The organism is Virgibacillus sp. (assembly GCF_013393565.1).
Taxonomy (GTDB): domain Bacteria; phylum Bacillota; class Bacilli; order Bacillales; family Amphibacillaceae; genus Virgibacillus; species Virgibacillus dokdonensis.
In genome coordinates this window covers 1-57,671 of the sequence record NZ_JABXHF010000007.1, presented here as the reverse complement: position 1 = coordinate 57,671, position 57,671 = coordinate 1, and the positions used below count along the sequence as shown (strand labels likewise).

Here is a 57,671-nt window from a genome sequence, read left to right as displayed (position 1 = left end):
ACGAAGCGACGAAGCATGTTCAAACCTATATTCAACCTGGGGATAAAATCACCGTCAAAGTCGGAGAACAACCGACAGATGATTACGGTCGTCTCCTTGCAGAGGTCATTACTGCTGATGGGGAAAATGTAAATTTGGAAATGGTTCGTGATGGCTATGCTGTCTCTTACTTTATTGCACCAATTGATGAAAAAGCATATCCAAAATATCAACAAGCGGTGAAAGAAGCAAAAGATCAAAGATTAGGTATTTGGGATGAAACGAATCCATTATTGGAATTACCGTTTGCTTTCCGCGCAAATGATGATCAAAAAGGCTTTTTACGTTATGTCGGTAATTCAGCTACAAAAGAATATGTAGAGCCAAATGATTGGGCAGACGTGCCGGTAGAAAAGCGCGTATTTTTCTCAAGTGCAGAAGAAGCAGAATCCTATGGGTATCAATCTGTTACAGGAAATCCATCCGAAGATAATCTGCTTGTACAATTTTTAAGCATGAATGATTTACATGGGAAAATTGATCAGCAATACAATTTAGATCCTGATGGGGACGGTGTTTTTGATACGTATGGGCGCATGGATTTTGTGGCATCAGCTTTAAAGGAAAGAGAGCAGGATAATCCGAATACGTTCATGGTACATGCTGGTGACATGATTGGTGGAAGTTCACCTGTTTCAGGACTACTACAAGATGAGCCAACGGTGGAAATTTTAGAAGAAATTGGCTTTGATGTCGGTACAGTTGGAAATCATGAGTTTGACGAAGGTACGAAAGAATTTATGCGCATGGTAAATGGTGGAGAACACCCAGAAGGGAAAGGTACAGAAGGCTATGATGGAATGAATTTCCCGCAGCTTTGTGCAAATTGTGTGGATAAGGAGAGTGGCGAGACGATTTTACCACCATTTCATATGGAAGAAGTGGATGGTGAAAAAATCGGTTTTATCGGTGTGAACACACAAGCATCAGCTAGTATGGTCATGCCTGATGGAATTGCTGATATCCAATTTACGGATGAAGTGGCGGCTGTCAATGAAGCAGTAGCTGCATTACAGCAGCAAGGTGTCGAAGCAATTGCCGTATTAGCACATATTCCAGCTGATCAAGCAGGCGATGGGGCAACTGGAGAAGCTGCTGATCTAGCGAGAGAAATAAATGATGCCGTGGATATTATCTTTGCTGCGCATAATCACCAAGTCGTAGATGGTGTCGTGGATAATAAGCTTATTGTTCAAGCTTCCGAATATGGAAAAGCTTTTGCTGATGTAGATGTGGAAATTGATCGCACGACTGGTGATATTGTGAAAAAAGATGCGGAAGTTGTATTTGTAAAGCAAAGCGATTACGAAGCGGATCCGAATGTCAGTAAAATTTTAACAAAATATGAAAATCAAATTGCGCCGATGATGAATGAAGTGATTGGCTATAATGCAACAGATTTAACGGGTGATTACAGTAATGATGGTGATCACGGGTTGGGGAATCTGCTCGCAGATGGAATGAAGTCGGTTATGAATAGTGATTTTGCAATGATGAATGGTGGCGGCATTCGCGACGATTTATTAGCTGGAAAAGTAACGTGGGGAGACTTGTACAATATTCAGCCATTCGGTAATACACTAATGAAATTTGAAATTAAAGGAAAAGACTTAGTGCCAATTATTAATGCGCAACTGTCGAAAGAATACGGACCGGATTATAGCATTAGCGGTTTTCATTATACGTGGGACCCCGAGGCAAGCAAAGTAGTAAATGTTACGTATCCAGATGGAACGCCAATTGAGGAAGACAAAACGTTTACTTTAACGGTGAATAATTTTATGGGAACTTCAAAAGGGTCGAAATATCGTCCGATTAGTGACCTTGGTAAAAACCCTGTCATGGGTCCGACTGATCTTGATGCAACAGTTGAATTTGTTAAAAGTTTAAACTCCACAGAGGATGACCCGTTTTTATATGCAGCGGAAGGAAGAATTTCCGTTGCAAAAGATGAAGAAGAACCGACAAAAAATCCAGGAACAGACAATGGCGATAACGGTGGTGGAACAAATGTTGATGTTGGAAATGACGGTAACAACGCCAATAAGCAAGAGAAGCATGATGGTGAGAAGACGCTAGGGAAAGATAACCATGATGATAATGGAGATAATGACGGCAACAGCTCGATGAGTGACAACGGTAATGGCACGTTGACAGGAGGTACGAAACATACTGCATTAGGAACAGCAGGAAGTCAACATGATCATGGAAGTAAGTTGCCAAACACAGCAACCAACCTTTATAATCTGTTATTCATCGGACTAGCACTTTTGGGTGGCGGTGTAGCGTTGTATCTAAGAAAACGATATATAGCAAACAAAGCAAGTTGACTGTTTTGGAGAAAGGGTTAGAGATGTAAATAGATGAAATTTATGAAGAGTGGTTCCAATCATTGTTATCTTTGAAGATTGGAACCATTTTTATCACAGAAGTAAGAAACTATCATGGGAGCGCCTAGAGTGACGATTGATCAAATAAAACAATGTTTGTTGTTTTATTTTAAAGGGATGGTATGAGTTTCTAACCAATGAACGATGTCTTCAAATTTAAATTTTCCTTCTGCTACAAGCACAGTGAAAACCTCATTCTCATTTGTATCTGAAATAATTTTTTTATGATTCTTTTTCAAAAACACATCTAACGAAGCAAATGCTGTACGCTTATTTCCGTTAAAAAATGTATGATTACGCGCTAATGATTCAAAAAATGCCGCAGCTTTTTCAAATAAAGTTGGATAGGCATCTTCTTTAAATAAGGTTTGCTGTGGGCGATATACTGCCGATTCTAAATATCCTTGCTCTTTAATTCCTGCTTGTTCCCCATCTCCGTACTTTCTCATGATAAGGAAGTGTATGATTGTAACTTCTTTTACGGTTAAATAATTTATACTCATAGGAACTATTTTAGCCTCTTAAACAATTCATCATGTTCTTCCATAGTTTCTTGTATCATACGAAGGAATTCTGGTTCTAATTGATCTTCTAACTTCTCTTTTCGTTTAATCACAAGAGCGTTTTCTTTCACTTCAAATTCTAGTTCATCACCACGACGAATATTTAACGCATCAACCATTGATTTTGGAATTCCAACTCCTAAACTATTTCCCAACTTGCTCACTTTCCGAGTTTCTTTTTCCATTGTAACCACACTCATTTCCATATTCTTTTTTTCAGTATATGCCGAAATAAGTCCTTATATACATACGTTATTACTATTATAACATACTTACATTATACCGTGATTTTCTTCCTATTACAATAAAAATGAGAAATAGAAGAAACTAAAATGGTACCTGTAGTAAAGAAGTATGGATTGGACCACTCTATGTCACGAAGAGGTAACTGTTTGGACAACGATCCTCAAGAATCATTTTTTGGTCACCTAAAGGATGAAGTAGATTTTATGAAGTAGAATATGAATCATCCAAAACATGAAGGAATTAAAATGGAAAATCAATCATTACATGACTTACTATAACAAATACCATTATTAGCGGAACCTAAAAAAGATGACTCCTATTTAATATAGGAATCACCTTTTATCTGCATAAGCCTCTTTTATAAGGGAGGGTAGATTTGTTATTAGAAAAGTCTACGCTTATCCCCTTTCCAACATACGGTCAAGTGCTAAACGAGCTTGGCAAGCTGTCTGTTTATCGACTGTAATTTGATTGACAGGCTTTCCTTTCTTTATACTTTCTAAAGACCAAAGGAGGTGTGGTAAATCAATTCGATTCATAGTCAAGCATGGACACATATACGGATTTAGTGAAATGATATGTTTATCTGGATGGTTGTGAATGATTCGTTGGACAAGATTCATCTCTGTTCCAATTGCCCAGGCAGATCCTGCTTTTGCCTGTTTAATCGTTTCAATAATATATTTCGTGCTACCATTATAATTGGCGGCATCAACCACTTCCTTTTTGCATTCGGGGTGAACGATGATATGCATGCCGGGATGCTCTTTTCTTATATATTCTACATTGGTTAAGGTGAAATTTTCGTGTACAGAGCAATGTCCCTTCCATAAAATTACTTTAACATCTTTTACATTGCCAGAAAAAAGAAGTTCCTCTTGGATTGGATCCCAAACTGCCATTTCTGTTTCAGCAATCCCGAGATCAGAAGCCGTATTTCTACCTAAATGTTGGTCAGGCAAAAATAAAATCCGTTCTTTTTTCGTAAATGCCCAGTTCACCATTTGATGGGCATTGGAAGATGTAACCGTAGCTCCTCCATGTTGACCGACAAATGCTTTAATTGCTGCTGTTGAATTGACATAGGTTAACGGGAGGATGGATTCGCCAAATTGTTGCATTAGTTTCTCCCAAGCACGTTCCGTTTGGTAAATATCAGCCATATCTGCTAAAGAACAGCCTGCTCTTCTATCTGGTAAAAGCACGATCTGCCCATCAGTGGTTAACATATCAGCCGTTTCTGCCATAAAGTGCACCCCACAAAATACAATATAAGAGGCAGAATTATTTTGTGCCGCGACTTGGGCAAGTTGAAGGGAATCTCCAACAGCATCGGCGAATTGGATAACCTCGTCTTTTTGATAATGATGACCCGGGATGAATAAGGCTTCTCCTAAATCATTCTTTATTTGCTTCACCCGTTCCTCCATTTCTTGTTGTGATACATGCAAATATTCTTCTGGAATAGAGTTGGTCGATGAAATCATTTCTTGAAGTAGATCCATGTATAAAAAACCCCTTTCTTTTACACGATATAAAATGTATACATTTTTGGTTTATAGTATAAGTAAAATGACAGCGTTTTTTCTCCATAAAGACTTGGTGTTAAGCTAAGTTCTTCTAACGAGTTCTTTGTCAGTTAGTATTAGCAACTAATCTATGATTTTTTTCTTCTTACCTCGTACTACACCTGTATAGGGAGGGAACATCCATGTCATGCGTTAACGATATACAGACGCACTAATATCCAGTGAAGGTGCTGAATGGGTTAAGCTACCTAATGAAATATAATTTACACCGCTATTCGCGTATGTAGGTAATTGGTCAAACGAAATCCCACCAGATGCCTCTGTAATGATTGTTTTTGGAACATGGTGTATCCAACGTTTAATAGTTTCTGGAGAGCAATTATCAAACATAATGATATCCACTTTATTAGAGATGGCCTCTAGCAATTGATCCTTTGTTTCAATTTCAACTTCAATTTTGACGGTGTGACCGAGCTTGGACTTTATTTGTTGTACGGCATTGGTTATAGAGCCCGAAAAGGCAATATGATTATCTTTAATCATCACGGCGTCATATAAACCGTACCGATGATTATATCCACCACCAGAGCGCACCGCTTGTTTTTCTAACATACGTAATCCAGGTGTGGTTTTTCTTGTATCGCAAATTTTCACATCTGTGTTTTTGACCATTCTTACTGCTTTGTATGTGCGTGTAGCAATACCGCTCATTCGCTGAATGAGGTTCAGTATAACCCTTTCTGCTTGTAATAGATGGATAATGGGTCCTGTTACAGTTGCGATCACATCAACAGCTGCTAGTTGGTCACCGTTATTTTTTTTGCGATTTATTTGCATAAGCGGATGCACCATTGGAAAGCCGACTTCGATTATTTCTGCCCCACAAAAAATGCCTTCTTCTTTAGCAAGCAATGTAAGTGTCCCCTGCGTATGATAATCGAACAAATGTTGACTTGTTATATCACCATGTCCAATATCTTCTAAAAAAAATGGCTTAAGTATGGTTTTTAATTGCATAAGGGATATCATAAGTGACCTCCATTCTGTCATTACTTTGGTAATGAATGATTCGTTTTTGTAGCCAATGTTCGTTATCTTTATTCGGGAAATCAGCGCGAATATGACAGCCTCTTGTTTCTGTCCGAAGTAATGCAGCCTCTGTGATAAGACGTGCGACAATCCACATAAGATAATTTTGAATGGTGGAAAGACTACATTGTTCTATCTGTCTAAAAGGGTCATTGGGATGCTTATTTAGCCAGCTTAATTGTTTGGATAAACAATCATGATCACGAATAATTCCAACAGCTTGCATCATGGATTGTTGAATTTGTTTTTTGGAAAAAGGAATGCCAGTTAGTTGAGCTCGATGTTGTTTCTTTGGTATAAAATCCATCGTCTGCGAACTGTCCAACTGTTGTATATAGGATGCAAGGCGCTTTCCGTAAACAAGTCCTTCTAATAAAGAATTGCTAGCAAGCCGATTGGCACCATGGACGCCACTAGCAGCTACTTCCCCAATGGCGTACAAACCTTTTACGGAGGTAGCTCCCCATGCGTTAATCAGGACACCTCCAATCATAAAATGTGCGCCTGGGGCAACAGGAATCTTACCTGTTTTCATAGATATTCCGTGCTGTTGCAACATCTTTGTTATGGCAGGGAATTTTGCAGGGAAATCTCTTACTTGTCGAATATCTAGATATATTTTTCTGCCCCTATTTACTTGTTGAAATAATTGATGGGCAACAATATGCCTTGGTGCTAAATCTCTTTGCGGATGAACCTCTTTCATAATTTTCTCGCCTAAATCATTGATTAATCTAGCACCTGCGCCACGAACAGCTTCAGAAATAAGTCCAACACTTTTCCCATTTATATAGAGCAGTGTTGGGTGAAATTGAAAAAATTCCATATCACTAATTTTTGCCCCTGCTCGGTAAGCAAGCGCTATTCCATCGCCTGTAACAGAGGAAGCATTAGATGTATTTGTATACAGTTCACCAGCACCGCCTGTTGCTAACACGACATGGTTAGCCATATACATATGAGAGACTTCATTTTTGTCTTTTGTTGTAACGCCAATACATCGACCTGATTTATTTTGTAATAGATCGATGACCATCTCGTTTTCTATCCAGTGAACACGTGTAGAGGAACGCAATGAGTCAAGCAAAAAATGGATGACATATTTACCCGTTTGGTCCCCGCCACAATGAGCAATTCTAGCTTTACTATGGGCACCTTCTAAGCCTAAAGAAATTTTTCCATTTGCATGTGTATCAAATGGGACAAGTTTAACCCAGTCATGCATGAATTGCTTGCCCTCTGTAACTAGATCATAAATCGCTGTGGCATTCCCATGCTGATCACCGGCAATGATCGTGTCTTGATAATGGTCGTAGGCGTCATCGTCTGTGGAAATAGCAGCAGCAATACCTCCTTGTGCACGATAGGAATTACTATTTGTTATAGCTTTCTTTGTGATTATTGTCACATTTAATTGCTCTTGAAGTTGGTTGGCAAGTTGTAATGCTGCAATCCCGCTACCAATAATAATGATGTCTGTCTTTTTCACTGTAAATTCACCTTTTTACATGTGTCTTGACACATATCATTACATATTATTAAACTAAATACAAGTGTTTTTTATTAGATACTGTTCTGGCTTCCATAGATCGATAGGTTGTTTTCTAAGAAGGGAGATAGAAGGAGCTCTTTTCTCTAAAAAAAATAAATTTCAGAAAGAAAGAGGGGAGATAAACATGCTATACTTTGATTACGCTGCAACAACGCCCATGGATGAGGAAGCGTTAGCTATTTATCAGCAGGTAGCTGCAAACTTTTGGGGAAACACAAGTAGCATACACCATATTGGGGGAGAAGCAAAAGAAATACTAGAAAACAGCCGGGAAAAGTTAGCGAGGTTATTACATGTTCCGGCAAGAGGACTTTATTTTACATCAGGTGGTACAGAATCCAATCAGTTAGCAATTGTGTCCCTTGCCTTAAGTCAGTCGAACAAAGGAAAGCACATTATCACATCGCAAGCAGAACATGCTTCTGTTTTTTCAGCATTAGCTTATTTGGAAAATAAGGGATTTGAAATAACGAAGATTCCGTATACAAAAGGAGGACAAGTAGATGTACATCAACTAGAAAAAGCAATTCGTTCGGATACAATAATGGTAACCATTAGTTATGTCAATGCAGAGATTGGCGCTATTCAACCACTTCAAAAAATTCAACAGCTACTACCTCCGAATATCATTTTTCATACCGATGCTGTCCAAGCCTTTGGTAAAGTTGATTTTTCCAAGCTGCATCAGGTTGTTGACAGTTTTTCCATCTCTTCGCATAAATTGTATGGTCCAAAAGGTGTGGGGGCAGTTTACATACAACCGAGGTTGGCTATTAAAGGGATTTTTCCTTTACAAACCCATGAGCATGGTGTTCGTGGTGGAACCGTCAACACCCCAGGTATTGCAGCTTTTGTTGCTGCAGCAGTAAAGTATACGAGAGCAGAAGTAGATCATGCAGATGCTTTACGTCGACTGTTTTTAATAAAGTTAAAGCGTGAGTTGAAGGATTGCTATCAAGTGATTGAATCGTCTGTATCGCAACTTCCTCATATTGTTGGTTTGGCAATTCATCATTATGAAGGACAATTCATTATGTTACAATGTAATCGCAAAGGTGTTTGTATATCAACTGGCTCCGCATGTGGTCAAGCGTTATCGACAGCTGGAAAAACAATGCTAGCAATGGGATACACACAGGAAAGGCAGAAGGAATTTATCCGTATTTCTTTTGGGAAAGATACGAAAGAAAAAGACGTTATGCAATTGGTAAAAATATTAAAGGAAATTGTAACTAGAAATAAAGGAGTAGGTGAAGGAGTTTGCAAAAACAGAAAAAAGTACTTGGTGAAGAACGCAGGCAGTTCATTTTAAGCGTATTAAAGGATGCGAGCAAACCGATTACTGGTAGTGAATTAGCTAAAAGAACAAATGTCAGCCGGCAAATTATTGTTAACGATGTGACTTTGTTAAAAGCGAGAAGCGAACCAATTATTGCAACAAGTCAAGGGTATATGTATTTACAAGCGTCAGCTACTGAGAGTGTAGAAAAGACCATCGCTTGCCAGCATACGCCTGATGAGGCAGAGGCAGAATTAAATATTATTGTTGACCATGGTGTGACAGTAAAGGATGTAACGATTGAACATCTCGTATATGGCGATCTAGCAGCTTCGATTATGGTATCCAATCGCAAGGATGTAGAGCAATTTATTAAAAAAATTACTTCTACTGGTGCAGCTTATCTGTCTGAGCTTACAGAAGGGGTACATTTGCATACATTAGTTGCTGCTAAAGAAGAACAAATTAACGAAGCAGAAATAGCTTTAAAACAAGCAGGATTCTTGTTGGATCATTGCGATATAAGAGGGTGATTACGGGCATCTAAAGAGTAAATAAACCTTTCGTGCTGTGCAAAAAGATAGAAGAAGTTCAAGGGATGGAGGACGTGGACGGTTTTAGTTAAACATTTTGCTACTTCATATAGGTGTCCTTGAAACGCTCTCTCATGTAGGAAAAGGAGAGATCCTTTTCCATCATACCAAAGCATAAAGCTTCTGGGTTTATCTATACGTAAAACGGAGGGTTTTGTCATAGTTACTTGGTAATAAGCCAAGCTTTCTAATGTAGAATAGGTGGAAGGTTTTCTGAATTATTTGTGTTTTTCATGCTAACATGGAGTTCATTCAGATCGTTAACAGCTGCATAAAAGACATCATTTACATCAAAAATATTTTTTCTTTCCAATTCTTGATAAAGCCAAGTTGTATTTAAATTTCTCGAAGAAAGAACGTGTTTGTAAATTGTTCCATCAATAACAACTGGTACATCAATTCCCTTAGCGGAACTTCTTTGTTGCGTTAGAATATGTTCGACACGTGCAGCTTCCTTTTCAGGATATAATTTAATAGATAAATAACCATTTGCTTCAACGATAGCTATTTCAACATCCTTTACATTAAAAATTTGTTGTGCTCGTAACATTTGTAAAATAGTATCAATGGGATACTGTATTTTTTTCATTTCTTTCACTAAAAATTGTCCTTGATAAATGACCATTGTAGGTTCAAATGTTAACAAGCGGCCTATTTTACGATTGTTGATTTTCCACGTTGCCACTATTTTTTGAAGTACAGCAATTGCTACAATTGCAATAGCTGTATAAATATGATTTATCTCTGGGTCTGCAATATCAGCACCAACTACAGAACCCAAAGTTAAAATAACTAAGAAATCAAACACCGGCAATTCTCCTATGGAGCGTTTTCCCATAAAAAGTGTTGCAAATAGTGCTAGTGGCAAAATGGTCGCAACTCGCCCTAAAATCTTTAATAGTTCTAATGCATATTCCATTATCTCACCTCATTTAGAACACTTTACCCTTTAATATGACACGAAAATGTATAATTATTTACATGCCAACTAAAATAATATTATTTTCATGAAACGGATTAAAATTGGAAGATGTTGGGGGTGGACTTTTTGTCAAAAGGGCTTATTCACCATATAGAGTTATATGTCTCTAATTTAAAAACATCCACTAAGTTTTGGGGGTGGTATCTGGAGGAATTAGGATACCGTTCTTTTCAAAAGTGGGAAAGTGGACAAAGCTGGAAAAAAGGTGATACATACATCGTTTTTGTACAAGCAGAAGAACGATGTCTGGATGTGACTTATCATAGATGTCGAGTTGGTTTAAATCATCTTGCATTTTATGCTGATTCACGTCAACACGTAGATGATATGACGGAGAAATTAAAAAATAAAGGAATTGCTATACTGTATAAAAAGCAGCATCCATTTGCTGGTGGAGATGACCACTATGCTGTATACTTTGAGGACCCAGATCGAATAAAAGTGGAGCTAGTAGCCCCTGAATAGTTCCATGAAATTTGGCAAATTTTGTTCGAAGGGAAATTGGATTATGAATAGGGCGTTATTTCTTATATTAGAGGAGTTGCAGATTGGGAAGGTGCTCATTTAGCAGTGCATTAAATCAACGAGAGGACTGGAACGTTCATACTATATCGTTAGAGGCTACTGTAAATTCAATAGGAGCTATATGTGGTGCAGTTGATTTTTGGGAGAAAAATGGGTTTTAAACAATTATAACCATACTGGTAATTCAGTTTACATATGGAATGATTATGAAAATTATCATCCTGAGGGCAGTTTTCTAGAGCAACAAGCAATAAAAGATAAAAATTTGGTCGCAAATAAAACGGTTCTATGGAGTTTACCAATTTAGTTTTAGAATTGATTCATTTTGATACGCCAGAGAATAGGAAGAAAATGGTGTATATGAATAGGCATGGCTTTTATAAATATAGTAAAAATTATAGAAACCCATACTTGGGGTAATTTTTGTAATAAGTGAGGGGGCAAAAGTCAGAAGAAATAAGGGATGTAACAAATAGATTAGAAAGAGCTGGACTATACTATCACATTCTTCATATTATGGCAAAAGGGATGCAGTAAGTAATATTACTGCGCCCCTTTTTATTAATGGAGTCAAGGGGGATCGAACCCCTGACCTCTACGCTGCCAGCGTAGCGCTCTCCCAGCTGAGCTATGACCCCCAGTATAGACACAAGTCTTATTATAAATAATTGCGTATATTATTTCAAGTGTATAAATCAAGATATACTGACAAAATATTTATAAATGACGAATTGGTGAACGATATGTATACAGAAAAGTGATATCTAAGCAAATGGAGGAGCTTTCTTGAAACTCTCTGAATAATTGTCAAAACAAAGATAGACAAGCTTTTTACAAATGAAGATATGAAACAACTTCACTTTAAATATCATAATTTTTCGCCATTTGACGTTTAAAAATGTGAGGAGTACCATAAAAACATCTTGAAGAAAAATTATCAGTCTATTCTGAAGGAGTTTGAATCATGTCAGCACATAGTAAAGAAGAAATTGTAAATAGTGTCCCCCAGACGGGGTTTTTTGGTCATCCAAAAGGTTTGTTTACACTTTTCTTCACCGAATTTTGGGAACGTTTTTCCTATTATGGAATGCGCGCGCTGTTACTTTATTACATGTATACCGAGATTGCAAGTGGTGGATTAGGTATCGCTGATGATACTGCTAAATCCATTATGGCAATTTACGGATCACTTGTGTATATGTCAGGAATTATCGGAGGATGGATTGCTGATAGGCTACTAGGAACACAGCAAACGGTGTTTTATGGTGGCGTATTAATTATGGTTGGTCACATTGTATTAGCGTTACCTGCTGGGGTAACAGGATTATTTTTATCTATGTTTTTAATTATTATGGGTACAGGCTTGTTGAAGCCGAACGTCTCTAGTGTAGTTGGTGATCTTTACCGCTTATCGGATGTAAGACGCGACTCAGCATTTAGTATTTTTTATATGGGTATAAATATGGGGGCGTTAATTGCACCTTTAATTGTTGGTACATTAGGCCAAGAATACAATTTTCATTTAGGCTTCGGTGTAGCAGCAATAGGTATGTTATTAGGTCTCATTGTTTTTGTAATTACAAAAAAGAAATACCTCGGTTTAGCTGGAACGTATGTACCTAATCCACTCGCTAAAGATGAAAAGAAAAAAGTGTTTGGACAAATGACTATTGGAATTATATTTATTATTATATTAGGTTTTGTTACTATATCGACAGGCATATTAACAATTAACCGATTTACTTACCTTGTAAGCATACTCGGAATTCTTATTCCTACCATATACTTTATTGTCATGTATCGTAGCCCTAAAACAAATGAAGATGAAAAATCACGTCTGCTTGCTTATATTCCATTATTCATTGCCGCGATCATGTTTTGGGCAATACAGGAGCAAGGATCTATCATTCTAGCAGAATATGCAGACAAACGGACACAATTGGAATTTCTAGGTATAGAGCTACACTCATCGTGGTTTCAATCGTTAAACCCATTATTTATTGTTGTTTTGGCGCCAGTATTTGCGGGATTATGGATTAAGATGGGCGAACGACAGCCATCCACTTCTAAAAAGTTTTCTCTCGGTCTGTTTTTTGCTGGGCTATCTTTCTTAGTCATGATTATTCCAGCAGCTATTAATGGAACGGAAACGTTAGTGAATCCCATCTGGCTAGTGCTTAGCTTTTTACTCGTTGTTATTGGTGAACTATGTTTATCGCCTGTCGGTTTATCGGCAACTACCAAGCTTGCACCAGTTGCATTTTCAGCCCAAACAATGAGTTTGTGGTTTTTATCAAACGCTTCTGCTCAAGCAATTAATGCGCAAATTGTGAAACTTTATCAGCCAGCTACAGAAATTATTTATTTTGGTGTTATTGGCGGGGCTGCAATTTTGTTAGGAGTAATTTTACTTTTAATGTCACCAAAAATTCAACAGTTTATGAGAGGGATTCGTTAAGATTTACACCTGTCTCATGAAGATATTTTATCTATAATGAGACAGGTGACATTTATTCTGCACAGATCAACCCAATTTGGAGTGCGCGAGTCCGATATGATACGACTGGTTTACAATTATGCAGTACCTCCTGCATTTTGTCTTTGACCTAATTCTTGATCCATAAGTAATAATGCTGATGGATTATTGTTTGCCAATTTCAATCGTTCTACAATCGTTAATGCTTGCGCTTCTTCATCAATTTGTTCCCTTAAAAACTCTAGAACGATAACAGTTGTTTGTGGATCCACTTGTGTTATATAATCATAAGCCTGTCGATAAGCGTTTGTTACATATTGCTCATGTTCAAGAACGCTTTCAAAAGTTTCAAGTGGCGTTCCGAAATCACTTGGTTGTTGAGGAACATCACTTAGCTTAACAATGCCGTCTTTTCCAGTTAAATAATCAATTAAAGTTAGCATATGTGTTCTCTCTTCTTCCGATTGCAACCGTAACCACCTTGCCATACCAGTGTAATTTTTACGATCTAAATAGGCTGACATAGCTAAATACAAAGTTGTTGATATATGCTCAATCTGAATGAGTTGATTCAATAGTTGCTGAACTTCTTCTTTTACCATATTATATCCCTCCATATTTACATATCTATAATAGGTTATGCCCCAATGAAAATGATGTTCTAAAATATCGTGTGAGATTTCTCTTTAAAACAAAAAAACATCTCCTTCATCATAATGGAAATGTGTTAAAGGTAGATGAAATGTTATATCAATCTTTCGACATTGTAAGATAATTTTGCCTGTTTTTATGGTAATATAAATTTATCAAATCAATCGATGAGGTGAAATGACAATGAAATCCGAACATATCTTATCTTCACTTTGTTATTTTAGCGTATTTTTTGCTCCGTTTATTTTTCCCATTGTTGTTTATTTCTTATCAGATAATGGTATTAAAAACCATGCTAAAAGTGCTTTGTTTATACATTTAATTCCTGCGATAACGGTTATTGGAGCATTCATTGCTCTTTTGATAAGTAACTTAAATGAAAATGTGACAACCTTAGCGATAGCGACAGTAGTGGTTATAAATGCATATTATTTTATTCTCAATTTAGTTAAAGGGGTTAAAGTTTTGCAAGGAAGTTCTACAGTTTAGACAAAGAAGAATGGCTTGGTGTTTCACTGGAAAATAGTGGGAGTGATGTAAAGATACTTTACATCATTCCTTTTTCATATTTTGCAATATAAGAAACATATAAATCAACGCTTTGTTTTTTGGATTTTTTTTATGGTATGATAGCTTTAGTTTGAAAAAGAGCGAAGTACTTATATTGTCATCTCAGGAGTGTTAGAAGTGGTTAAAACAATAGAAAATTCCTCCTAAAATTGTAAATTACACTATTTAGGAGGAAAAATAATGAATGAACAATTGAATCATAATCAAAGCGCGCAAAAACACGGAAAAAATGTTTTGTTAATCCTGACTTTAGCATTCTCTGTGTTATTATCTGGAGTTACTGTCGATATGGTTACGCCTGTATTAGGTTTGATTGGCAATGACTTAGGGGCATCTGAAGCTCAAACGAGTTGGATAGTTGGTGGTGTTGCACTTGTTTTGGCAATAGCCATTCCTTTTTATGGACGTATTGCCGATTTTGTAGAGGCAAGAAAGTTGTTTACTATTGGTGTTTTAATTTTAACATTAGGTAATCTTATTGCTGCTCTTGCGACGGAGCTAAACATGTTAGTAATTGGAAGAATGATTCAAGGTGCTGGAATGGCTTCTGTGTCCGTTGTTTCTATTATCGTTATTTCTAGAGTGTACCCACCAGGTCAACGTGGTATCGTTTTAGGAATTGTTGCTGGCAGCATTGGCATCGGAACTGCCGGTGGCCCGATTTTTGGAGGACTCGTCGGACAATGGCTAGGTTGGAAAGCTTTATTTTGGATAACATTTACTTTAGGGATACTTATTGCAATAAGTGCACAAATTTCCATGCAAAAAATCTATCCTTTAGAGAGTGAAAAAAACAAAACATTTGATGTCATAGGTGGTATTTCTCTAGGTCTAATGATAGGTTTCTTTTTGCTAGGGATTACTTTATCTGAAAATCAAGGTTTAGTTTCCTATTTAACGATGATATGTTTAGGTGTATCGTTCGTTGCTCTAGTTATTTTAATCATACGAATAAGGACTTCTAGTAATCCATTTATTCCACCGATCTTGTTAAAAAATCGTGCGTACGTTCGTTCTGTGCTCATTATTTTTTTATCAATGTTTGCTTATTTTCCTATTCTTGTATTTATTCCCCTGTTAGCTGTGGAAGTAAATGGATTTTCACCCGGTGAGGCTGGAATGCTCCTGTTACCAGGAGGAGCAGCTGTTGCCATTTTATCACCAATTGTAGGAAGATTATCTGACTGTATAAAACATGAATTTCTCTTAATAGCTGGTCTGCTATGTATGGGTGGCTCTACGTTCTTTCTCTCCACTTTTTCAGGAGGGTCTCCTATCACGTTATCGATGGGCGTGCTAGGAAGTGGGATTGCTTATGCGCTTATAAATTCTCCTGCGAATAACTTTGCCGTATCTACATTGAACAAGGAACAGGTAGGAGTAGGAATGGGGTTATTCCAAGGCGCTTTATTCTTAGGTACAGGTGTAGGTTCAGCGTTGATGGGTACTTTCTTAGCCTTACGTCGTAAAGGGGAGAATGCCATTAATCCTATTTATGAATCACATGTGCCTCATTATTCTGATGTTTTTTTTGCACTAACTGTTATTACAATGATTGCGCTTGTTAGTACGTTTCGTATATCGAAGAAAATAGGATAAATGTAGGGCTTGTAGGAAAGACGATAGCGATTAGATATATAAGCAATTTGGTAAAGGTTAATTTTTTTAGTAGACAAAGCTTTATAGAGATGGGAAGAATCTAATTTCATTGGCCACAGTGATTTGCACTGTGGCCTTCTTAGGTATGAGTAGAAATGAACAGTCCACTGGAAAATAGTAAATATGGCTAGCAAATTGTCTGTAAAGAAGTATAAAATGTAATAAACGGAAAGGGATTAAAAATGATAATAAATCGGAACTTTAAACTGTCTATTATTAAAAACACGTTTCTAAGACATCTATCTTTTCCATTCTTTACATTCATGAAATAATTACGATATATTATTGTTAATGAAAATTGTAGAAACGTATAAGGAGTGAAGTTTTTGAAGAAGCAGCATGAAAAAATCGCCAATCGAGAAGCATGGATAGGCGTAGGTTTGGTTATTTTTAATTTTACATGGTGGTTCGCTTTCGCTTATGGCTTGGGTAAGAAAGAACCTGATCAATATACATATATTCTTGGCTTCCCTGCATGGTTCTTCTATAGCTGTATCCTTGGATTTATTGTTATGGCGGTGCTTGTAACAGTCATTGTAAAGAAATATTTCGTAGCCATTCCATTTGATGAGGAGATGGAAGAAGAATGAATTGGGAATCACTCATACCGCTAATTGCAATACTTATTATTATTTTTGGAGCAGGAATATGGGCAGGCGGCTACTTAAAGTCATCTACTAATTTTGCACAGGATTACTTTTTAGGTGGCAGAAGTCTCGGGGGATTCGTGCTCGCTATGACAATGACCGCAACGTATGGGAGTGCAAGCAGTTTTATTGGTGGACCTGGAACAGCTTATAATGAAGGGCTTGGTTGGGTGTTACTCGCCATGTCGCAAGTAGCAACTGGTTACTTTGTTTTAATGATTTTGGGAAAGAAATTTGCTGTTGTTACTAGAAAGTATAAAGCTTTAACGATGGTGGATTTCTTAAAGGCACGCTATCAATCTAAGTGGGTCGTTATTTTCTCGGCACTTAGTATTATTATTTTCTTATTTTCAGCTATGGCTGCGCAATGGATTGGCGGTGCAAGATTAATTGAATCGCTTATTGGAATTGACTATATGAGTGCATTATTCATTTTTGCTGTAGCTGTATTAATTTATGTTACGGTTGGCGGATTTCGAGCTGTAGCATTAACAGATGCGATCCAAGGAAGTATCATGTTTGGTGGTACACTTATTTTGCTCATTGCAGTTATTATCGCAGGTGGTGGAGTCCCAGCACTTATTGCTGATTTAACTGCTGAAAACCCGAATCTAATTACTCCTTATGGTTCCGAAGGGCAATTAACACCTACTTATGTATCCTCATTTTGGATTCTAGTTGGTGTAGGTGTGGTTGCTTTACCACAAATTGCTGTACGAGCTATGTCTTACAAAAACGCTCGATCGATGCATCGTGCAATTATTATTGGTACCGTTGTAGTAGGGTTTATTATGCTTAATATGCATTTAATCGGTGTTTTTGCTAGGCCTATCTTACCAGGCATTGAAGTTGGTGATAAGGTGATGCCATTAATTGCTTTAGAAGTGATGCCAAATTGGTTGGCAGGAATTGTACTTGCTGCCCCTATGGCAGCGATTATGTCAACGGTAGATTCGTTATTACTTCTAGTAAGCTCAACGATCGTGAAGGATGTGTACTTAAACTATGTGAAGCCAGATGCCTCTCAACAGACGATTAAACGTTTAAGCATAGGGATTACGGCTTTACTTGGTGTAATTATCTTCTTGATGGCTTTAAACCCGCCTGACCTAATTATTTGGTTAAATCTATTTGCTTTTGGTGGCTTGGAGGCAGCATTTATTTGGCCGATTGTGCTTGGATTGTATTGGCAAAAAGGCAATAAATATGGCGCGCTTGCATCCATGGTTACTGGCGTAGGATTGTATATCATCTCTGATCTATTCTTTCCACAGCCGTTCGGTCTCCATTCGGTTGTTATGCCAGTCGTCGTTTCTTTCTTTGTTTATGTCGTGGTTAGCTTACTTACGCAAAAGCAAACAGCGAGGATGCGTGTGTTATAATTGCTAGTTAGATTCGCGTGTTAATCCCTTGCAAGTGGCTATCAAGAATTAGCCCCCTTATTTTATGGTTTATAGTATAAGAAAAACAAAGGCTTCGCCACAAACTTGAAGACAAGTCAAGTTTTTCAAATAGATAAGGGGGCTTCTATGTTTAAATCTTCATTTTTTCTTTAAACTGAAAGAATGCATCCAATGCACTTGCATTGTGCAAAGACCCTTTGTTAACAATTTGTTCCATCGGTTTTCCTTGTAAAATCTTCTTTACGGGAATCTCTAGTTTTTTACCGTTTAACGTTCTTGGTAAATCTGGTACTTCATATATAGCAGTAGGAACGTGGCGTGGAGAGCAATGGGCGCGAATATGTTGGTTGATTTTCCGTTTTAGGTCATCTGTTAATGGATATCCATCTTTCATAACGACGAATAAAGGAACAAATGAATCACTGTCTGGACTAGGAATATCTACAATTAAACTATCCTCAATGTCTGGAATGCGATCAACTGCTCGATATATTTCACTCGTTCCAATACGCACGCCACCGCGATTAATAGTTGCATCTGATCTTCCATAGATGACGCACGTGTCTCGTTCCGTTATTTTTAAATAATCGCCATGTCGCCATATACCTGAGAACATGTCAAAATAGCTTTCTCTTAAACGTTCCCCATCTGGATCATTCCAAAAATAGATTGGCATGGAAGGAAAAGGTTCTGTTAAGACAAGTTCACCAACTTCCTCAATAAGAGGCACACCATTATCATCAAAAGCTTCAATTTTAGCTCCTAAGCCACGGCACTGCAATTCGCCAGCATAGACTGGTAAAGTAGGCACGCCGAGAATAAACGCCGTACATACATCCGTACCACCGCTGGCAGAAGCAATCCACAAATCTTTTTTTACATTTTCATAACACCATAGAAAACCTTCAGGTGGAAGTGGAGATCCGGTGGAGCTGATGTTCTTTAAATGGCTCAAGTCATATTGTTGATACGGTTTTATAGCGTCCTTCATGCAAGCTGTAATATAACTTGCACTTGTTCCAAACACTGTCATTTTCGTTTCTTCCGCTAATTTCCATAATCTTTCTTTCGAGGGGTAAGCAGGATTTCCGTCATATAAAATAATCGTACTTCCTGTCAGTAGTCCGCCTACTAGAAAGTTCCACATCATCCAACCCGTTGTGGTAAACCAAAAAAAGCGGTCACTTTCTCCAAGGTCAGCATGAAATGTCAATGCTTTAAAATGTTCTAATAAAATACCGCCTTGGCTGTGAACGATAGGCTTTGGTTTTCCAGTCGTTCCAGAAGAAAAGAGTACCCATAAAGGATCATTGAACGCAACATGTGTATATTCAATATCACCTTTGACTGCCTGATTGATTGCTTTTTCCCAATGCACAACATGTTGTAATGAGGAAAAGGTAGCCTGATCATCTAAATAGGAAATAGCAATCGTCGCTTTTAAGGTTGGCAGACTGGATTGAATTTCTGCTGCTACTTCTGTTCTGTCAAATGTTTTCCCGCCATATTGGTAACCGTCCACCGTTAAAAATAACGTCGGTTCAATTTGTTGAAAACGATCAATAACACTTTGCGTGCCGAAATCTGGAGAAGCACTAGACCATACTGCTCCGAGACTGGCAGTAGCTAGAAAGGCAACGACAGCTTCGTAAATATTTGGTATATAAGCAACGATGCGATCTCCTTTTTGAATGCCCAATCGTTTAAATGTTTGTTGTATTGCTATTGTATCTTGATACAGTTTGTGCCAAGAGACTTCAGACACTTTTCTACGTTCAGAGGTATGGATGATGGCTGGTTGATCCGAATGTCCTCTATTTCGAAAAATATGCTCTGTATAGTTCACAGTCGCTTCAGGAAACCATTTTGCTCCTGGCATATGATGTGAAGACAACACAGTTTGATAGTCTTTTTTTGCTTGCAAATCAAAATACTCCCAAATACTTTCCCAAAATACCTTTATTTCTTTTACAGACCAATTCCATAAACTGTGATAATCCTGAAAATACAAATTTTTATGTTCATGTAGCCATTGCATATAGCTGTTTATTTTTGCGGCTGCTTTTCTCTCTGAACTTGGTTCCCATAGTAATTCCCCTTCTTTTACTTCCTTCATCATGCCCCTCCTTGTTCCCCTTTTTGAAGTGCTGTAACGCTTCCTTTTCCCAAATTCTGAGGATAAAGCGGAAGCAACAGCCTTCTACGTTCAATTCGTTTCATTAACAAAACAAGAGATATTAGATTGTCTCTTTCTCGATGTGAAATTGATTTTATCAGATGATTCTTTCTTTCATTATATGGAAACGGTTTCTTTGTGTAAAGTGTAGATGAATAGGAAAAATACTCCTGTATACCGTATTTGGTTCACAGGAGTATGCATAGATCATCTAATTAAAAACAATGTACATGTATTCCAAATAGTGCGTGTTGTAAAGCTCCCACTACAAGCTTAGAAAGGTGTGCTGGATAAATCTTGTCTAAAAGAACGAAGGCTGTTTATTGGTTTTTGCCTGCTAAAACATCAACAAATTTCTTCATATAAGCTGGTAAGTCTGGTGGCCTACGACTTGAAATGAGGTGGCCGTCAACAACGACAGGCTCATCTATCCAAGTAGCCCCTGCATTCATCATATCATCTTTAATGCCAGGAGTGCTGGTTACTTTTTTATTGGTTAAGATGTTCGCTGAAATCAATACCCATCCAGCATGGCAGATTTGTCCGATTGGCTTTTGTTTTTCATTCATTGCTTGTACCATTTGAATTACCTCTGAATAGCGTCGCAATTTATCTGGTGCCCAACCTCCAGGGACTAAAATAGCATCATAGTCGTTAACGCAGACGTCAGAGAATGCGAAATCGGAAGTAGCTGGTACACCATATTTCCCATGGTATACTTTTTCAGCTTCCTTACCTACTAAATGAACGGTAGCTCCCTCTTCTTGTAAACGCAGGACTGGATACCAAAGTTCCAAGTCTTCAAAGTCATGATCTACAAGTGCAATGACTTGTTTGTTTTTTAATCGCATTGTATCCCTCCAAGTATCCGTATACAACTATTGTAGCAAACGAACCCTTTTACAAGAAAGCTGGAGCTATTAAAGAGAGAATTTGGGCAACCATCATGAGTAAGTATATTGGATAAATCACTGACTACGATGAAAATAAACTGTTACCTTGCATAAAATCTTTTTAAAAACGACAGCGTTCTCTCACCATAAAAACTTTGACGACAAGCCTTCGTTTTCTAAAGACAGTTTTTTATTCCAGACATAAGATGCACCATTTCGAGAGTTTGGATGTCAACTTGTTAAAAGTCTTTCGGACATAGAAAATAAATGAAGCTTCACTTCATTGCCTTATTTAATTGCAAGACGTTTCTTTTTTGTATCCAGATGCCAATAATCCAAATGATAGTGTATATAATAGTGAAGATTACAATAGCGAATAGTAATGATTTGATGGACATATGTAGCCAATCTGCCCAAATGGCTATGGGAAAAAAGAATAAATTTGACAACAGGTAGTGAATGCTTGTTTGCTTTAATGGACTCCAATGCTCTCGTTCAAATAGAAGTGATGCTAATGCAAAGTAAGACGCTATGAATAGCGTAGATAGCGCACTTTTCCAAAAATACATGATTGATATTTCGATGTCTTGAAAGGTAATAACGGTAAGCACGATAAACGTGATTAATCCAGCAATAGCGACGCCAACTGTTAAACGTTTTATGGCTTCAATCCACATTTTTTCTCCACCCATCATTAGTTTTCTTTTAATTGCTTTCACATATTTATGGTTCACGTATTCTTTATTACCTGATTGAAAATAAACACATAGATTGCCATTAAAATGTAGTTCAAAATACGCTATTCGAAGTACGTTTCCAATAACAGACTTTGAAAAGCGCATGAAATGTGCATGTTTTAAAGTTTTTTCAGCTTCTTATAATTTCATCCTTATTTCAAAACGTTTATCTCCGACAGCAGCAAAAATTTTTCTCTTGTCAGCATAAATATAATCAATTTTCTGTGGGTGTAACAAAATTGTTTGTTCATTATCTACCGCAAATAATCGTGATGGGGCAACATCTTTGTCTTGTAAATAATCCACAATTTCTTTTAGCTCGTTAGACCATTCTTTTGCTTGGATCGTAATGCATGTGTCCTTATGTGTGACATCAATATCAATAATTATCCTCACATTAGTAGCCTCCTTACGTTAATAAAAACATGCTTTATTGCCAAAACTTTATGGTGGAAAACGCTTTCGTTGTTCGTATTCGATATTGTTTACATTTATAGTACAAAAAAAGCTTAAAAAAGTAATGGCAGATTGGATAAAATTGCATGAATGATGTTTGAAATTGTATAATTTATGATTAAAACAATTTTTTAAAGAATGGGTGTTAGACGTTTCAATGAGTACTCTTCGTATGAAAAATTTGTTTAATTATTGCAAAATCGGGTATATATAAAGCTAGTAAAAGCTAAAGGTCCGTAAATCAGGGAAGAGGTGAATGGATGAAGAATGTCACAAGTGTATTTTGGTATTCTTTAGTTATATGTATTGCGGTTGTTATTTGGGGTTCGGTATCACCTGTAGGTTTGGAAGATTTCACAGCTTATGTAACGGCAGCAGTGTCCAATTATTTTGGCTGGTATTATTTGCTAGCTGTTATGGTTATATTAGCATTTAGTATATATCTTATTTTTTCAAGATATGGAAATATTAAGCTCGGTAAAGATAAAGATGATCCGGAATTCAGTTTACCATCTTGGTTTGCGATGTTATTTAGTGCAGGGATGGGAATAGGACTCGTGTTTTGGACAACAGCAGAACCAATTTCTCATGCGTTTAAAAGTACGCCTGGACCGACACCTGGTTCAGACGAAGCTATTCGGGAAAGTTTAAAGTATACATTTTTTCATTGGGGAATCCATGCGTGGGCAGTATATGGTATTGTTGCACTCGTGTTGGCTTATTTTAAGTTTCATCGAGATCAACCTGGACTGATTAGTGTGACGTTAATGCCAATATTTGGGGAGAAAAGCATGCGTGGCATGTTTGGTAAAGTTATTGATGTGCTTTCAGTTTTTGCGACAGTCATCGGTGTTGCCGCAACACTTGGATTTGGTTCAGCGCAAATAAACGGAGGGTTAGCGTTTTTATTTAATACTCCTGCAACGTTTTGGATGCAACTACTCATTTTAGGTACGGCAACGGTGTTATTTATTGCTTCTTCCTGGTCGGGAATTGGAAGAGGAATTAAATATTTGAGCAATGCCAATATGGGGTTAGCTGTTGTGTTATTACTCCTGTTGTTTTTTGCAGGACCGACTTTAGATATTTTGAACATGTTTACACATACATTAGGAAGCTACGTATCGGATTTTTTTGATATGAGTTTACGATTAGCTCCTCAAGATGAAAACAAACGAACTTGGATTAATAATTGGACGATTTTTTACTGGGCTTGGTGGATTTCATGGGCTCCGTTTGTCGGTATTTTCATTGCACGTATTTCTAAAGGGAGAACAGTAAAGGAGTTCATGATTGGTGTACTCGCCGTACCATCCATTATTTGTTTTATCTTTTTCTCTGTTTTTGGTGTTTCCGCATTGAATTTGGAACAGAAGGGCATGGCAAAGATTTCTGAGTTTTCGCTTGAAACGTCCACCTTTGGCGTTTTAGAGCAATATCCACTAGGGTTTGTTATGTCAATGATTACGCTCCTCGTTGTGGCTATTTTTTTTATTACTTCTGCCGATTCCGCTACCTTTGTGTTAGGGATGCTAAGCACAAATGGAACGCTAAATCCCCGTAATTCTGTAAAGATTATGTGGGGTGTCATGCAATCAGCTTTGGCTGCCATTATTGTTTATTTTGGCGGCACGCAAGGGTTGCAAAACATGCTTATTATTGCTGCCTTGCCTTTTTCGATCGTGATACTATTAATGGCTGCTTCGTTTTATAAGACAGCTCGAGCAGAGCATCGACAGAAAAAAGGAAAATAATTGTAAGTTTTATCATAAATTTTTCCTGAGAGTGAAAGTGAAATTAAACTGGAGTGTCCTTTAAAACGGATACGTCTTTAATTAGTCAAATACGGGCTAGAAAAGGCTTGACGCTAAAGATCATTTTTAATGATTTTGCATCATGAAATAAGGTAGCTTGTAGAAAAGAAATAAAATAATTTCTACAACCTACCTTATATTAGTAAGTTAATTTGTTAATCAAACCAGCTTCTTATTTTAGTGAAAAAGGAGCCATCTTCTTCTTTTTTTTCCTCTTCATCATTCGTTTGCTCTGTTTCTTCTTGAATAAATATTTCTTCTTTATCAATGGCATAGTCATAAGTTAAAACTGCCCCAATATTTGTATCTTCAGCTTCCTCATTGGTAATTGTAGAGTGGGGGATGCCGTATTTATCTGCAATTTTTTTTTCCTCTGTTAAAAAGCGATAGGAAACATGACCGTTAATAATTAATTTTGCTTCTGGATTTTCTTTCATTGCTTTTTCGAGTTGTTCTAATCCTTTATTGGACATTACCTGTCCCTTGGTAAGGGCGAGCACAATTCGTTCACGTAATGTGCCTAAAAATTGCTTTCGTTCGTGATCTTTGGGCAGTCTCGTTCCATACATTCCTTCTGTGAGATAATCTTCGACATTTTTCTTGCTCATGATTTATATTCCTCACTTCTTTTATGATAATTCTATTGTACAAAGGGTTAGGTGGATAAGCAAAGAAAGTGGGTACAAAGTATGAATAGGAAGAATAATATCTTGTTTGTGTATGCCTGTTTCCCTTCGATGAATAAATTTGGATAGGTAACGAGCTTTAAGCGTTAATAGTTATTTTTTTACGCTATAGAAAAGCATGAATTTTTTGTTTATCGTATAAGAAAAAAGACGGCTTCCTCAAGGAGACTGGGGAATTAGGAAAGTTTTCAAAACAAGGGCATTTGTTGAAGATATGTATATGGGTGCCGGTTCCTTCTCTTTTTTAGAAAGAGAAGGATGATGGCGCCCCATATTAAACATAACCACAACAATCCTTTTGTGAGGAGCATTCCTTACAGTAAATTGATGTGCTGTGGAATTATTTTCGCTTTGCTCGTTTATCCGCTTGACGGGCACGCTCTTGTGCTTCTAGGTCATTGTGATCTGCGTTTTCTTCTGCAAACTCGACATCCATTCCGTCTGTCATTTGAGTTTTCGGCGTCTGTGCCATAAAGCTGTTTTTAGGTTTTTTTCACTATAGGAAAGTATAAAAGTTTTAAGGGTTATAGTATAAGAAAAACTATGCCATTCGCCATAAGACTTGACGACAAGCCAAGTTTTTCTAATGCTCATCGCGTCCCATTTTCTCACCTCTATAATATATTCGTTAGCGTACTTTGTAGTACTAGTACTATGCGTTATCATTCCCAAAAACGGGTACAAATATTTATAGCAAGTCATATTATTTTATATAGAAACTATTTTAACTGGATAAAAGAACGTCCAATTTAGAGGAACAGAAAATGTGAGATCACTTTGTACATGTGTGTAGCTACAGTTACTAAAGTTGGCAATACCCATGCAACGTTTGTTGGAGAGAGGAATTACCGATTTAAAGGACGCAAAACCAGTAAGAATTATAAAAAGGGATGGTGATAATCGAATAATAATTATTTTACACTATAGGAAAGCATAAATTTAAAAGGTTTATAGTATAAGAAAAAAAACTACGCCTTTTGCCATAAGCAAAGTTTTTCTAAGAAGCTGCACCTTTCCACAGCCTCTTTTTGCCTAATATAGACGTGGGAGGGTTTTTAAGGAAAAAGAAAGTATGAAATGAAAGTTATCTTTATGCGTTTCTATCATGTATACGACTTCAAGAATCTAGCTGTACATTGTATAATATAATTTCAGATACTATGTTGAAGTAAAGGAGTAAACGATATGGCACAACAGAGACAGGAAGAAGAAAACATTGAGGTGTGGGAAGACCTCGTACATATTAAAGATCTCGTTATAGCGATTATTATATCTACGATTACAACACTCGGTGCTTATATAATAGCACCAAATGATCCACCAAAACCTCTTATATTTGGCTTAGTTGGTGCTGTTGTAGGATTCATTATTAGCAGTTTGCTCATTAAACCGAAACGAAATTTCCGTTATATGGATGAGGAGGAGGAATAGACAATGGATGCTGTATTAATTATTCAATTGATAGCTGCTTCTGTGGCAGGATCTATTTTGTATACCATTATTGGAATAGCACCTGGAACGGATGAAACCGCTGTCTTGGCGCCGGTTACATTAGTACTAGTGCTATCAGGTTTTGAACCCATTGTTATTCTAGCCTTTTTTATATCCGCAATTGTTGCTAAAAAATTAACCGATTCTATCCCAGTTGCCATTGCCGGAATTCCTGGTGGGGTAATGTCGGCACCAATGGTTGAGCATGCGATGGTATTAAAAAAACATGGCATGCCTGAGCTGAGCATTCGAAAAATGGCATCGGGTTCCGTTATTGGTACTGTGATTGCTGTACCTATGAGTTTATTAATGGCGAATTTAATCGCTCCCTTATCCGATGAAATCACGCAATACGCGAGCCAAATTTTTCTTGGCGGTGCCATCTTTTTAGCACTTATGACGAAAAATCGTTGGATTGCACTACTTTCCATTGTACCGTTTGCTGTTTTGATCCAAGGCTTACGTATGTTTTATTGGGAAACAGGCATCGTTCCTGAAGATCAAACTGTATTTACATCCTTCTTTTTAGGAATAACCATAGGCCCGGTCATTTTAAAATTAGCAGAGTTACTTAATGGAAGGATCAGAAGGAAGCTTCCACGCTATGGCAAAAAAGATATTGCAATGCGACGAACGGAAAAAGTAAAAGGATTCCCAAATCCGTTTAAAATCCTTACCAGAAGGGAGATTGGTACAACTTCGATCTCATCTATCTTAGGAGTGCTCACCTTTTTTATGAGTCCTGTTGGCATGACAATTTTCCTTGGCGAAACGTTAACCAGTCGAATAAAAGATCCAGTAAAAAAGGCGGCTCGAGCTATATCCAGTATGGATGGACTGACAAACGCAGCTTATTTATCTGGGACGCTTATCCCGTTAATTGCTATAGGTTTACCTTTGTCTCCTACAGCAATTGGTCCGGGTGGTCCTTTGTTTAATGCGCCACCAGTATTTACAGAAGAAAATAATCTGCACCATATGTTGTCTATGTCTGATTTTATTGTTGCTACATTAATTGGGTCCATTGTCGCTATTAGTATCACGTTTTATATTACGATTAAATATGCACAGCAAATTTGTGCCTTCGTATTCCGGTTTATTCCGCATGAAGCCATGTTAGGTGTATTCTTTGGTCTTGTCATTATGCTTGCCTATATGGATGCGGGAATTGTAAATATAGCTGGCGTTATTGTTGTGGCACTTGTTGCTGGATTTTTGCACCGTAAAGGAGTAAATTATGGGGTGCAATTTATGACGTTGTATGCAGCACCTTGGCTCGTGTCATTGTTTTTGTAATGAAGTAGTAAAACGATCTTGGTTAATAAAGTAATTACGGAAAAAGCAATTGGACTATCAAATCACAAGGAATTTGTAAATGAAAGGGACGCTGTTGGAATTTCTAAACAAATGAAATTCAATAATAGAGCGGGATCTATCTTAGGTGGTGGAGGTGATTTCTAATTGTTATCTTTAATGTGATAAATAATGCTTCGTTTATAAGGGGAAAGGGAGGGGTTTGTTGCAGAAAATATGGTGTGTTATCGTCGTCGTTTTTTTTGGGTTGCTGTTAACAGCGTGTGAGTCCGCAGATAAAGCAGATAGGGAAAAAGAAGCGAAAGCGGATGTTGCTGGATATTATGAAGGCGCAATTGAAATTCCAGATCAGCCCTTAGGCATCGAAGTGACCTTGCAAAAGCAAGCTAGTGAGTTATCTGGGGCGATGAGCATTCCCGTTCAAGGGTTGCTTGATTATCCTTTGACAACGGTTAAACAGGATGGGGAGAAAGCGATTACTTTTACAACAAAAGTACAAAATCAGTACATTTCGTTTGAAGGGGAAATGGAATCCAATCAAATTACGGGGACATTTAAACAAAATGGCCAAGCTTTTCCCTTTCAATTAGCGAAAGCGAAACAAACCGCAGAAAAAGACAAAGAATTTTTACAAGTAGAAACAGCTGTTGGAACATTGTCTGCTGAGCTAGTGAAACCCAAAGGGAAGGGACCTTACCCAGTAATGGTCATTATTCCTGGCTCTGGGCAAACAGATCGTGATGGTAATACAATTGGTATAGCTGGAAAGAATAATAGTTTAAAACTGTTAGCAGAAGGATTAGCACATCAAGGTATTGCTACAGTTCGTTATGACAAACGAGGGGTTGGAAAAAATAGTCAAGCAAACATCAATGAAAGAGATATGCAGTTTGACCAATTTGTAGATGACGCTGCCGCTTTTATAGACAAATTAGAAGCAGATAACCGATTTTCTAAAATTGGTGTTATCGGGCATAGTCAAGGCTCTTTAGTAGGTATGCTTGCTATTTTAGAAAAGGATATGGATGTATTTATTTCACTAGCTGGTTTTGGTAGTCCCTCGGATGAAGGGATATACGATCAATTACGTGCACAGTCACAACTTCCAAAAGAATTACTTCGAGAAAGTGAAGCTATTTTGCAAAGTTTAAAAGAAGGAAAAACGGTAAATGAAGTGAGGCCTGAATTACAACCATTACTTCGAACGTCCGTACAGCCTTTTTTAATTTCATGGATGAAACATGATCCTAAAGCAGTCATCGCTAATTTACAAATACCAACTTTCATTGTTCAAGGAGAGCGCGACATACAAGTGCCTGCTGATGAAGCTACCATCTTACATGAAGCAGCACCTAACTCGGAATTATTATTGCTTGAAAAGATGAATCATATATTAAAGGACGCTCCGAAAGATCGCGAGGAAAATATGGCAACATATACAAATTCGGAATTACCACTAGCTGATGGGTTATTAGAAGGGATAATGGACTTTTTAATGAAACATGATTTCTTAAGCTAAATGAGCTTTGTAGTTATTAACCATAGCTAATATAGACACGAAGAAAATCCGAACTTGCAAGTATTTTGAAAATTGCAGAATGAAAGTTCGGATTTTCGTTAGCTATAATTCTATTGTTCCATCTTTTATTCCTTGGGCTTAGTTTACCACGCATTCGACAACTACTGGAACTCCAGGGTTAAGTGTATCACCATCTGGAATCGTTATTTCAGTTGTAGTTAGTGATGACGTATCAGCTGTTTGAAGTACACCGTTAAGATACAGATTGTAGTATGCTGGTGCAGTTGGAAATGCTGTAGCTGCCGCTCCTGTATCATCTGTGAAATCTGTTGCAAGAATATTAAACGTTGCTCCAGTACCTGTACCATCCCCAATGGTTGCAACAAACCTTTCTGCACCCATAAACTGTTTAACAATTGCCATATTGATCCCTCCTACTTTTTTAGGGAGTATTATATTTAATGTCCTTATTTGTTACATACCAAAATTACTCCCTGCTACATACAATATGCTTTCGTGATTTTTTTGAAGCGACGTTTAGCTTAATTGGAGAGAATCATTGTAAAAAGGGTTATACATGGCTTATTAGCGATTTTATTGACTAACTAGAAAAGATCTTAATAAATTGTAAAATAATTGGGACTCCATTTCTTGGCACTTCGCTTGGACCGACAAGAAGTGTGAGCGTTCCTGGTTGAACATTATAAATGGTGGGAGGTTGTAATATGCCATTTATAAATAAATTGATATAAGATACATCGTTGGGATTTAAAATATCTGAAGTGCTAAACTGTGGCTCTTTATCTTGATTCGTATATATTGTCTTTACCCCATCTGATAGTGCTGTGTATTGGGAAGTTTCTACATTTAAAACTTGAGATGGGGGAGGTGGTGTAGGCGGAATAGGAGGATAGCAGTTAAAATTGTTAATAATTGTAATGTCATGATCACAGTAACTGCAAGGCGACGATTTCTTACTGGAACATTTACAGTTACCTTGATGGTAATGAGAAGTACACCTTTGTTTTGATTTTTTGATTATCAATTTTTCTCCCCCTTTTTATAAAAAGAATGATTAATATTTCTTTTATCATCTTATTCAAGTTAGGTTAAAAGGGGGAGGGTTTTTATCTTGCACTATAGAAGCGTATAAAATTTTAGGCTTCATCGTATAAGTAAAACGAAACGCTTTAATACCATAAAGACTTGGTGATAGCTAAGTTGTTTCTAACAGATAGTTATTCACACTGCTATTTAGCTCCCTATCCAGGCCTATGCTATGATAGAAGAAATGAATCTTTTTGGGAGGTTAGGACATGCAAACGAAAGACCCTATTCGCTTAGATGATCGTATTTATCTTATTGACGGTTTCGATTTTAACATACCAAACCGCACAGGAGCTTATGTGCTTGATGAGGAGCAGTTAACCATTATTGAAACGGGACCTAGCCCGTCCATTAAGCATATCAAAGCGGGGTTAGAAAAATTAGGATTTTTATTAGATGCAGTGAAATACATCATTGTCACACATGTGCATTTAGACCATGCAGGAGGAGCTGGGTTATTGTTGAAATCTTGTCCAAATGCGACAGTAGTTATCCATCCACGAGGGAAAAGGCATTTAGCCAATCCGAGAAAGCTTGCGGCAGGAGCTCGGGCTGTCTATGGCGATAGTTTTTCGGATTTATATGACCCCATTGTTCCAATTCCAGAAGAACGAATGGTCGTGAAAGAAGATGGGGATACATTAGCAATCGGCAAAAACTGTACATTGCAATTTTTACATACACCAGGACATGCGCGACATCATTTTAGTATTTATGATCCGATTAGTAATGGTTTATTTACTGGTGATACTGCTGGGGTTCGGTATCAGTTATTAGAGGACCAAGGCGTGCCAATTTTCTTACCATCGACTTCTCCCAATCAATTTGATCCAAATGAATTACGTCAATCGTGGGAGCGCTTCGAAAATTTACAATTAGATCGGATTTACTATGGGCATTTTGGTATGACCGAACAACCCAATGAAGCATTACAACAAGTATTTACATGGCTAGACACCTTCATGAAAATTGCCGAAGATGCATATGCAGAAGGCGTAGGTTATGATCAACTTGCTGACCGAATGCTAGAGACAATTCGAGTGGAGCTGCGGGAGAAAGGAATTCCTGATGACCACGAGACATACATTATTCTAAATGTCGATATGCAAATTTGTGCGTTAGGTATCATTGATTATTTGCAAAAGCAAGAAAAAAATAAGCAGCCTGTTCATTAGGAAACAGGCTTTATTTAACTATAGATAGCATGAAATTTAGGGCTTACGCCATAAAGATGTGGCGATAAGCCAAGCTTTTCTAATCCTTACGTCTCATCTTCTGTTTTTAAGAAAGTGAGAATAAGGAAAATCGCAAAGCTAATAAGTAGAATCGTACCTCCAACGATAAACAATATCGTTATTACTGTTTCATTGAAGTTAAACGGACGTAAATAGTATAGCCACATGCCGACTGTTAAACCGATGGCACCGATAATCGCTGTCCATACGTGAAGTGCTGCAAGTTTTTTGTTAGCAGGCATGAAAATTTTATAATAAATCGCCCAAGCAAATAAAGTAAGCCAGCCGACGACAAGAATATGTGCGTGAACAGTACGAAATTCATATCCGCCTGCACCTGCCATATGTGAGCCAATAAACGCTCCTATTACAGCAAAAATAGCCGAAAATCGCAGTAATGTTTTACTATACGTATTCAATCCAATAGCACCCCTTTTTCTCCCATTTTCATCAAGTCATAGATTGTTTCACTTTATCCTACCATAGTTTTATGAACGGAGTGTGAATAAATGGATTTTCTCTTTTATTTTCAATGAAAATAAAAAGTGCTACTTTTCATTACTTTTTATACATCGGAAAGCAAGAAATTTTAGGGTTAATCGTATAAGTATTCTCTCATGCCTATGATTCTCGCAGATAGAACCTACTATGAAAATGACGGTGCGACTTGTTTTTATATTTTCTAACGAAGCAAAGTTTACTTTTCCTTTATGCTTGTTTCAGTTCCAGCTGAATGGGACAATGATCGCTCCCGAATACTTCTGAATCAATTTCTGCATGTAATAATTGCTCTTTTAAACGATTGGAAACTAGGAAATAATCAATTCGCCAGCCAATATTACGCTCGCGAACGGTTTTCATATAGGACCACCACGTGTATAATCCCTCTGTATTCGGCTGAAAGTAACGTAACGTATCAATAAAACGGTCGTCTAATAGTCGCGACATTTTTGCTCGTTCCTCTAAAGTAAAACCGGAATTACCATTATTTGATTTATAATTACGAATATCGATTTCCTGATGGGCAACATTTAAGTCACCACAATAAATGACGGGCTTTTTTTCGTCTAACTCTACTAAATAAGCATAAAGTTGATCTTCCCACTGTAAGCGGTAGTCTAGGCGAGAGAGATCTCGCTTTGCATTTGGAGTATAGACATTGACGAGATAAAAATCTTCATATTCTAATGTAATGATGCGCCCTTCTTCTTCGGTATTCGCGTCACCAACGCCATAGGAGACAGTCAATGGTTTTTGTTTGGTGAAAACAGCGGTACCAGAATATCCTTTTCGGACAGCGTAGTTCCAATATTGGTAGTAGCCTTCTAATGGTAAATCAAGTTGTCCTGCTTGTAATTTTATTTCTTGCACACAGAAAATATCAGCATCTATGCTATGAAAATAGTTTAGAAATCCTTTGCGAATACATGCTCTTAGTCCGTTTACATTCCAAGATACGAGTTTCATAAATTTTAATTCCTTTCTTTCAACTTAGGATAGTTTATCCCAGGTATAATGTGCTGTAAGCCCCCCATTTTAAGAATTGGAGATGGGAGCTGAACAAGTCTAAGTGGGAGATAATAGCACCTAAGTCCCCGATTCGTTCTGAGTCTTTTAGTCTACCCTTGCGGTACGAATAATCCGTGGGGGGATGAAAGTAATCCCCCAACGGATTGAAGGTTTGCTTTATATGGAAATGAAGCACAGAATCATTGTAGCATATAAAACACAAATTACTAGAAATGCAATATGTAAGAATGAGGTAATCATCTAATTCATTTTTATAAAAAGAGACAGCATTGACAAAAAAGTGTATGAAGCATATAATACAGCTTAGTATTGTATTATATGCTTCATACACTTATGATTACGCTTTGAGTTAAAACTAAAAAAGGTAGTAGACAAATCAGACAAAAGAAATTCACATATTAAGAAAAATCATCGTATTTTACCTATTGTTAACTGCTGTTCAGGTTCGTTCTATGTTAGTTATCCTATGTAGCGTTTTGTAGGTAAAAGTAAACAGGACCTTGAGGAAATTTGGGTAAGCGTAGTGTTTTTCATAAGCGAGTCATGATACATCAATTTTTTTGCCTTTAGTGTATTAATCACATAATACATCGATGAAATGAGGAGCTGTTGCTATGAAAATAAATTTTAATCGTAGGGAGCCTGTTTATGTGCAAGTGGTTCGTCATTTTAAGCAACAGATTGCGATGAATATGCTAGAACCGGGACAGGAAATCCCTTCACGTCGAGAGTTGGCAGGCGAATTAAAAATCAATCCAAATACGGTGCAACGTGCCTATAAGGAGATGGAGGAGCAAGGCTTGATTTATACAGAGCGAAATCTGCCAAGTAAGATAACACGTAATGAACAAGTGCTTCAAGTTGTGCTGGAAGAGTTAATTATGGATGCGGTGGATCAATTGGTTACAACTGTTCAATCTGTACAAGTGCCACTTGATGAAATTATCACCATTATAAAGGAAAAGTATGAGCAAGCAAATGCGGATAAGGGGGAAGAGCATAATGATTGAAGTGAACAATATTACGAAAAAATTTGGTCGTAAACAAGTGTTAAAAGGTGTAACCTTTACTGCTGAAAAAGGAGAAATAACGTGCTTAATCGGCATTAATGGTGTTGGAAAAACCACAATCTTAAATGCGATTATAGCTTTAACACCGATAAAAAAAGGAGAAATTTTGATTGATGGCGAAAAACTAAAGCCAAAAACTTTTAATCATATTACCTTTATCCCTGATGCGATTACGGTACTTCCGCAAATGACGATTACGGAATCGATGCAATTTATGAAAGATTACTATACGACATGGAATGAGGAGCGAGCACAGGAATTATTATCCTTTTTTAAATTAAATCCAGAAGACAAGATAGCTTCTTTATCCAAAGGAAATACAGCGAAAGCAAATTTACTGTTAGGACTTGCACTTGATGTCGATTATATCCTTATGGATGAGCCTTTCTCAGGGATTGATATGTTTAGTAGAGAACAAATTGCGAACGTGTTTACGAGTCATTTAATCGAAGACCGTGGTGTGATTATTACCACTCATGAAATTGGTGATATCGAGCATTTAATTGATAAAGTTGTATTGCTTGATGATGGTGTCGTGAAAAAGCAATTCTATACGGAAGAAGTTCGTGAGGCAGAAGGGAAATCGGTCATTGATGTGATGAGAGAGGAGTATCAAGGATGAAAAGCTATTTTCGCTTAACGGAATTTGAACTGGGCAGATTTTTTAAATTTTATCTCGTGCTTATTGGATTGACGATAGTTTCTCAAATAATTGGCGTGATCGCTGTATCTAAGGAGTATATGCAAGAGGCAAATGAAGCAATTTATCAAGATGGCTTATCGAAACAAGCATTTATGGACCAGCGTGGACTGATAAGCTTGCTAGACTGGACGAATTCCATTTGGTTTTTAGCGCCAATAGCACTTTGTGTTGTTACGTTGCTAATTTACATGTTTTTCATATGGTACCGGGATTGGTTAGGGAAAAATACCTTTATTTATCGCTTGTTGATGCTTCCGACGCAAAGAATACATTTGTTTTTTGCTAAAGCGACAACTATTTTCATCATGGTGCTCGGCTTAGTTGCTTTACAAGTGTTCCTTATCTATATCGCAGGAATTGTTTTAGAATGGATGGTTCCGAATGAGTTTATGCAAACGATGGGAGTATCAGAAGTGAGTGTTGCTTCACAATATGTAAACACGATATTACCAGCAACATTCACGGAGTTTGTACTATACTACGGTACTGGGTTAATGTTTGTCTGCATCTTTTTTACGGCAATTCTTATCGAGCGGAGTTATCGCTGGAAGGGTTTGCTATTTGCAATTGGGTACGTAGCAGTCGCAACGGCAGTATTTATGTCGTTAATCTTTCTAAGTATGGAATGGGGATTATTTTCTTTATATCCATTAGAATGGCTCATTTTGCAAATCATTATAGGAATAATAGTAACGGCAAGCTCCATATTCCTGAGCTACTATTTATTAACGAAGAAAATTACGGTGTAAGGGGGAAGAATGGTGGAACGATATTGGAAACTTATGTTTACTTCTTGTCTATTTGTTTTTGGCATTGGATTTTTCTACTTGCATGATACATTTGCTGAAAAAGAACTACCGGAATATACTTGGGAAAAACAGAAGGGAAATGAAGAGGTATTAGAAGATGTATTGGTGCAAGCTTATATCCAGGACGGTAGCTATATTGGGGAAACAATCCAGATTGCTGGAGAAAAAAGAAAGTACTTAAGCCAACTTAGCTTTTTAGAACGGCTAACTGGTGCAATGGATGATTTAAAAATCAAACAATTACAACAGAAATATCGCCAGTTTATGCGTGGGAAAGAGGAGAGTACGTATAACTTTTATGAAGATGAACGTATGCTGGCATATGCGAATGTGTCTTCGGAGTGGGATGGTAGCCAGTTTAAACAAAGTAACTTTGCCTTAGAAGTGGAAACAGTATCTAAGCGTGACGATGAAACAACCTCTTTTTTCATCAAACTTCCAAACCAAGGTCAGTATGATTACATGGATGTGGGAGAGGTAACAGTTTTGGGAGATAAGCTCTATGTTCTTACACAAAACGACATGTTAGTAGATGATGAAAGTCAAAGTGAAATGCGGCTATACACGATCGATCTTACAAATGAAAAACTAATTAGTGAACAAAGGTTATTTTCCGACAAGGAAGAAAACGTGAAAGGAGATCGAGAAGTAACTTTATTGCATGATACAGATGAACTTCAAGCAAGTAGCTATATAGCTGTTATGACTAGAAATTTAGACGAAGATGACCAGACAAAGCAACTTCGGCTATTTGATATAAAGAAACAGGCAGAATTGTCGGTTGATGTTTCAGAAAAAATGCTAGAACAAGAAGTGATAGCTGATATGAGGGCTCAAACGTTCTACTTTATTTACGAACAGAAAGGCAAACTAAGCGTGACGCCTTATCAAGTTGCCGAACAACAATTGGATGATCCAATTGAAATTCCCATTTCCGATGCTATCGACGTCAACACGATGAAGTATACGAAAATCATTCATGATAAGCTGTACCTCTTGTATGATATGAACAGCTACATGGGGGGAGAAGGCAATGCCCCACAAATAAAAGGTAACCCACCATTAATGTATGTTATTGACCTAAAAGATAAGGCTTTACGTTATGAAGGAGAATTAACACCGAACAATCAGACTGCGAAAAAGGCATCTATCATGATCGAAAATATGTATGAAAATGAACAATGAACGATAAAAAAGTATTGGCGAATTTGCACGTAGAAGTGTAGGGCGGTTACTCCACATCTAAAATACTGATTCCCTTATTTCAAGGACTGGAGATGTTTGCTGTAAGGATGTGGTTGGTGCTTTAATTAGCGCCAACCACATGGCTATAAATTTGTTCCAGTTTTTCCTGAAATAAATCCATATGCACAATTCTCGCTTCACGCAAATATTCTTTTCCTTCGACGAAAAGTAAGAGTACAGGAACGGTAAATACGGAGAATCTTCCAGCGACTTCTTCCACTTGTTCGGCTTTGATATGCGCCGTAGCAATTTCTGGGTAATATTCCATTAACGCCTCAACTTGTGGTAATAATCCGTGACACACACTACAGCCTTCGCGGGAAATATATAGAAAAGCGAGCTTGTTTTGTTCGATAAACGTATCAATGTCTGTTAAATTTGTTATGACAGTAAACGAATGTTCAGCCATTTGCTATCCCTCCTGACTTTAGCATACCATATTCGTAATTAGACTTCTTGATTTACGTTCTAGCTGGTGGAAGAACGATTCATTGTCTTATATCAAAAAATATGAAGGTTATTTATGATAGGAAGGGATATAAAGATGGAGCGAAAATAAGGGAATATAAAAGAATGTCGAGCTAATTTAGATGAGTATTGGGACAGGATTAAATACATAATTTTACGTTACTTGCATGCAGTAGGAGATGGAAAACAACACCCCTACTGCATGAATTTTACTTAGGAGGGATTGGAGTTATTGGATCAAGGCAGGTTATACCAATAAATTGATTAAGTTCCACTGTTAAACAAACTCCAGTAGCTATGAAATCAGTTATCTTCTTATCAATATGATCATCACAATAAGATCGTTTATCGAAAGATTGAGAAAACTTTTTATCCTTGATTGGTAATAAAAGTTCTAATCGAACACAACATTTGCTCCCTCTTAAGAATTTTTTTGCCCGGAAAAATGGGGATTCAATTTCTTTGAAGAATTTTTCGGAACAATGATTATGATGCTTAGTCATAAATCCTTTTCCAATAAACGGCTTGCAACTGCTGCGGCAGTAAAGCAAAAATGGAATAGTTGTATGCCTATTGAAAGAATTCTTGTGGTTTAATTGTTGAATTGATGCATAGCAGCTCGTATCACAAGTGTCCTTGTTTACTTTGTCTTGTGCATGAACAATGCTTTGAACTATATCGCATACACAATGTTCTCGATGTTTGGTGGAGTAGATATTATTTTGGTTAGAGCAACCCATCTCTTTTCACCTCGCTTACTTTAATTGTAATAAGCATTATGACTTCAAAATGTTTTTTATTATTTATCATCTGCAATAAAAACGGTGTGAAGTTTATAAGAAATGCTATAGTATAGCTTATGTATTTATTTTCATATAGCTTGTATTATTGTGTATTTTAAAAAAATCATTCAATTACCTTGTTTAATAATAAAGGAAGGCAAGAATTAATGTACTAGACTATAAAAAATGTATACATGCTGTAAGTAAAGTGCCGTTTCTGTTTAAATGTAAAAGCATACCATAGTATAAATCATACAAGCTTGTATTGATTTTCCCATGAAAAGTTTTCCTCTAAGAAATAGTTGTAATAGTTCTCCCCATATTCTAGACAGTTTCATTTATTAATTTAACTGTGGCATTAGTTCGACATGAAGTCGGGCTAATGTCTTTTTTTATTATAGGAAAGTAAATAATTTTATATTTTATTGTATAAGCAAAATTACGGATTTTGTCATAAAGAATTGGTGATTACCTAAGTTTTCTCACGTCATGTGCTCAAAAGAAGAAGAAGTCATGAAATGTTTAACACTGTTCATTTTAAAAATAACAATACGAGGAGATTATTTAATGTTATTTCATGAATCTATGCATCGTAATTACGGTTGTCAGGTTAGCACAGATTGTTTCGTTTTGGTAGTCAGTTTTATCAATTCCATGCTAAAAAGACGAATACCCTACCACACTTCTTTAAAATTCATATATTACTAATGTAAACTAAGAAAGGAGAGATGAGAAAATGAGTTGTAGTTCTAGACATCATGACTTTGACAGGAAAGAAGATTTCCGACGTTTAGAGGTGATTTTGAAGGATATTCTATTCCAACTTCAGAAGCAACAGCAAAAGCAATACCAGAATCAAGACCAAGATCAGTACCAAGATCAGTATCAAGGTCAGGCACAAAGTGATCGGACAAAATTTGAAAACATTGGAAATCCAAATGTAATCGTGAAAAATGAGGCAAATGCATTATCAATTGCAGCTATTGTGATTTTGTTAAGCTTCCTCAACGATTATAAAGACAATGTTGTAATTGATAAAGATGCTACTAGAGAAATTGTCAACATGCTAAAAGAACTTGACAATTCCTCTGAGTAAATAGTTCATTATCCTATCAGGGGCTAAATAGGCCCCTGATAAATTGGTTTATTATATTATATGTAGTTATCGTTTATGTGTGCTTGTATGCGTAAGTTGAAATTTACTAAAAAATAAATTTAAGTTTGCTATAAACATTGGTTTCAAAGAGAAATAGTTTAGATTTAATTGCTAAACAGCTATGAATAACAAGCTTGGTTGATTTTTATTTTTAGAAAAGATCAATATTTAGCTTTAATAACAAATACCCTAGCTTGAATCATTTGTGAAGACTTCGAATCTTACTAGAATAGGATTGGGTTTAAATTAAATTTTAAGCTAGTTGTAAAAGGTATATTACTTTTTCTGTGTCTTTAAAAAGTAATTATTATTTCTCAAAGATAGGAGACTATTAATTTTAAATGAGGTATATGGCATTGGTGGAAATAATGTCTTATTACAATTAAAGCCCTTACGGCTCCTTATATTTAGCATATGGTATATAGAAATATATTATAGAAAGGATGAATATAATTGTTAAATCCCTCCACGGTTAGAGAAGCATTATTAGAGTTATTAAGTCAAGATGTCCAAATTACTACTAATTTTGGAATGATAACTGGTACTGTTTCCCAAGTGAAAGATGATTATACGGTTATTACTGAAGTTACTAATGCTCAGGTGTTAGTACCAATTGATAAAATTGAACTTCTTAGTGAAGTATAAAGGGGGTATATAAATGTTTAGAAATAGTTTTGCTGCTGAGCTTAGGACACGTGTAGGTTCTAATGCAGAAATAGCTACAGATAGTAGTTTGACAGAAGGTGTTATTTTAAAGGTAACTTCACAATTAGTAATAGTAGAGGAGGATAGTGGTTATGGACCAGAAAAAGTATATATAGCTTTCAATTTCATCAATTTTGTACGCTTTTCTTAAAGATATGAAATGGTTTGTTAGTGATAGTTAGCGTTTTTATTGTTTTATTTTGTAAAAAAAGTACAATTTCTCTTTTCGAGGAATGGTACTTTTTTTAAATGATAGGTTTCTTGGAGATCTATATTTTATAAAAATAGTAACTTTAAGGAATATACATTTTTAAAAGGGTTCAATTAAACTATTTTGTATGAAAATTAGAATCGATTAGGATTATACAATATATCCAATGTTGCCCAGTAGGAATTATCTTGGAGGCGGAGTAGATGTCTTAAGCGCAAGGTTATATAAAAAAATGATAAATATTTCAGAAAAATGCACATCGTTTATTTGTGGATGTTTTAGCACACGGAACTTAGATATATAATGTTGTTATTTTAATTGAACAAAGGTAATAGGATAAATATGTAGAAAAATAAACAAACCAAAACAAAACGAAAAGGTCTGAATCCGATTTAATATCGAGTTCAGACCTTAATAACGGCTGTTTCGTAAGTTTATTTGCATAAATTATAAGGGTTGTATTTTATTTGTCGGTGATCAAAACGAATGAAGTGACTATCATTCTGTTAATAATGAAAGGGAAAAACTCTAAGAATTTAGTAAAAGGTTATATGCATGAATTGATTTATTAGGGCATATAATATATAGATACTAAGCCGATTTTATCCATAAACTGCTACAAGAATCAGATCTCGTTCAAGAAAAGGCGAATGAGTCTAAGGAGATAACAGTATTTCAATGCCCGTCTTTTTTGGTTGTACCCTTGAGAAGCGAACAATCAAGGGAGGAACAGGTAAAGTCTATTGATTGTAGGTGTATTTTATTAATAAATTCTATTAAATTTTCACTAATATTTTTATTTATGTTCCTTTTTGTAAATTTCCTCACTAATTTTATTAGTCATTAATAATGCTTTTATTCCTTTATTCCCTGATACAGAAGGTTCTTTTTTAAACCTAATACAATTTAAGAAATCAGTTAGTTGTACTTGTAATGGTTGAATAGAATCATCGACTGTAAGGGTTTTAGTAAAAATAGAGCTTTGTATTTTGATTTCTTTCTTTAATAAATTGGCTTCAATAAAAGCATCTTCAGTGAGGATTTGAATGGTTCTAACTTTATTTTGCGATTTAAAACTGGCAGAAAGCTGTATGATGATCTCCTTTGTAGATGCGGCAATTACAACTGCATGTTTAATTGTACCATCCATAATTTTTCCCAATGCTTGAATGTCTATGAATGTATCTTGAAGGATTTCTTGTAGAATATAAATATCATGAATCATTAGATCGTTCACAACATCGACATTTTCAAGCCTTTTATTATAGGGACCCATTCTTTGAAATTCAATACCAATTATTTTTTTATTTTTTATTAATTTTAGGAGTTCATGAATCAATGGATTAAAAAGTTCAATGTGGCCTACTTGAATGATGACTCCTGCTTTTGACGATTTATAAATTAAATCTTCTGCTTGTTCTACTGTACTAGTCATAGGTTTTTCTAATAACATGTGTACATTGTTTTGAATGCAAATTAAGCCAATATCATAGTGGAACTCCGTAGGGACAGCTATGCTTACAGCATCAACTTCTTTTAATAGGTAATTTAATGATGAAAACGGCTTTATATTATATTTTTTAGCAATTTTGTCTCTTTTAATTGTATCTTTATCATATATACCAATAAGCTGGCAGTGATCATACATGGATAAATACGTCCGTATATGATTTTCTCCCATATTACCAGTTCCAATTACACCAACTCTCATATTAAAGTCTCCTCACTTTGAATTCTAATTCTTTTATATCGTATGCATTAGATAGAAAGAGAGATAGACCGCTATAACAATAAATTACAAAATTGGCAATTGACTAAGTATATATTCTTGCTGGAGGGGGGAGTAAGATCAATTTACTCTTTATTGCAAAAGACACCTCAAAAATGATTAATAGAAATTATCATTATTTAGAACAAGAGCTAAAAAATTTGGTGAATTTGATGTTATGGAGAGAATCTGGACACATTGACTATATTATTAATCGACTAGACGTTAAACCGGATTTTATACTAATTTTAAATGATATGGATAGGAAAATGTCACCAATGATAAAAGGGCTTGCTCATATTCATATACCCACAGGATTATTTGTTAATGATGTTCACCGTTTTGTAAGTCTTAGACGAAATTTTATTGAAAAAAATAATATTACGTATTTATTTTCTGTGATCAGGGATAAATTTCTTCAAATATATCCTGAATATCAGAATAAAATGGAATGGTTTCCACATTTCGTTAATACAGAAATATATAAGAACTATGAGTTGAAAAAAGATATCAAGTTATTATTAATGGGTGCCGTAACGGATTTATATCCTTTAAGACAAAAGATCATAAAGGCGTATGAAGGAAACACTAATTTCATTTATCACAAGCATCCAGGTTATCAATATTTTAGAGAAAAAGATAACAATGAGGTAATAGGAGAGAATTATGCGAAAGAATTGAACAGATCAATCTTATTTTTTACTTGCCCATCTAAATTTAATTATCCAGTTATCAAATACTTTGAAGCGTTGGCTTGTAAAACTTTGTTATTAGCACCTACCTTTAAAGAACTAGAAGATATTGGTTTTATTCCTGATGTACATTTTATAGCAATAGATGAAAATAATTTTGCAGCAAAGGCAGATTATTTTTTATCGCATGAAGCGGAACGGAAACAAATAGTTGAACAAGGATATCAATTTGTTCATCAACATCATACTGTTCAACATAGAGCGCAACAGTTAGTCAAGATAATAAAAAGAAAACTAAAATATCCATTATAGAATGAGGAGGTTTTTTGCTTGTCTCATATATCGGACACCGCACAGTTTGGCGATAACGTTATCATCGAGGATGATGTCCATATTGGTGATAATGTGATAATAGGTCATAATTCTGTCATCTTACGAGGAACAAAGATTGGTAATAATGTAAGTACTGGCTGTAATTGCGTTCTTGGTATTAAGCCAACGGTTAATAAAAGAATGAGAAAAACTTCTAATCTTACCGAATTAGTAATTGAGAGTGGCACGCGAATTGGGCATCTAGTCTCTATTTATTCTAGTACACGAGTTGGTGAGAACGTATTTATTGGTGATCATGCAAGTATAAGAGAAAATACTGTAGTTGGAGATGAAACTGTTATTGGTCGAGCAGCAATAATTGAATTGAATACAAAAATTGGAAAATCATGTACTATCCAAACACAATCGTATGTGACAGGAGATACCGTAATAGAAGATAATGTATTTATTGGTCCCTGTGTATCCATGGCTAATGATAAATATATGGGAGCGCAGAGCTACAATTTAAAAGGCCCGTATATTAAACATGGAGCTAAAATTGGCAATAACGCATCACTATTGCCAGGGATAAAAATTGGAAAAGAAACAATAGTAGGCGCAGGTTCTGTTGTTACTAAGGATTTAGAAGATAGGATAGTTGCTGTTGGTGTTCCAGCAAAGAGAATAGATTTATCGTAATGCATGACTAAATTTAAGGTTGAAAAGAGTTGATGAAATGATAGAAGAACTTAAGGATATTAAAGTTTTGATGCACAATCAATACGAAGCAATTGGAAAGAAAATTGGTGAAGAATTTTTTATTCCTATAACTTTACTGGAAAAAGGATACGATTTAGAAAAAGAATGGTTAAACACTAAGAATACATTGAAGATTCACGTTACTAAAAAGCGTTTTTTAGCTATAGATCATTATGACTATCAAGGAAATTACTTACATTATGACAGGAACCGGGTAGAGAATTGGAATGTAGAATTTCATCATGGTATTCCTAAAACAGTCTACCCATATGGTAAATACTTTAATCCTTCTACAATTGCTCAATATGGGCTTCAACATTATAGTCTTTATTTAAAGACCAGAGATTTAGAAAGCAAACAAAAATTTTTAAGAGTAGCTGATTGGTTTGTGTCGCATCAAAATGCTTACGGAGGTTGGCCATATCAATTCGATCTTCATTATTATCCTAATCGTTTAAAAGAAAAGATCAAGGCCCCATGGTATTCTGCCATTGGTTTAGGAATGTCAATGTCTGTTTTAGTAAGAGCTACTGTGTTAACAAAGGATAGAAAATATGAGCGTTGCGCATTAAGAGCTACTCCTATTTTTAACATCCCCTCAGAAAAAATGGAATACTAGCTAAATTTGAAGGTAAATACATGTTTTACGAGGAATGTCCTACAGATCCACCTAGTTTTATTTTAAACGGTTTCATGTTTGCTTTAATTGGATTATATGATCTTTATAAACTAACTGGTGATATAGAAACAAAAAATTATATCAAGAAGGAATTATTTCACTAAAAAGAATGCTACCTTTATATGATTTGGGCTACTGTACAGCCTATGATTTAACGCAATATACAACGGATGGAGGGTATCCAAATGTAGCTAACTGGGGTTATCATATTACTCATATTCATTTATTAGCTGCTTTAAACTCGATAGAAAAGGACACAAAATAAACAAGGTATTACAAAGATGGAAAGGTTATTTAGAGGGGAAAAGATTTACTATATAGTTACAAATAAAGAAAAGGATGATATACGCACCTCTTATGTTTATGAATGGTGTTGAAATAGTATGGGATATATGTATTTCCAACAAGCCTCATCCGAACAAGTATGCACTTGTTCGGATGAGGTTAAAGTCATAATAGAAGCAAGCGTCTTTCATCGCTAGTTTTTGGTTATACGATGTGTAAACCACTCGTTGGAGAGGGATCATCGTCTTTAAAACGAATGGAGTAGGATATTATGAATCACGTGAGCAGTCCTTCCATCACCAAAAATGGAAGGAGAATATTGAGGGAGTTTAAGATGATTAACTTTATCTAATATTTGATTTGTTTTATATCCTGCAAGATGATTCCAACCGGTCTGTACAGTCTCCATCCATTCTGTTTCTTCTCTTAGCGTAATACATGGAATTCTGAGCATATATGCTTCTTTTTGTAAACCGCCCGAATCCGTTAAAATGGCTTTTGCTTGAGAAACTAATGCCAACATATCAAAATAATTTACGGGATCTATTGTCTTTATATGAGATGAAGTAATGAAATGATCAAGTTTAAAGTGTTGAATTTTATTTTTAGTTCTAGGATGTAACGGAAGAATGATTGTTTTATCTAGTCGTTGAAACGCTGTTAGTATTTGCTTTAAACGCTCAGGTTCATCCGAGTTTTCAGCCCGGTGAACAGTTGCAATAAAATAGTTACCAGCTGTAAGTGATAGATCATTTAGAATGGTTGATTGTTGAATTGCAGGATCTTTAAAGTGTATAACGGCATCGTACATGATATCTCCCGTTAAATAAACCTCTTTGTCAATGCCCTCCTGCTTTAGATTATGAATGGCAGTTTTCGATGGGCAAAATAATAAATGTGATAAATGGTCGGTAATGATTCTATTAATTTCTTCAGGCATTTTTTTATTGAAGCTACGTAAACCAGCTTCCACATGTGCTATCGGGATATGAATTTTTGATGCCGCAATGCTCCCTGCTAGTGTCGAATTCGTATCTCCATATACGATTACAATATCGGGTTGAACACTAAGCATAATCTTCTCTAATTCGAATAGCATTTTAGCGGTTTGCTCTCCATGAGAGCCAGAGCCTATACCTAAATAATAATCTGGTTTAGTAAGTTTTAATTGGTCAAAAAAGATGGTAGACATATTATGATCATAATGTTGACCTGTGTGTACCATAATTTCCTCTATCTTTGACTGTGCCTTGATTGCTTTAGACAGCATGGATGCTTTAATAAACTGAGGCCTTGCGCCCACAACAGTTAATATCTTCATTTTTTCTCCTTTCTATCTAAGGGTTACATTAGATGGTTATAAATATTTATATTCTACTAAACAATTGTTGCGCATGAACCGCAAAAATAAAAAATATAATAAAAAAAGAGTTGTTATTAAGAACAAAGGAAAGGGGCATGAAATATGTCTAGAAAAGTATGCATGCTTGTAGCAGAACACCCATTCTTAGATTCGAGAATTTTCAAACGTGAAGCCAAAAGCCTATTAAAATTGGGTTATGATGTAACACTAATTGTTCCTAGAAAAGATGGATATTTATTTGACATTGATGGTACACCTTTGAAAGATAAATTTACTTCTAAAACGTTTACTTATGAGGGAATTAAAATAGTTACTTACGATTTTGAAGAAAGCAGAGCACCATTAAGTAAAGTTGTAGCCCCTGTTTCTCAGTGGGAGAAAGGTTTTAATAACCCATTAACAGAGCTTGGGATACAACAAGATGCAGATATTTATCATGTTCATGAATATTTATCCCTTTTTGCTGGAATAGGTGTGAAAAGATTATTGAAACAAAGAAATAAAAAAGTAAAATTAATCTACGACAGTCATGAATTAACTCCGGATCCCTTTGATTCGAGAAATCACGTAAATCACCGCAATAACTTGAAAGAAAAGCTACTGGTTATGCTGAAGGAAGTAGATCAAATCATTACTATTTCCCATTCCATAAAATCATGGTTCCTTTCTCAAGACCCCACATTTTCTGTAGAGGTCATTTATAATTCACATCCATTAGCTAAAAACTATCAAACCAAAGAATTTACTGGAAAGGGACTCATAGCTTGTTATGAAGGTAATATTGATTATAAAAGAGGTAGTAAAAATAAAATTATACAGATTACTGAACAATGCGCCACTTCCATCGATTTTCAATTCAAGATTATAGGTGGAACAAGGTTTGGTGAAACATTTGAACTCCCTAATCATTTAAGCGATAAAATTAAGTTAACTGGATGGGTGGACTATTATTCTATTTCACAGCATATGAAAGACGTAGAAATAGGTTGGATCGATTATGAAGAGTTAAATACTTCGCTTAATCGTTCTTATGCGATGCCAAATAAGTTTTTCAGCTTTTTAAATAATGGTGTTCCGATTGTAGTAAACCAATGCCATGAGATGGAATCTTTTCTACGGACTCATCGTTGTGGATTAGTGATTAATAAAAAACATGCTACAGCTTCAGACTATGCAGAAGCTATGCTGTATTTAGCCAGCAATAAGAAAATGTTGAAACAAATGAGCTTAAACGCTAGAAAAGTAATGGAAGAAATCTATTGCTGGGAGAAAATGGAGAACAGACTAAAGAATGTGTACCATCGCTTAATCCCGTAATTAACATCATCGTTTCTGTTCTCTCTTTGTCATGCGTTCATAAGAATTTACTTTGTGGCATGGCGTTTCACCCAATTTATCGTCGAGGCAATTCCATCCTTGAAGTCGGTTTTATTATAAGTGCCAATTAATTTCCGCAATTTTTCTACGGAGCCTCTATGACTAGTAACATCAGATGTTCTATTTGGCTTTTTTAGGACTTCACCATTATAATTCATTTCATCAATGATTGTTTCAATGATATATTGAATGGATAACTGTTGATCAGTCGTAATGTTTACAGTATCTCCCGAAGGAATCAACGGATACAATTTAACTACCATATCAACAGTATCTTTTACATAAATATAGTCTCTTGTTTGTTGACCAGTGCCATGTATCTCTGGAGTTTCATCAGCTAGTATTTTTTTAATTGTAGTGGGAATAACACCAGCTAAAGGTCCTGTGAAGCTTTGTCTAGGTCCGTAGTTATTAAAAGGTCGAACGATAAAAGCATCTAAATTAAACATTTTCACATAAGACGTTAACATTAAATCAGCAGCAGCTTTACCTGCAGCATAAGTCGTTGTCGGATCTAATGGATGATTTTCATCCATCGGCTGGTATTGAGAAGAACCATATGCTTCTGATGATGAGAAATGACAAAGTGTGTGAAATAGCTCTTTACGCTGTAATTCTAATAAATTCTTTAAGACAATAACGTTTGTTAAAAAAGCATCAGCTGGGTTCATAAATGAATAGTTCAATGCTTTGGTTGCACAATTAAAAACAATGTCGATAGTATGCTTTTCCAAAATGTAGTTTAAAGCTTCTTGATTTTCGGCATTATCGATGTAAAATATTGCATTCTTCGCTAATGCGGATGTTAGGTTATTTTGAGTACCAGTAAAAAGATTATCAATAATAATGATTTCTTTAGCTTTTTCTTCTAATAAATGATCTACTAAATGACTTCCAATAAAACCGGCTCCGCCAACAATTAAAATGGTACTGTTCTCCAGTGATAGACGTTTCATATTTGCCACTTCCCTTCTCGTATTTCCATGTTAATAGTTCATTCGTGATTGCCCGCCATCTACGCTGATTGTAGAACCAACAATCCAAGCAGCTTTATTCGATGCCAGAAACACAGCAATATTACCAACTTCCTCTGGCTTACCAAGTCTCCCTGCAGGTATGTTAGATTTAGCGTAATTATCTAAAAAATCAGGATCATTTTTTATTCGACGTGTCCACTCCTTATTTGGGTGGAAGATAGCACCAGGGGCAATACCGACGACCCGAATATTATACTTTATTACTTCAGAGCTGAAAGATTTTGTAAAACTATTTAAAGCGGCTTTTGAAGCGTTATAAGCCGGTACACCACCTGCTTCCTTGCCGTAAATAGAGGAAATGTTTATAATTACTCCTTCTCCTTGTGTTATCATGTGCTGACTTACTAATTGACTTAAGTGAACGGCAGCGATAAAGTTGAGGTTCATCGTTTTGTGAAAAAGAATGGGGGATGTTTCTGAGACAGTTTTTCCATAGCTAGCCCCTGCATTATTAATGAGGATATCTATCCCATTGAAATCGTTTATAAAATCAGTAATTAATTGTTCTCTTTGGTAAACATTTGTGAGATCATTCGTGTAAATTCTCACATCCAGTTCTTTGCTTACTTCTTCGAGTTCATATTTTGTTCTAGCTACAATTCCGACGTCAGCACCTTCTTTTAAGAAGGATGCAGCTATTGCTTTACCAATTCCTCTTGAACCGCCAGTAACAAGTACTTTCTTCCCCTTTAATTGTAAATCCATAAGCTATCCTCCAATTTCTCATATAGCCGTAAAAAAATAATGCAATGAGAATGCATTCAATTATATGTATGAATTTTTTAGTTTGGTTGTTAATACTTTATAGTAATAGAGAAAAATTCTGTTCAAGAAATGAGGGGTTAAAATTGAAACGAAAGGTGTGCATGCTCCTATGTTACCTTCCCTTTCTGGATTCCCGTATATTTGAATGTGAGGCCAAAAGTCTCGTAAAGCATGGTTATGATGTTACCATCCTTGCACCACGGAAAAATGGTTTTTTATTTTATATTGATGGAAAACCTTTTTCCAATCAATTTCGTGATGAAATTTTTCATTATCACGGTATTAAGGTCATTGCCTATGATAGTGAAAAGCGATCTTCTGACTATTTAGTCGATCCGCTTTTTCAACTGGGACTGAAAGAGGAGGCGGATTTTTATCATGCTCATGAACTGAATTCTTTTTCATATGGGAAAGAAATAAAGCGTGTTTTAAAAGAACAGCAAAATAAAGAAGTTAAATTAATCTATGATAGTAGACAAATAACTCCTGATCCAATGTCTTCAAAAATAAATGCTGAAACAAAACAAAATTGGATGAAGATGCTCCAAGAAAATATTAAAGAGGTTGACTATATTATTACAGTATCTAATTCGATTAAAGCCTGGTATCTAGCTATAAATCCATTATTGCCTGTAGAAGTCATCTATAATGCTCCTCCATTAACACCAACTATCAAGGAGAAAAGTACCTCTGATGACTCGTTTGTGATAGCACATGAGGGGAATATATCAAAAGAAACTTTTGAGAAAATAAAAGCGATTACCAGTGATTATAATGGAAAGAAAGGTATTCAATTTAAAATCATTGGCGGTTCAAGATACGGGAATGAGATGCTTTTAACCCCGAATCACTTACAATCTAGAATAAAACTAACAGGGTGGGTGGACTACCAAACTTTGTCATTGGCTATGTCAGATGTGGATATTGGTTTCATCGATCTAGATCCTTCCAGTTCGCTGAATAATGCCTTTAGCATGCCTCATAAGCTGTTCAGTTTTTTAAATAATGGAATCCCTGTTGTAGCCAACAAATGTAGTGATTTAGAGAAGTTTATCAAAACGCATCACTGCGGGGTTGTCATTGATAAGTTAACACCAAGCTCTTTAGATTATATAGAAGCGATAAAATATGTGGAACAGCACCCGGATGAATGGGAGACAATGAGAAAAAATGCTAGAAAGGTAATGGAGGCTACTTACAGCTGGGAACATATGGAAAATAGATTGTTGTCAGTTTATCAATCCTTAGATGCCAATTCATTGCCATATTTACTGTCTTAGCAGATAGCTACTATTTCTGGGGGTGTATGATGCAGGTAGATGTTTGTTTTTTAGTAACGGAGCATCCTTTTTTAGACGCTCGTATTTTTAAAAAGGAAGCCAAAAGTTTGGTGGCACGAGGATATCGAGTAACGATGATTGTACCTAGAATAAACGGCTATCTTTTTGATATTGACGGTGGTATGTTTACGGAAAGCTTTCTAGAACCTACGTTTTATCATGAAGGTGTAAAAATAATCACATATGAGCAGATATTTTTTGAAAAAAATATTAAAACATTGGATCACAATCTTCAGTCGAAAAAGACACACAGGTTTATAGATATGTTAACACAACTTGGAATAGAGCAGAATGCGGACATTTATCATGCCCACGAGTTTTGTTCTCTTTATTCTGGCGTCATTATCAAACGCACCCTATTGTTAGAGGGAAAATCGTGTAAGTTAATCTATGATAGCCATGAATTAGACCCTGACCCTTTGATAGAGCAACCAATACAAGTGTTAAAAATAAAAAATCGCATGCTGAAAATAATGGTAAAAGAGATAGATTACTTGATTACTGTATCTGAATCTATTAAGGAGTGGCATTTGTCTTTGAATGCTAGTCTTCCCGTAGAAATTATTTATAATTCTCCACCGCTTACTCATGAATATGTGCCAAAAAGAAGGTCGAATTCTGAATTAACGATTGTGTATGAAGGTACCCTAGGTAAGAAAAGAGGTAGCTTTGACAAATTTATTCAAATGTTGGAGTTAGCTAATAAACAAAGGACTATACACGCTAAAATCATTGGAGGTTGGAAGAAAACTAACTATGATGTTGAGCTTCCCGACCTTACCAATATAAGTGAATATATCCAATTTACTGGCTGGTTGGATTTGAATTGTATACCAGAAGCGATGAAAGATGTAGATATAGGGTGGATTGATTTGGATGCAAAACACTCCTTGAATAATGATTTTGCCATGCCAAATAAATTCTTTAGTTATTTAAATAATGGCATCCCTGTTTTAGTAAATCAATGTAAAGATATGATGGAATTTATTCAAACCTATAACTGTGGTTATGTCGTTCCCAAAAAAAGGGCTACTGCAGAGGATTATGCAGAAGCCTTAGTCAGCTTAGCTAATAATAAGCTTGATAAAATGAGTTACAAAGCACGTGGAATCATGGAGGCTATGTTTAGCTGGGAGCATATGGAAATTAGGCTCAGGAAGGTTTATGAGCAATTAACGAATGACTTTTGAATAATAAAGCGTGGATTAAATGTTACGAAGCTGAAAGGGGAATGTTTATGAGAGTTTTACACTTGCCTTATGGTGCTCCTATGATTGAATTATGTCGGGGATTACGAGACAAAGGGATAGAAGCAACAGCATGTCACTTTAGTGATAACAGATATAAATTCCAACCGGATATTTGCCTTCATTTAAACTCCTATCCACCTAATGAAAGAGAAGAAAAAGTTACCGAATTCTTCTACGAGGCGATACAAACTTACCACATTTTTCACTTTCATTTTGGAGAAACTTTTTTTCCTGACAAAAGGGATTTAGCTATTTTAAAACAAGCTGGAAAGAAAATGGTTGTTCATCACCATGGTTCGGATGTTCGATTGTTATCCGTTGCAAAGCGTTTCAATCCATATGTCCGTGTTAAACCTGAATGGACGGAAGAAAAAATAAATAACAATTTAGCGACATTATCATCTTATATGGACCATGCCATCGTTCAAGACCCTGAATTGCAAGAATATACCTCACACGTCTATAAACATACCCATGTAATTCCTCATGCCATTAACATCCGTGAATTTAAGCCCATCTATCCAGATGTAAATAATAGATCACCACTCGTGGTGCATGCTCCTACATCGCGTAATCTTAAAGGAACAGAATTTATATTACATGCTGTGGATGAATTAAAGCAATTGGGAATATCTTTTCAGTTTAAATTACTGGAAGGATTGACATATGAAGAGACGAAGGATTTGTTGTCTCAATCAGATATTGTTATAGATCAATTAAGAATTGGGGCTAGTGGATATATTAGTTCAGAAGCTATGGCACTTGGAAAGCCCGTTATATGCTATATAAGGGAGGATCTAACGGAAAAGTATCCTGGGGAAATTCCAGTTGTAAACGCAACCCCCTCTACGATTACTAACGTATTAAAGAAACTCATTCAAAGTCCTGATAGATGGGTGGAAATTGGAAAAAAGGGGAGAGAATATATTGAAACATATCATGATTCGCGAATTGTTGCTAATCGCTATCTTGAAGTTTACAACCAATTATAATTACAGGAAAAGCTTGAATTTGTAATCCTATTGCTAATGTCCAATCATTTTATAATTGTATTCGTATAGTATATTATCTTTCTTTGTAGAAATGAAGGTGAATCGTAATGATAAATCAAGAGGAGACATTAGCGAATGTAACTGTAGTGGGGCTTGGTAAAATTGGACTAACGTTGGCTGCAGTATTTGCAAATAATCATTTTAATGTCTATGGCTCCGATATTAATGAAGATGTTGTAGCTACCATTAATCAAGGCAAATCTCATATTACAAATGAACCTGGATTAGATCAATTGGTTGCTGCTGCTTATAACAGTAAAACATTGTCAGCAACTACAGAGACAGCTGAAGCCGTTGCCAAATCGAATATAGTGATTGTGATTGTTCCCGTACTAATCGATAATCAATACAATGTAGATTATCAATTTATAGATGCTGCCGTTAAAGAAATAGCTAGAGGAATGAAAGAAGATACGTTAGTCATTTTTGAAACAACTATTCCTCCTGGTGATACACAATATCGGTTTGGAAAAAAGCTTCAAGAACTATCCGGGTTACGCTTAGGAGAAGAATTCTACCTCGCTTATAGTCCGGAAAGAGTTTATTCTAATCGAATAATAGAAGATTTAAAAAAATATCCAAAGATAGTTGGCGGAATCAATGAGAAGAGTCGGGAATTAGCTGTAGATTTCTATAAAAAAGCATTAAATTGTAAGCTAATTGAAGTGAGTTCATTAGAAACAGCAGAGTTTTCTAAAGTTGCAGAATGTGTGTACAGGGATGTAAATATTGCCCTTGCAAATGAGCTTGCAAAGTTTACGGAAAAAATCGGTGTAAATATGTCTGAAGTAAGGAAAGCCAGTAATAGTCAGCCTTATTCCTATTTACATGAGCCTGGAATTGGCGTTGGAGGACATTGTATTCCAATATACCCGTATTTTTTTATTAATAAAGGTTTGACAAAAGGGATAACTCCAATGGCTCGCAAGATTAATGATAGCATGGCTGATTATGCAATTAATAAGGTGGAAGAGGAAGTTGGAAGTTTAAAAGACAAAAATGTTCTTATCCTTGGTTTAGCATACAGGGAAAATGTAAAGGAACCAACCAAATCTACCACATTACTTTTAATTGATCGATTAATCAAATTAAGAGCAAATGTGTTCGTAAATGATCCTTTATTTACAAATAGTGAAATAAAACAATATGATGTTTCTCCTTTATCTTTACAGAGTGAATTCACTTCAAAAATGGATGCGGTAATTCTTCAAGCCTTTCATAAAGCGTATGCGAGTTTAGATTTCAAAAAATTTATAAGCTGTAGGATTATTTTAGATGGACGAAATAAATTAAATAAAAATGAGATTCAAAGGCTTGGAATTACTTATAGAAGTATAGGTAACGATGATATAAAGGAGAGGCTGTGAGTTATTATGTCTAACGATAAATTAACTCCTATTCCAATGGTAGATTTAAAGGAAGAGTTAGATTTAATAAGAAAATTAATTATACAGGAATTAACTGACGTACTTGATAGTGGTATATATATATTAGGAGAAAAAGGAGAAAAATTAGAAAGGGAAGTAGCTCATTATGTGGGAGCAAGCTATGCAGCTGGGGTAGCAAATGGAACGGATGCCTTAGAGTTATCCCTTCAAGCTTTAAATATTGGATATGGGGATGAAGTGATTACTACTCCATTTACTTTTTTTGCTACTGCAGAGGCCATTGCAAGAGTTGGCGCGACCCCTGTTTTTGTAGATATTGAAGAAGAAACGTACAATATAGATCCTATAAAAGTTGAAAAAGCGCTAACTAAAAAAACAAAAGGTATTATCGTAGTTCATTTATATGGTCAAGTTGCTAAAATGGAAGAAATTATGGATATTGCTAAAAAAAATGATTTAAAAGTTATTGAAGATGCGTGTCAAGCGCTAGGAGCAGAATATAATGGGGAAAAAGCAGGGGCAATTGGTGATATCGGTTGTTTCTCCTTTTTTCCTTCCAAAAATCTCGGCGCTTTTGGTGATGCTGGGATGGTAACTACGAATCAAAGAAACTTATATGAACAGATTTGCCGACTTAGGAATCATGGAAGTAAAACAAAATATTATCATTCAACAATTGGTATGAATAGTAGGCTTGATGAATTTCAGGCTGCAACCTTATTAGTTAAACTAAAATATTTAGATATTTTTTTGCATCAGCGAAAGGAAGTCGCAAGGAGATATACAGACAGCTTTCATAATCTAATAAAAAGTCCAACTATACCAGAAAATAAAGCGCATACCTTTCACCAATATTGTATTGAATTAGATAAGAGAGACGAACTTGCTCTAGATTTAAAAAATAATGGAATTGCTTCTTCTATTTATTACCCGATTCCTTTACATTTGCAGGCCGCTTTTGATTATCTAAAATATAAAGCAGGAGATTTGCCAGTTGCAGAAAAAGCCGCCAAAAGAACGCTTGCTCTGCCAATTTATCCAATGCTATCTATTCAAAAGCAAATGTATGTGATTTCAACAGTATTAGATTTTTTAAATCGAAAACCTTAAATAAAATAATTTTGTTCCCATAAAGATAACATGTAACCTATTATCTTTATGGGAATTTTTATTTTTTACCCATGAAGGGAGTATACTAAGATAATTGAAAAGGAAACATGGATCATTCCATTTTTGGTTAGGAAAGGAAGGTGTAAATCTTGTTGCGAATGGCGAAGTAAGTAACGTTGACTACCTGACTAGTCCTAAACCTATTCAGTTCACCATAAAGTTATGAGATAACTCTAAATAGTTATTTTAACTTCTGCTTGTTTACAGATCTATATGATTCAAATACTCACTCCATTTACTACGGTTTATTGTGGTAATACTTTCTTGATGTTCTCTAATATTATAGATAGTGAAATTGCTGTAATTTATTTTAGAGTGCTTTATTAATTGCAATAGCGTACTTACATCTTCATACAGTCTGCCATTTTCAAAGTCATTGATTAGAAAGCCACCTGTACTTTTTAAAGTAGAGGTTCGATATATTCTTGGTCCAAGAGGAAAAGAATAGGTTAGCAATTCAGCAGGCCTGTGAATTTGTTTCCCTTTTTTAATTCCTTTGAAAAAAACCTCATCATTTATTTGTTTCCATCTTCTAAAATTACCATAGAGTAAAGACGAATTTTCAGGAAGCTCTAATAGGTGCTTCTTTATCATGGCTACTGCATTCGGATCAAGCCAATCATCTGCATCAAGCTCTAAGATGAATTCTGATGTAACATGGGGGAGTAGCGTATTAAGAGCTTTCGCCTTCCCTTCATTTTTTTTAGTAATTAATTTCACCTGTTTATTTCTATCCCATTGTAATAGTTTTTTTAAGGAGTAATCTGTCGATCCATCATCGATAATTAGTATTTGATCAAATGGCATGTTTTGTAATAGACAGGAAGCAACTGCGATATCCACATATTTTTCCATATTATAATTGGATATGAGTACAGATAGAGAGGGGCTGGTCAGATTTTCTTTTTTAAATTGATATTTTTGCGCTATCATATATTTTGCGCTTGTAGTAGTGTTTCTTGTTTCCACTGATGGATTAATGAGATTTTCTATAGTTAATTGACTTGATTTATCTAAATTTGCGAGCCAAGCAGGTAAAAATGCTTCATTAAATGGGGGGTGGATGTTGGTGAAACCTCCTATTTTTTTTATATATTTACTTAAAGCTAAAAGTGGCAGGTAAATAGCATGATTTCTGAAACGATACCCAGTTGTTAATACAGTCTTTGGTTGTTCTAGCTGAAGCATTTCTGAGTTTACAGAAGCGGATAAACAATGTGTATGAGAAAGGAATAAAACATAACGGTTATTTGTCTGATCCATTATATTATCTAATGTATGTGCTAATTCATTGTTTTTACTAGTAATAAAGCATATATCGTTTAACCAATCATTCACCTGATTTTTGTTAAGAGTTATATTTGTAGCTTGTATGACGATAACGGAACTTATTCTTGCTTGGAGTTTTCGCAAAGACACTAACATTTGTTGAAGTACTTTTTGGCTGAAAGGGAAAATAATGATAACTGAAATATCTTTCAACATATAAACCTCCGTCTCTATAATAAAAAGGTCGTAACTTTAACAGATATTGTCGGCATTTACAGTTACAGAGATATAAAATAGTTACTCCTGATTTTAGATACAAGTTATAGCAGTATATGCTTTTTGAATAATGTAAGTGAAGGGGATTAGCTGCTAGCAAAGATACTAGTTAATCAGGTTTTATTAACTCGGAAGATTCTGCGGAAATAAGTTATAAATGTATCTGATTTACATTTTTAAATACGATAAAAGTTACATAAACATGATTTAAACTATGTAGTTTTCGCCACGATTCATAGCTTCTCATTTGATGTTACTATTTGATTTTTCTTTTCAGCATAGTAAACTTCAATTGCTATGAAATTTCTCTTTTCGTGTTATGGAAAGTCTTTGTTTTTCTTATATTTTGATTTGTCAAATTAAGCGAGACAACATGCTTTTATCAAAATCCTGACCGACATAATCTATGAAACACGCCATTGGTGTTTTGTATTTCAATGATTTCCTTGGTATGTTATTCCTTCGGAGTGCAACCTCAGAAATATACTCTTGTGACACAGGATTAAAGTCCATTTCTTTTGGTAGCCCATTCTTTCTCAGAAGACCGTTGGAATGCTCATTTAGCCCCCTTTGGGATGGCGTTCCAGGA

The 57,671-nt window shown here is 35.8% G+C and carries 55 protein-coding genes, 1 tRNA gene and 4 pseudogenes (1 of these 60 running past the window's edge); 33 read left to right on the top strand and 27 right to left on the bottom strand.

Annotated elements, in window-relative coordinates:
- Window positions 1–2,369, top strand: partial view of a 5'-nucleotidase C-terminal domain-containing protein gene (locus HLX49_RS02890; RefSeq protein ID WP_296360757.1) — the 3' portion only. Its footprint begins 1,426 nt before the window's first position; 2,369 of the gene's 3,795 nt are visible here — the last part of the coding sequence; its start codon lies off the left edge, out of view; the stop codon is at window positions 2,367–2,369.
- A 164-nt stretch (window positions 2,370–2,533) separates the two neighbouring features.
- Here HLX49_RS02890 and HLX49_RS02885 read toward each other — a convergent pair whose 3' ends face one another.
- Both HLX49_RS02885 and HLX49_RS02880 read right to left on the bottom strand, forming a co-directional pair.
- Window positions 2,534–2,932: a type II toxin-antitoxin system death-on-curing family toxin gene (locus tag HLX49_RS02885; RefSeq protein ID WP_331805117.1), complete on the bottom strand. Its 399-nt coding sequence runs from the start codon at window positions 2,930–2,932 to the stop codon at window positions 2,534–2,536.
- A gap of 5 nt (window positions 2,933–2,937) precedes the next feature.
- Entirely contained in the window at window positions 2,938–3,198 is a 261-nt protein-coding gene (locus HLX49_RS02880; protein WP_077706228.1) for an AbrB/MazE/SpoVT family DNA-binding domain-containing protein, read from the bottom strand.
- Between the two features lie 156 nt (window positions 3,199–3,354).
- Here HLX49_RS02880 and HLX49_RS02875 point away from each other — a divergent pair.
- Window positions 3,355–3,532: pseudogene (locus HLX49_RS02875) on the top strand (integrase core domain-containing protein); the annotation flags it as partial.
- A gap of 104 nt (window positions 3,533–3,636) precedes the next feature.
- Here HLX49_RS02875 and nadA read toward each other — a convergent pair.
- The 3 genes from nadA to nadB form a co-directional block, all read right to left on the bottom strand.
- The gene (gene nadA, locus HLX49_RS02870) at window positions 3,637–4,743 is read right to left on the bottom strand and encodes a quinolinate synthase NadA (RefSeq protein WP_296360756.1); all 1,107 of its coding nucleotides are present in this window, start codon (window positions 4,741–4,743) and stop codon (window positions 3,637–3,639) included.
- Between the two features lie 216 nt (window positions 4,744–4,959).
- Complete coding sequence (gene nadC, locus HLX49_RS02865; protein WP_296360761.1) at window positions 4,960–5,793, bottom strand: carboxylating nicotinate-nucleotide diphosphorylase; 834 nt, start codon at window positions 5,791–5,793, stop codon at window positions 4,960–4,962.
- Complete coding sequence (gene nadB, locus HLX49_RS02860; RefSeq protein WP_296360755.1) at window positions 5,762–7,345, bottom strand: L-aspartate oxidase; 1,584 nt, start codon at window positions 7,343–7,345, stop codon at window positions 5,762–5,764. Before nadB ends, nadC begins: the two co-directional genes overlap by 32 nt.
- A gap of 187 nt (window positions 7,346–7,532) precedes the next feature.
- On the opposite strand from nadB, the gene HLX49_RS02855 reads away from it, so the two are divergent.
- Window positions 7,533–8,720, top strand: a complete 1,188-nt coding sequence (locus tag HLX49_RS02855) for an IscS subfamily cysteine desulfurase (protein WP_296360754.1) — start codon at window positions 7,533–7,535, stop codon at window positions 8,718–8,720.
- Window positions 8,669–9,220: a transcription repressor NadR gene (locus tag HLX49_RS02850; protein ID WP_296360753.1), complete on the top strand. Its 552-nt coding sequence runs from the start codon at window positions 8,669–8,671 to the stop codon at window positions 9,218–9,220. The genes HLX49_RS02855 and HLX49_RS02850 overlap by 52 nt, the downstream gene beginning before the upstream one ends.
- A gap of 247 nt (window positions 9,221–9,467) precedes the next feature.
- On the opposite strand, the gene HLX49_RS02845 is transcribed toward HLX49_RS02850, so the two are convergent.
- Window positions 9,468–10,199: a DUF421 domain-containing protein gene (locus tag HLX49_RS02845; RefSeq protein WP_296360752.1), complete on the bottom strand. Its 732-nt coding sequence runs from the start codon at window positions 10,197–10,199 to the stop codon at window positions 9,468–9,470.
- A 129-nt stretch (window positions 10,200–10,328) separates the two neighbouring features.
- Between HLX49_RS02845 and HLX49_RS02840 the strand changes: the two genes are divergently transcribed.
- Both HLX49_RS02840 and HLX49_RS02835 read left to right on the top strand, forming a co-directional pair.
- Window positions 10,329–10,727 carry a VOC family protein gene (locus HLX49_RS02840; RefSeq protein WP_077706221.1) on the top strand — a complete coding sequence of 133 codons (399 nt, stop codon included), beginning with the start codon at window positions 10,329–10,331 and terminating at the stop codon, window positions 10,725–10,727.
- 43 nt (window positions 10,728–10,770) lie between these two features.
- Window positions 10,771–11,207: pseudogene (locus tag HLX49_RS02835) on the top strand (type 1 glutamine amidotransferase family protein).
- A 145-nt stretch (window positions 11,208–11,352) separates the two neighbouring features.
- Here HLX49_RS02835 and HLX49_RS02830 read toward each other — a convergent pair.
- Window positions 11,353–11,425: transfer RNA gene (locus tag HLX49_RS02830), tRNA-Ala, on the bottom strand.
- A gap of 326 nt (window positions 11,426–11,751) precedes the next feature.
- On the opposite strand from HLX49_RS02830, the gene HLX49_RS02825 reads away from it, so the two are divergent.
- Window positions 11,752–13,245 (top strand): peptide MFS transporter, encoded by a 1,494-nt coding sequence (locus HLX49_RS02825; protein WP_101932709.1) that lies wholly within the window; start codon window positions 11,752–11,754, stop codon window positions 13,243–13,245.
- A 116-nt stretch (window positions 13,246–13,361) separates the two neighbouring features.
- On the opposite strand, the gene HLX49_RS02820 is transcribed toward HLX49_RS02825, so the two are convergent.
- Complete coding sequence (locus tag HLX49_RS02820) at window positions 13,362–13,865, bottom strand: ferritin (protein ID WP_077706219.1); 504 nt, start codon at window positions 13,863–13,865, stop codon at window positions 13,362–13,364.
- A 232-nt stretch (window positions 13,866–14,097) separates the two neighbouring features.
- Here HLX49_RS02820 and HLX49_RS02815 point away from each other — a divergent pair, with 232 nt between their 5' ends.
- From HLX49_RS02815 to panF, 4 genes are all read left to right on the top strand, one after another.
- Entirely contained in the window at window positions 14,098–14,403 is a 306-nt protein-coding gene (locus HLX49_RS02815) for a magnetosome magnetite crystal formation protein family (protein ID WP_296360751.1), read from the top strand.
- A 261-nt stretch (window positions 14,404–14,664) separates the two neighbouring features.
- A complete protein-coding gene (locus HLX49_RS02810) occupies window positions 14,665–16,083 on the top strand; it encodes an MFS transporter (RefSeq protein ID WP_296360750.1) in 1,419 nt (472 codons plus the stop codon).
- Between the two features lie 377 nt (window positions 16,084–16,460).
- Complete coding sequence (locus HLX49_RS02805) at window positions 16,461–16,733, top strand: YhdT family protein (RefSeq protein WP_414930262.1); 273 nt, start codon at window positions 16,461–16,463, stop codon at window positions 16,731–16,733.
- Complete coding sequence (gene panF, locus HLX49_RS02800; protein WP_101932702.1) at window positions 16,730–18,172, top strand: sodium/pantothenate symporter; 1,443 nt, start codon at window positions 16,730–16,732, stop codon at window positions 18,170–18,172. The genes HLX49_RS02805 and panF overlap by 4 nt, the downstream gene beginning before the upstream one ends.
- Before the next feature lie 151 nt (window positions 18,173–18,323).
- Here panF and HLX49_RS02795 read toward each other — a convergent pair whose 3' ends face one another.
- The 5 genes and pseudogenes from HLX49_RS02795 to HLX49_RS02775 form a co-directional block, all read right to left on the bottom strand.
- Entirely contained in the window at window positions 18,324–20,309 is a 1,986-nt protein-coding gene (locus HLX49_RS02795) for an acetoacetate--CoA ligase (protein WP_296360760.1), read from the bottom strand.
- A gap of 380 nt (window positions 20,310–20,689) precedes the next feature.
- Window positions 20,690–21,220 (bottom strand): type 1 glutamine amidotransferase domain-containing protein, encoded by a 531-nt coding sequence (locus HLX49_RS02790; RefSeq protein WP_296360749.1) that lies wholly within the window; start codon window positions 21,218–21,220, stop codon window positions 20,690–20,692.
- A gap of 317 nt (window positions 21,221–21,537) precedes the next feature.
- Window positions 21,538–21,939, bottom strand: a complete 402-nt coding sequence (locus HLX49_RS02785) for a DUF3021 family protein (protein WP_296360759.1) — start codon at window positions 21,937–21,939, stop codon at window positions 21,538–21,540.
- 30 nt (window positions 21,940–21,969) lie between these two features.
- Window positions 21,970–22,122 (bottom strand): annotated as a pseudogene (locus tag HLX49_RS02780) (LytTR family transcriptional regulator DNA-binding domain-containing protein); the annotation flags it as partial.
- 15 nt (window positions 22,123–22,137) lie between these two features.
- A complete protein-coding gene (locus HLX49_RS02775; RefSeq protein ID WP_296360748.1) occupies window positions 22,138–22,395 on the bottom strand; it encodes a hypothetical protein in 258 nt (85 codons plus the stop codon).
- 320 nt (window positions 22,396–22,715) lie between these two features.
- Between HLX49_RS02775 and HLX49_RS02770 the strand changes: the two genes are divergently transcribed.
- Window positions 22,716–24,209 carry a BCCT family transporter gene (locus tag HLX49_RS02770; protein WP_296360747.1) on the top strand — a complete coding sequence of 498 codons (1,494 nt, stop codon included), beginning with the start codon at window positions 22,716–22,718 and terminating at the stop codon, window positions 24,207–24,209.
- A 215-nt stretch (window positions 24,210–24,424) separates the two neighbouring features.
- Here HLX49_RS02770 and HLX49_RS02765 read toward each other — a convergent pair whose 3' ends face one another.
- Complete coding sequence (locus HLX49_RS02765; protein ID WP_077706209.1) at window positions 24,425–24,877, bottom strand: YueI family protein; 453 nt, start codon at window positions 24,875–24,877, stop codon at window positions 24,425–24,427.
- A gap of 418 nt (window positions 24,878–25,295) precedes the next feature.
- Window positions 25,296–25,427, bottom strand: coding sequence for a YfhD family protein (locus HLX49_RS02760; protein WP_077706208.1), 132 nt, complete (start codon window positions 25,425–25,427; stop codon window positions 25,296–25,298).
- Window positions 25,428–26,140: 713 nt separating this feature from the next.
- On the opposite strand from HLX49_RS02760, the gene HLX49_RS02755 reads away from it, so the two are divergent.
- From HLX49_RS02755 to HLX49_RS02740, 4 genes are read left to right on the top strand one after another with little or no spacing between them, the layout of a single operon-like run.
- Window positions 26,141–26,386, top strand: coding sequence for a hypothetical protein (locus HLX49_RS02755; protein WP_077706207.1), 246 nt, complete (start codon window positions 26,141–26,143; stop codon window positions 26,384–26,386).
- A 3-nt stretch (window positions 26,387–26,389) separates the two neighbouring features.
- Complete coding sequence (locus HLX49_RS02750; RefSeq protein ID WP_296360746.1) at window positions 26,390–27,742, top strand: tripartite tricarboxylate transporter permease; 1,353 nt, start codon at window positions 26,390–26,392, stop codon at window positions 27,740–27,742.
- An 18-nt stretch (window positions 27,743–27,760) separates the two neighbouring features.
- Window positions 27,761–27,907: a hypothetical protein gene (locus HLX49_RS02745; protein ID WP_164085328.1), complete on the top strand. Its 147-nt coding sequence runs from the start codon at window positions 27,761–27,763 to the stop codon at window positions 27,905–27,907.
- Between the two features lie 58 nt (window positions 27,908–27,965).
- Entirely contained in the window at window positions 27,966–29,279 is a 1,314-nt protein-coding gene (locus tag HLX49_RS02740) for an alpha/beta hydrolase family protein (RefSeq protein ID WP_296360745.1), read from the top strand.
- Window positions 29,280–29,417: 138 nt separating this feature from the next.
- On the opposite strand, the gene HLX49_RS02735 is transcribed toward HLX49_RS02740, so the two are convergent.
- Complete coding sequence (locus HLX49_RS02735) at window positions 29,418–29,702, bottom strand: DUF4183 domain-containing protein (protein WP_077706204.1); 285 nt, start codon at window positions 29,700–29,702, stop codon at window positions 29,418–29,420.
- 178 nt (window positions 29,703–29,880) lie between these two features.
- On the bottom strand, window positions 29,881–30,324 hold the full coding sequence (locus tag HLX49_RS17050; RefSeq protein WP_331805110.1) for a DUF4183 domain-containing protein: 444 nt from the start codon (window positions 30,322–30,324) through the stop codon (window positions 29,881–29,883).
- A gap of 271 nt (window positions 30,325–30,595) precedes the next feature.
- On the opposite strand from HLX49_RS17050, the gene HLX49_RS02725 reads away from it, so the two are divergent.
- Window positions 30,596–31,561 (top strand): MBL fold metallo-hydrolase, encoded by a 966-nt coding sequence (locus tag HLX49_RS02725; RefSeq protein WP_296360744.1) that lies wholly within the window; start codon window positions 30,596–30,598, stop codon window positions 31,559–31,561.
- An 86-nt stretch (window positions 31,562–31,647) separates the two neighbouring features.
- Here the strand turns inward: HLX49_RS02725 and HLX49_RS02720 are convergent, their stop codons facing one another.
- Together HLX49_RS02720 and HLX49_RS02715 are read right to left on the bottom strand one after the other, a co-directional pair.
- Window positions 31,648–32,040 carry a hypothetical protein gene (locus HLX49_RS02720; protein ID WP_296360743.1) on the bottom strand — a complete coding sequence of 131 codons (393 nt, stop codon included), beginning with the start codon at window positions 32,038–32,040 and terminating at the stop codon, window positions 31,648–31,650.
- 289 nt (window positions 32,041–32,329) lie between these two features.
- Window positions 32,330–33,088, bottom strand: a complete 759-nt coding sequence (locus tag HLX49_RS02715) for an exodeoxyribonuclease III (protein WP_077706201.1) — start codon at window positions 33,086–33,088, stop codon at window positions 32,330–32,332.
- A 677-nt stretch (window positions 33,089–33,765) separates the two neighbouring features.
- Between HLX49_RS02715 and HLX49_RS02710 the strand changes: the two genes are divergently transcribed.
- The 4 genes from HLX49_RS02710 to HLX49_RS02695 are packed head-to-tail and all read left to right on the top strand — an operon-like array spanning window position 33,766 to window position 36,918.
- A complete protein-coding gene (locus tag HLX49_RS02710) occupies window positions 33,766–34,161 on the top strand; it encodes a GntR family transcriptional regulator (protein WP_296360742.1) in 396 nt (131 codons plus the stop codon).
- Window positions 34,154–34,843 carry an ATP-binding cassette domain-containing protein gene (locus HLX49_RS02705; protein WP_296360741.1) on the top strand — a complete coding sequence of 230 codons (690 nt, stop codon included), beginning with the start codon at window positions 34,154–34,156 and terminating at the stop codon, window positions 34,841–34,843. The genes HLX49_RS02710 and HLX49_RS02705 overlap by 8 nt, the downstream gene beginning before the upstream one ends.
- The gene (locus HLX49_RS02700; RefSeq protein WP_077706198.1) at window positions 34,840–35,673 is read left to right on the top strand and encodes a hypothetical protein; all 834 of its coding nucleotides are present in this window, start codon (window positions 34,840–34,842) and stop codon (window positions 35,671–35,673) included. Before HLX49_RS02705 ends, HLX49_RS02700 begins: the two co-directional genes overlap by 4 nt.
- 9 nt (window positions 35,674–35,682) lie before the next feature.
- Window positions 35,683–36,918, top strand: coding sequence for a hypothetical protein (locus HLX49_RS02695; protein ID WP_296360740.1), 1,236 nt, complete (start codon window positions 35,683–35,685; stop codon window positions 36,916–36,918).
- Between the two features lie 121 nt (window positions 36,919–37,039).
- Here HLX49_RS02695 and HLX49_RS02690 read toward each other — a convergent pair whose 3' ends face one another.
- A complete protein-coding gene (locus tag HLX49_RS02690) occupies window positions 37,040–37,387 on the bottom strand; it encodes a thioredoxin family protein (protein ID WP_077706196.1) in 348 nt (115 codons plus the stop codon).
- A 268-nt stretch (window positions 37,388–37,655) separates the two neighbouring features.
- A complete protein-coding gene (locus HLX49_RS02685) occupies window positions 37,656–38,186 on the bottom strand; it encodes a CotY/CotZ family spore coat protein (RefSeq protein WP_296360739.1) in 531 nt (176 codons plus the stop codon).
- 778 nt (window positions 38,187–38,964) lie between these two features.
- Here HLX49_RS02685 and HLX49_RS02680 point away from each other — a divergent pair.
- The 3 genes from HLX49_RS02680 to HLX49_RS02670 all read left to right on the top strand — a co-directional run bounded on the left by HLX49_RS02680 (window position 38,965) and on the right by HLX49_RS02670 (window position 40,240).
- Window positions 38,965–39,324 carry a hypothetical protein gene (locus tag HLX49_RS02680; protein WP_077706194.1) on the top strand — a complete coding sequence of 120 codons (360 nt, stop codon included), beginning with the start codon at window positions 38,965–38,967 and terminating at the stop codon, window positions 39,322–39,324.
- A gap of 513 nt (window positions 39,325–39,837) precedes the next feature.
- On the top strand, window positions 39,838–40,029 hold the full coding sequence (locus HLX49_RS02675) for a DUF2642 domain-containing protein (RefSeq protein ID WP_077706193.1): 192 nt from the start codon (window positions 39,838–39,840) through the stop codon (window positions 40,027–40,029).
- A 13-nt stretch (window positions 40,030–40,042) separates the two neighbouring features.
- Window positions 40,043–40,240 carry a hypothetical protein gene (locus HLX49_RS02670; protein WP_077706192.1) on the top strand — a complete coding sequence of 66 codons (198 nt, stop codon included), beginning with the start codon at window positions 40,043–40,045 and terminating at the stop codon, window positions 40,238–40,240.
- 856 nt (window positions 40,241–41,096) lie between these two features.
- Here HLX49_RS02670 and HLX49_RS02665 read toward each other — a convergent pair.
- Window positions 41,097–42,011, bottom strand: coding sequence for a Gfo/Idh/MocA family protein (locus tag HLX49_RS02665; RefSeq protein ID WP_296360738.1), 915 nt, complete (start codon window positions 42,009–42,011; stop codon window positions 41,097–41,099).
- 173 nt (window positions 42,012–42,184) lie between these two features.
- Between HLX49_RS02665 and HLX49_RS02660 the strand changes: the two genes are divergently transcribed.
- The 3 genes and pseudogenes from HLX49_RS02660 to HLX49_RS02650 all read left to right on the top strand — a co-directional run bounded on the left by HLX49_RS02660 (window position 42,185) and on the right by HLX49_RS02650 (window position 44,775).
- The gene (locus tag HLX49_RS02660) at window positions 42,185–43,072 is read left to right on the top strand and encodes a glycosyltransferase (protein WP_296360737.1); all 888 of its coding nucleotides are present in this window, start codon (window positions 42,185–42,187) and stop codon (window positions 43,070–43,072) included.
- 18 nt (window positions 43,073–43,090) lie between these two features.
- Window positions 43,091–43,771, top strand: coding sequence for an acyltransferase (locus HLX49_RS02655; RefSeq protein WP_296360736.1), 681 nt, complete (start codon window positions 43,091–43,093; stop codon window positions 43,769–43,771).
- A 37-nt stretch (window positions 43,772–43,808) separates the two neighbouring features.
- Window positions 43,809–44,775 (top strand): annotated as a pseudogene (locus HLX49_RS02650) (D-glucuronyl C5-epimerase family protein).
- Window positions 44,776–45,042: 267 nt separating this feature from the next.
- On the opposite strand, the gene wecB reads toward HLX49_RS02650, so the two are convergent.
- On the bottom strand, window positions 45,043–46,116 hold the full coding sequence (gene wecB / locus HLX49_RS02635) for a non-hydrolyzing UDP-N-acetylglucosamine 2-epimerase (RefSeq protein WP_296360732.1): 1,074 nt from the start codon (window positions 46,114–46,116) through the stop codon (window positions 45,043–45,045).
- A 144-nt stretch (window positions 46,117–46,260) separates the two neighbouring features.
- Here wecB and HLX49_RS02630 point away from each other — a divergent pair, with 144 nt between their 5' ends.
- Window positions 46,261–47,475: a glycosyltransferase gene (locus HLX49_RS02630; RefSeq protein WP_077706186.1), complete on the top strand. Its 1,215-nt coding sequence runs from the start codon at window positions 46,261–46,263 to the stop codon at window positions 47,473–47,475.
- 47 nt (window positions 47,476–47,522) lie between these two features.
- Here HLX49_RS02630 and HLX49_RS02625 read toward each other — a convergent pair whose 3' ends face one another.
- Entirely contained in the window at window positions 47,523–48,491 is a 969-nt protein-coding gene (locus HLX49_RS02625; RefSeq protein WP_296360731.1) for a dTDP-glucose 4,6-dehydratase, read from the bottom strand.
- 30 nt (window positions 48,492–48,521) lie between these two features.
- The gene (locus tag HLX49_RS02620) at window positions 48,522–49,277 is read right to left on the bottom strand and encodes an SDR family NAD(P)-dependent oxidoreductase (protein ID WP_296360730.1); all 756 of its coding nucleotides are present in this window, start codon (window positions 49,275–49,277) and stop codon (window positions 48,522–48,524) included.
- A gap of 143 nt (window positions 49,278–49,420) precedes the next feature.
- On the opposite strand from HLX49_RS02620, the gene HLX49_RS02615 reads away from it, so the two are divergent.
- From HLX49_RS02615 to HLX49_RS02595, 5 genes are all read left to right on the top strand, one after another.
- Entirely contained in the window at window positions 49,421–50,617 is a 1,197-nt protein-coding gene (locus tag HLX49_RS02615; RefSeq protein ID WP_296360729.1) for a glycosyltransferase family protein, read from the top strand.
- Between the two features lie 26 nt (window positions 50,618–50,643).
- Window positions 50,644–51,867: a glycosyltransferase gene (locus HLX49_RS02610; protein ID WP_296360728.1), complete on the top strand. Its 1,224-nt coding sequence runs from the start codon at window positions 50,644–50,646 to the stop codon at window positions 51,865–51,867.
- Between the two features lie 47 nt (window positions 51,868–51,914).
- Window positions 51,915–52,919 carry a glycosyltransferase family 4 protein gene (locus HLX49_RS02605; protein WP_296360727.1) on the top strand — a complete coding sequence of 335 codons (1,005 nt, stop codon included), beginning with the start codon at window positions 51,915–51,917 and terminating at the stop codon, window positions 52,917–52,919.
- 107 nt (window positions 52,920–53,026) lie between these two features.
- The gene (locus HLX49_RS02600) at window positions 53,027–54,346 is read left to right on the top strand and encodes a nucleotide sugar dehydrogenase (RefSeq protein WP_296360726.1); all 1,320 of its coding nucleotides are present in this window, start codon (window positions 53,027–53,029) and stop codon (window positions 54,344–54,346) included.
- Between the two features lie 6 nt (window positions 54,347–54,352).
- Window positions 54,353–55,477, top strand: coding sequence for a DegT/DnrJ/EryC1/StrS family aminotransferase (locus HLX49_RS02595; RefSeq protein ID WP_296360725.1), 1,125 nt, complete (start codon window positions 54,353–54,355; stop codon window positions 55,475–55,477).
- 261 nt (window positions 55,478–55,738) lie between these two features.
- On the opposite strand, the gene HLX49_RS02590 is transcribed toward HLX49_RS02595, so the two are convergent.
- On the bottom strand, window positions 55,739–57,022 hold the full coding sequence (locus HLX49_RS02590) for a glycosyltransferase family 2 protein (RefSeq protein ID WP_296360724.1): 1,284 nt from the start codon (window positions 57,020–57,022) through the stop codon (window positions 55,739–55,741).
- Between the two features lie 414 nt (window positions 57,023–57,436).
- Window positions 57,437–57,671 (bottom strand): transposase (locus HLX49_RS02585; protein ID WP_367112717.1); only part of this gene is annotated, 235 nt, incomplete at its 5' end.

What these genes read in the sequence shown, in the direction of transcription:
- HLX49_RS02885 (WP_331805117.1), bottom strand. Translation starts at nt 2,932, where the DNA reads ATGAGTATAAATTATTTAACCGTAAAAGAAGTTACAATCATACACTTC.
- HLX49_RS02880 (WP_077706228.1), bottom strand. Translation starts at nt 3,198, where the DNA reads ATGGAAATGAGTGTGGTTACAATGGAAAAAGAAACTCGGAAAGTGAGC.
- nadA (WP_296360756.1), bottom strand. Translation starts at nt 4,743, where the DNA reads ATGGATCTACTTCAAGAAATGATTTCATCGACCAACTCTATTCCAGAA.
- HLX49_RS02855 (WP_296360754.1), top strand. Translation starts at nt 7,533, where the DNA reads ATGCTATACTTTGATTACGCTGCAACAACGCCCATGGATGAGGAAGCG.
- HLX49_RS02845 (WP_296360752.1), bottom strand. Translation starts at nt 10,199, where the DNA reads ATGGAATATGCATTAGAACTATTAAAGATTTTAGGGCGAGTTGCGACC.
- HLX49_RS02825 (WP_101932709.1), top strand. Translation starts at nt 11,752, where the DNA reads ATGTCAGCACATAGTAAAGAAGAAATTGTAAATAGTGTCCCCCAGACG.
- HLX49_RS02820 (WP_077706219.1), bottom strand. Translation starts at nt 13,865, where the DNA reads ATGGTAAAAGAAGAAGTTCAGCAACTATTGAATCAACTCATTCAGATT.
- HLX49_RS02815 (WP_296360751.1), top strand. Translation starts at nt 14,098, where the DNA reads ATGAAATCCGAACATATCTTATCTTCACTTTGTTATTTTAGCGTATTT.
- HLX49_RS02810 (WP_296360750.1), top strand. Translation starts at nt 14,665, where the DNA reads ATGAATGAACAATTGAATCATAATCAAAGCGCGCAAAAACACGGAAAA.
- panF (WP_101932702.1), top strand. Translation starts at nt 16,730, where the DNA reads ATGAATTGGGAATCACTCATACCGCTAATTGCAATACTTATTATTATT.
- HLX49_RS02795 (WP_296360760.1), bottom strand. Translation starts at nt 20,309, where the DNA reads ATGAAGGAAGTAAAAGAAGGGGAATTACTATGGGAACCAAGTTCAGAG.
- HLX49_RS02790 (WP_296360749.1), bottom strand. Translation starts at nt 21,220, where the DNA reads ATGCGATTAAAAAACAAACAAGTCATTGCACTTGTAGATCATGACTTT.
- HLX49_RS02785 (WP_296360759.1), bottom strand. Translation starts at nt 21,939, where the DNA reads ATGTGGATTGAAGCCATAAAACGTTTAACAGTTGGCGTCGCTATTGCT.
- HLX49_RS02770 (WP_296360747.1), top strand. Translation starts at nt 22,716, where the DNA reads ATGAAGAATGTCACAAGTGTATTTTGGTATTCTTTAGTTATATGTATT.
- HLX49_RS02765 (WP_077706209.1), bottom strand. Translation starts at nt 24,877, where the DNA reads ATGAGCAAGAAAAATGTCGAAGATTATCTCACAGAAGGAATGTATGGA.
- HLX49_RS02760 (WP_077706208.1), bottom strand. Translation starts at nt 25,427, where the DNA reads ATGGCACAGACGCCGAAAACTCAAATGACAGACGGAATGGATGTCGAG.
- HLX49_RS02755 (WP_077706207.1), top strand. Translation starts at nt 26,141, where the DNA reads ATGGCACAACAGAGACAGGAAGAAGAAAACATTGAGGTGTGGGAAGAC.
- HLX49_RS02750 (WP_296360746.1), top strand. Translation starts at nt 26,390, where the DNA reads ATGGATGCTGTATTAATTATTCAATTGATAGCTGCTTCTGTGGCAGGA.
- HLX49_RS02735 (WP_077706204.1), bottom strand. Translation starts at nt 29,702, where the DNA reads ATGGCAATTGTTAAACAGTTTATGGGTGCAGAAAGGTTTGTTGCAACC.
- HLX49_RS02725 (WP_296360744.1), top strand. Translation starts at nt 30,596, where the DNA reads ATGCAAACGAAAGACCCTATTCGCTTAGATGATCGTATTTATCTTATT.
- HLX49_RS02715 (WP_077706201.1), bottom strand. Translation starts at nt 33,088, where the DNA reads ATGAAACTCGTATCTTGGAATGTAAACGGACTAAGAGCATGTATTCGC.
- HLX49_RS02710 (WP_296360742.1), top strand. Translation starts at nt 33,766, where the DNA reads ATGAAAATAAATTTTAATCGTAGGGAGCCTGTTTATGTGCAAGTGGTT.
- HLX49_RS02705 (WP_296360741.1), top strand. Translation starts at nt 34,154, where the DNA reads ATGATTGAAGTGAACAATATTACGAAAAAATTTGGTCGTAAACAAGTG.
- HLX49_RS02700 (WP_077706198.1), top strand. Translation starts at nt 34,840, where the DNA reads ATGAAAAGCTATTTTCGCTTAACGGAATTTGAACTGGGCAGATTTTTT.
- HLX49_RS02695 (WP_296360740.1), top strand. Translation starts at nt 35,683, where the DNA reads ATGGTGGAACGATATTGGAAACTTATGTTTACTTCTTGTCTATTTGTT.
- HLX49_RS02690 (WP_077706196.1), bottom strand. Translation starts at nt 37,387, where the DNA reads ATGGCTGAACATTCGTTTACTGTCATAACAAATTTAACAGACATTGAT.
- HLX49_RS02685 (WP_296360739.1), bottom strand. Translation starts at nt 38,186, where the DNA reads ATGGGTTGCTCTAACCAAAATAATATCTACTCCACCAAACATCGAGAA.
- HLX49_RS02680 (WP_077706194.1), top strand. Translation starts at nt 38,965, where the DNA reads ATGAGTTGTAGTTCTAGACATCATGACTTTGACAGGAAAGAAGATTTC.
- HLX49_RS02670 (WP_077706192.1), top strand. Translation starts at nt 40,043, where the DNA reads ATGTTTAGAAATAGTTTTGCTGCTGAGCTTAGGACACGTGTAGGTTCT.
- HLX49_RS02665 (WP_296360738.1), bottom strand. Translation starts at nt 42,011, where the DNA reads ATGAGAGTTGGTGTAATTGGAACTGGTAATATGGGAGAAAATCATATA.
- HLX49_RS02660 (WP_296360737.1), top strand. Translation starts at nt 42,185, where the DNA reads ATGATTAATAGAAATTATCATTATTTAGAACAAGAGCTAAAAAATTTG.
- wecB (WP_296360732.1), bottom strand. Translation starts at nt 46,116, where the DNA reads ATGAAGATATTAACTGTTGTGGGCGCAAGGCCTCAGTTTATTAAAGCA.
- HLX49_RS02630 (WP_077706186.1), top strand. Translation starts at nt 46,261, where the DNA reads ATGTCTAGAAAAGTATGCATGCTTGTAGCAGAACACCCATTCTTAGAT.
- HLX49_RS02625 (WP_296360731.1), bottom strand. Translation starts at nt 48,491, where the DNA reads ATGAAACGTCTATCACTGGAGAACAGTACCATTTTAATTGTTGGCGGA.
- HLX49_RS02620 (WP_296360730.1), bottom strand. Translation starts at nt 49,277, where the DNA reads ATGGATTTACAATTAAAGGGGAAGAAAGTACTTGTTACTGGCGGTTCA.
- HLX49_RS02610 (WP_296360728.1), top strand. Translation starts at nt 50,644, where the DNA reads ATGATGCAGGTAGATGTTTGTTTTTTAGTAACGGAGCATCCTTTTTTA.
- HLX49_RS02605 (WP_296360727.1), top strand. Translation starts at nt 51,915, where the DNA reads ATGAGAGTTTTACACTTGCCTTATGGTGCTCCTATGATTGAATTATGT.
- HLX49_RS02600 (WP_296360726.1), top strand. Translation starts at nt 53,027, where the DNA reads ATGATAAATCAAGAGGAGACATTAGCGAATGTAACTGTAGTGGGGCTT.
- HLX49_RS02595 (WP_296360725.1), top strand. Translation starts at nt 54,353, where the DNA reads ATGTCTAACGATAAATTAACTCCTATTCCAATGGTAGATTTAAAGGAA.
- HLX49_RS02590 (WP_296360724.1), bottom strand. Translation starts at nt 57,022, where the DNA reads ATGTTGAAAGATATTTCAGTTATCATTATTTTCCCTTTCAGCCAAAAA.